This window comes from Catenulispora pinistramenti (assembly GCF_018274385.1).
GTDB classification, from domain to species: Bacteria; Actinomycetota; Actinomycetes; order Streptomycetales; family Catenulisporaceae; genus Catenulispora; species Catenulispora pinistramenti.
Genome location: NZ_JAAFYZ010000069.1, coordinates 1 through 43,189 on the forward strand (window position 1 = coordinate 1; position 43,189 = coordinate 43,189).

Sequence of the window (43,189 nt, forward strand, 5' to 3'; positions counted from 1 at the left end):
CCCCAGCGTCCCGAACGTCCGCCCCCAATCCCCGCCAAGCCGCGAAGCGACAAAAGCGTCCGCGCTCTCCGGCGGCGCATACCGCAGCATCAGCGAGCCCTGGAGCAGCAATGCCATCCGCTCCACGAACCGGCGTGCCCCGGTTTCGTCGACCGAGGCCACCTCGTCCTTCAGCTCCTTGAACGCGGAGTCGAAGCGGGCGTCCGCGCCGCGCGCCGCGCCGACCTCTGTGCAGAAGGCGTCCCATACGCCGGATTCCTTGGCGAGGGCGCGTAGGACGTCCAGCGCGTTGACGTTGCCCGAGCCCTCCCAGATGGAGTTCAGGGGCGCCTCTCGGTAGAGCCGCGGCATGCCGGACTCCTCGACGTAGCCGTTCCCGCCGAGGCATTCCAGTGCCTCCGCGGTGAATGGGGCGCAGCGCTTGGTGACCCAGTACTTCGCTACCGCCAGGCCGATGCGGCGGAACAGGCGGGCGGATTCGTCGGAGCCCGCGTCGGTGGCTGCGGCGAGGTGGAGTGAGGTGAGGGTCGCTGCCTCGGATTCGAGGGCCAGGTCGGCCAGGACGTTGCGCATCAGTGGCTGGTCGGCGAGGAGCTTGCCGAAGGCCATGCGGTGCCGGGTGTGGTGGACCGCCTCGGCGAGGGCCGCGCGCATCAGGGCGGCGGAGCCGGTGACGCAGTCCAGGCGGGTCATGGCGACCATCTCGATGATGGTGGCCACGCCGCGGCCCTCGTCGCCCAGGCGCCAGGCGCGGGTGTTGTGGAACTCGACTTCGGAGGAGGCGTTGGCGCGGTTGCCCAGTTTGTCCTTGAGGCGTTGGAGGCGGAAGGAGTTGCGGGTTCCGTCGGGCAGGACGCGCGGGATCACGAAGCAGGTCAGGCCGCCGGGGGCTTGGGCCAGGACCAGGAAGACGTCGCACATGGGCGCTGAGGTGAACCACTTGTGGCCGATCAGCGTGTACTCGCGGCCGTCGCCGGGGACGGGGGTGGCGCGGGTGGTGTTCGCGCGGACGTCGGAGCCGCCCTGTTTCTCCGTCATGCCCATCCCGGCCAGGCAGCCGGCTTTGGTGGCGAGGTCGCGCAGGCCGAAGTCATAGGTCTTCGATGCCAGGCGGGGGGTCCATTCCGCGGCCAGCATCGGGTCGGCGGCCAGGGCCGGGACCGCGGCGTAGGTCATGGAGACCGGGCACAGGTGGCCGCCCTCGACCTGGCCCCAGACCAGCATCTTGGCGGCGCGGGCGGTGTGTCGCAGGGTGCCGGCGTCCTCCAGCCACGGGGCGGCGGCGATGCCGTGGCCCACCGCGACCGTCATCAGTTCGTGCCAGGCCGGGTGGAACTCGACCTCGTCGATGCGGCGGCCGTAGCGGTCGTGGGTGCGCAGTATGGGGTGGTTCGCCTCGGCCAGCCGCCCCCACTCGCGTGCCTCGAAGGACCCGGCCAGCGCGCCCAGGCCGGTGAGCTCCCCGTCGGTGGCCGAACCGGCCCCGAACAACCGCGTCACGGCCGCGACCAGCGCGGGGTCCGCGGTGTAGGCGTTGTAACCGGCCAGCGGCGGGACCTGGTTGCCGGGCTCGTCGGCGGGGCCGACGAGGGTTCCTTCGGGCATGTGCCGGTCATCTCCATTTCGGCATGATGCTGGTACTACGGCCTGCTGCCGTTACCGTAGTACCCGATCCTTGTATTCGCTACCGGTAAGTAACAACCACCGAGAAACCCCGTCAGCCGCCCGTGAATCCGACCGTAGGACCCGAGGACCCGCGCATGCGCCCAGTGCTCGACCTGCCCGCAGGCTCCGGCTCCCCCGCCGGTTCCGACGCCCCGCCGCCGGAGCAGCCGGCCGGGACGGGTCACGCAGAGCACGCGGATCACCACGAGCAGCAGGGGCCGCGCGAGCGCTTCGGCGCGCAGGCGCGCAACTGGTGGGCGGTCACCAAGATCACCTTCTCGATCTGCATGCGCTACCGGATCACCGGGCTGGCGGCCGAGGCGGCGTTCTTCGCCCTGCTCTCGCTGCCGCCGCTGGTGATCGGGCTGGCCGGGACGCTGGGCTATCTGAACGGCTGGATCGGCACCGCGCGGATCAACGAGATAAAGCACCACATCGACGGCGCCGCCGGCACGATGCTGTCCGGACCGGGCGTGCAGAAGCTCGACGGGCTGCTGACCAGCCTGCTCACCAACGGGCACCCGGAACTGATCTCGATCGGGTTCCTGCTGGCCCTGTGGGCGGGCTCACGCGCCATGAACGTCTACGTCGACACCATCACGATCGCCTACGGCCTGTCCGGCCGCCGCGGGATAGTGCGCACCCGGCTGCTGGCTTTCGGCATGTACCTGCTGGGCCTGCTCCTGGGCTCGGTGGCGCTCCCGCTGCTGGTGATCGGGCCGGACCTGCTGGTCAGCGCGTTCCCGCCGGTCACCGACCTGATCCACGCGCTGTACTGGCCGCTGATGCTCACGGTGCTGGTGGCGTTCCTCAACACCCTGTACCACCTCGCCGTTCCGGTCCGCACCCCGTGGTCGCAGGACCTGCCGGGCACGGTCCTGGCGCTGCTGGTCTGGCTCGGCGGGTCGGTGCTGCTGCGGGACTACGTCTCCAACACCTTCTCCGACACCGACCCCACCAACTCGCTCTACGGCGGACTCGCCGCGGCCGTTGCGATCCTGGTCTGGCTCTACGTCACGGCGCTGGCGGTGCTGCTGGGGGCGGCGCTGAACGCGGCCGTGGAACAAGTGTGGCCCTCGCGGCGGTTGTGGCTGGCGAGGCTGGCACTGCGCCAACGCGTCGCCGCTCAGCGGGACGCGGACACCCCCGTTCCGGAAGGGTTCGTCACGGACGACTGAGCTGGCCGAAAACTCCGGCGACAACGTGTCGGGGGCGTACGTACCATGAAGCGATCTTCCGGGATTTCGGTAGATACCGGGACAGGCGATGGACCTGACACCCGGTCGACATGAACCGGACAGAACAGTGAAAGCTGGGACAGCATACGTGTCAACCGCAGGTCCGATGGGCTCACAGCGGCTCCGGGCGCTGGGCTGGACGGAGGGCCACGAGAAGGCCTTCGCGATCCTGCAGGAAGCCGCCGGCGCCGACCTCATACCGGCGTTGGTCACGGAGGCCGGTGAGGGCGGCTGTACGACCGAATCCGGCACCGGCACCCTCCGGGCCACCTACGGCGCCAATCTGCTGCTGTCGATGGCGGCAGACCCCCTCCGACGACCCCTCAACGACGACTGGATCGCCGTCCGCCGCTGGCCGGACGGACGAGCCACCGCGGAGGCCATCCTGAGCCGCCGCGTGACCCTCATGCGCCAAGAACCCTCCCGATAGCGCCGCCGACCCCTCCCGCGGCCCGGACTCCTGGCGGACTTCGAGGATTTTTCCCCGCGCCATAGCGGACAATCCTGCCTTTACCCCACCGGACTTCCACCGGACTTCAACAGTCCGCGACGTCACCGGAGCCTAAGGTAATCGCTTGCACTGGGTATGCGCTCCGTGACGCAAAGGTCACGGGGCCCGGTGAAAGGCTTTGGGGGCGCGAGAGATGGTGCGGCAGACAGCGGCGGAGAACGCCGCCGACTCCGACGGAACAGATTTAGCCGAGGCGATCGAGGCGGCCCCGGCGACTGAGGCGATCGAGGCGAGCCGGGCAACCCGGGCAAGCGATGGAACCGACCTGGACCCGGCCCGCGTCCCGGCACTGATCCGGGACAGTTTCGCGCTGGTCTCCGACGGTTTCGACCGGGTCGTCTCGCACTTCTACGCGCTGGTCTTCACCGAGTACCCGGCGCTGCGGGACATGTTCCCGCCGATGATGGACGCCCAGCGCGACCGCCTGTTCCAGGCCCTGGTACGCATAGTCGGCCAGGCCGAGCACCCTGACGGCCTGGCCGACTATCTCCGGGACCTCGGTCGCGAGCACCGCAAGTTCGGGGTGCGCCCGGAGCACTACGACATGGTCTGGCGGTGCCTGATATCAGCCCTGAAACACCACGCGGGCAGCACCTGGACCGCCGAGATGGACGCCGCCTGGCTGGCGGCGTACCAGCTCATCGCCGGGACGATGATGGAGGCGGCCGAGGAGCACGCCCGGCACGCGCCGGCGTGGTGGAACGCGCGGGTGGTCGGGCACGAACAGCGGACCCCGGACATCGCCGTCCTGACGCTGCAACCAGACGCCCCCTACAAGTTCCGGCCGGGACAGTACCTGTCCTTGGAAACGCAGCGCTGGCCCCGGGTGTGGCGGCACTACTCGATCGCCAACGCGCCGCGCCCCGACAACACCCTGACTCTGCATGTGCGCACCGTTCCCGCGGGGTGGGTGTCCACCGCGCTGGTGAACCACACGAAGGTCGGGGACACCGTCCGGCTGGGGCCGGCCTCGGGGACGATGGTGTGCAACACGACGTCGATGCGGGACGTGCTGTGCATCGCCGGCGGGACCGGACTGGCGCCGCTCAAGGCGATGGTCGAGGACATGGCCAAGTGGAACACCACACGCCAGGTGCGGTTGTTCTATGGCGCTCGGCATGACGACGAGCTCTACGACCTGGCAGACCTCGAACGGCTGGCGTACCGGCGGCGGTGGCTGTCGGTGGTCCCGACCGTGTCGCACGATCCGCGGTACCCCGGGGAGCGCGGGATGCTGCCCGATGTCGTGACCCGCTATGGGGAATTCTTCGACCACTGGGCCGGACACGACGTGTACGTGTCGGGGTCGGTGCCGATGGTGCGGGCGACGATCGCGCGGTTGCAGGAGTTGAACATTCCGCTGGCGAGCATCCGGTTCGACGCCTACGGCGGGATGGACGGACTGTGGCAGCCCGGCGCGGGGCAGGGCGCGCCGGTGCCGCCATCGGCTCCCGCGGCACCCGGGACGGCCACGAATGAGCGCTCTGACCCGCCCGTACCCGGCTCGCCCAACTCACTCGGCGCACCCCCCGGCGCACCCGACACACCCGGTTCCTGGGCCGCCGCTTCCCATGGAGCGTGGCGGAGGGACAGCGGATGGCGGGCGGAGGTGGCCGGTCAGGTGCGGGCTCCGCAGACGATCGACGAGTGGCTGCTTTCGCAGGCCTCTTAGGGCGTCGGCGGGCTGGGCGGCGTCGGCGGGCTGGGGCGTCGGCCGGTTAGGGAACCGGCCGGCCGGCCGGCCGATGCTACGCGTCGAAATCCAGCTCCACGGTCGAGGTGAGAGGGCGGGACTGGCACGCCAGCACGAAGCCCTCAGCCTTCTCCTCCGGCTCCAGCGCGTAGTCGTGGGCCATCGCGACCTCGCCGGTGACGATCTTCGCGCGGCAGGTGCCGCAGACGCCGCCGGTGCAGGAGTAGGGGGTGTCGGGGCGGGCCTTGAGAACGGCGGCCAGGACCGAGTCGTCGTCCTTCGACATGGCCAGCTGGGTGCGGCGGCCGCCGAGGGTGACCGTGACGTCGACGTCGCCGTCGGCCAGGACCTTGGCGGTCTCGGCGTAGGCGGCCGGCGGCGGCGCGTCCTCGGCGTGGAAGAGTTCGAAGTGCACCTGCCCGCGGCCCACGCCGCGCCCGGCCAGCACCTCCTTGGCGGTGTCGACCATCGCCATCGGGCCGCAGAGGTAGTAGCGCGCCTCAGGCCCTGGCGCGGCCGCGTCCAACAGCTCCGGCAGCCGCTCGGCGTCGATCCGCCCGGTCAGCAACGCGGCCTCCCGCGGCTCCCGGGAGAGCACGTGCAACACCATCAGCCGTTCGGGGTAACGGTCCTTGAGGTCGGCCAGCTCCTCCAGGAACATGACCGAGGAGGCGGTCCGATTGCCGTAGATCAGAGTGAAGCGATCCCCGCGGGCCAGCGCGACCTCGGCCATCGCCAAGACCGGCGTCACGCCGCTCCCGGCGACGATGCCCACGTGCTCGGGCCCCGTCTGCAAGACGAAACGCCCGGCCGGCGGCAGCACCTCCACCAGGTCCCCGACGCCCAGCTTGGCGGCCGCGATCTCCCCGAACCCACCGGGCCCGAGCTCCTTGACCGCGATGCTCAGCGTCGCCGCGTCCGCACCCACGCCATCGCCGAACGGCGCCGCGCACAACGAGTAGGCCCGCCGGGCCTCGGTCCCGCCGAGCTCCACCCGCACGGTGACGTGCTGCCCCGGCGCGTACCGGAACACATCCCGCTCACCCGCCGGCACGCCGAACACGACGCGCACGGCGTCATCGGTGAGCCGGTCCAACCCGACGACAGGAAGCAAGGTCACAGCACTCTCACAAGGACTCGGTCACAGACAGGGGACGAAGGACGACTACAGGGACTTCATCGCCCCGAACGGCTCCCCGCAGGCCCGGCAGGCCCGCAGGGACTGGCACGGCGTGCTGCCGAACGCGCTGATCTCGCGCGTGTCGGTGCTGCCGCAGTGGGGGCACGCTTGCGCTGCGCGCGGGGCAGGGAAAGAAGCGCCATCGCCAGGCAGCGGACCGGCTTCGAGCCCGCCCCGCCGCCCGATCGTCACGGCGACCGGTCCACCGGCGTGGCGCGCACCGCCCCGCGGCGGCGCGATGCCGTGCTCGGCGAGCTTGCGGCGGCCGTCCTCGCTGATCCAGTCGGTGCTCCAGGGCGGGGACATCGCCGTGCGGGTACGGACCTCGACGGCCGGCGCGCCGGAGTCGCTGAGGTAGGCGGCCACCGCGGTGCGCACGTCGGCGGCGATCACCTCGGTCGCCGGGCAGCCCACGAAGGTCGGGGTGATGCGCACCTCGACCGCGCCGTCCTCGGTCAGCGACACGCCGCGCACAATGCCCAGGTCGCCGAGCGTCACCACCGGCAGCTCCGGGTCCGGCACCGCCGCCGCGGCGGCTTCGAGCCCCGCGAGGTCGAGCGCTGCGAGGTCGAGCGCCGCGAGGTCCAGGGCCGCGCCGGCCACCGCGGTACCAGCCGCTGCGCCGTGCGTCGCGCGCCCGCGCTCCCCAGCCGTCACCATCGCCATCGTCATCGCCTCCGCTCCACCGAGATCGCCGCCAAATCCTGCTGACCTACCAGCTCGCCTGACCTACCAGCTCGCCTGACCTACCAGCTCGCGCCGGGGTACTGCCGATGCAGCGCCTGCATCTCCCCCAGCAGCAGTCCGAATCCCTCGCCGTGCTTCCCCGCACGCCCGCCGCGCGGCTGCCAGCCGTCGGCCGGCACGGTCAGCGTCGCGGCCTCGATCACACCCGCCACCGACGCCTCCCACGCGGGACGCAGCGTGCGCGGGTCGACCGCGATGCCCTGCTGCACCAGCTCCGTGGCCACCGGGTCGAGGAAGAACAGCTCGGCGGTGTAGGGCCACAGTTGCTCCAGGCCCGCCTGCATCCGGCGGTGGCTCTCCGCGGTGCCGTCGCCGAGCCGCAGCGTCCACTGCACCGCGTGGTCGCGGTGGTACGCGACTTCCTTCACGGCCTTCGCCGCGAGCGCCGCCAGCTCCGGGTCCGTGGAATCACACAGAGCTGCGTACAGCTCGCTCTGGTACGTCGCGAAGTACAGCTGCCGCGCGATCGTCACAGCGAAGTCGCCGTTGGGCTGCTCGACCAGGAGCGCGTTGCGGAACTCCCGCTCCGTGCGCAGGAACGCGAGGTCGTCTTCAGAACGTCCGGCACCCTCTAGAGAACCGGCGTACGTCAACAGAGTCCGCGCCTGCCCCAGCAGATCCAGCGCGAGGTTCGCCAGCGCGACGTCCTCTTCCAGCTCCGGAGAATGCGCGCACCACTCCGACAGCCGGTGCGACAGGATGAGCGCGTCATCGCCCAGCTGGAGCGCGTATTGCGCGACCGACGCGGGAGAGGCGGAGCCTGTAGAGGCCTCAGTAGTAGCGGTCACAGGTTCTTCACCCCGTCTGGAACCCTGTAGAACGTCGGATGCCGATAGACCTTGTCCCCGGCCGGGTCGAAGAAGGGCTCCTTCTCATCCGGCGAAGAGGCACAGACGGACGCCGCCGGGACGACCCAGATGGAGACTCCCTCGCCGCGCCGCGTATAGAGATCCCGCGCATTGCGCAGCGCCATCTCCGCGTCCGAGGCGTGCACGCTCCCGACATGCTGATGCGACAGCCCACGCCGCCCGCGGATGAAGACCTCCCACAGAGGCAGACCCGTGCTCATGCTGCCGCAACTCCCTTGTCACTGTGCTTGGCCGCATAAGCCAAAGCTGCTTCCCGCACCCACTCGCCGTCCTCGTGCGCCTGCACCCGCGAAGCGACCCGCTGCCGGTTGCAGGGACCGTTGCCGGCCAGCACCTCCTGGAACTCGGTCCAGTCGATCACGCCGAAGTCGTGGTGCCCGCGCTCCTCGTTCCACCGCAGATCGGGGTCCGGGATGCGCAGCCCCAGCGCCTCGGCCTGCGGGACGCTGATGTCCACGAAGCGCTGCCGCAGTTCGTCGTTGGAGTGCCGCTTGATGCGCCAGGCCATCGACTGCGCGGAGTGCGCCGACTCCGCGTCCGGCGGGCCGAACATCATCAGCGACGGCCACCACCAGCGGTCCAGCGCGTCCTGGGCCATGGCGTGCTGCTCGGGCGTGCCGTGGGCCAGGTCGTGCAGCAGCTCGAAGCCCTGGCGCTGGTGGAAGGACTCCTCCTTGCAGATGCGCACCATGGCCCGCGCGTAGGGGCCGTAGGAGCAGCGCTGGAGCGGGATCTGGTTGATGATCGCCGCGCCGTCCACCAGCCAGCCGATGGCGCCGATGTCGGCCCAGGTCAGCGTGGGGTAGTTGAAGATCGAGGAGTACTTCTGGCGGCCGGTGTGCAGGGCGTCGAGCAGGTCGGCGCGGTCCACGCCCAGCGTCTCGGCGGCCGCGTAGAGGTAGAGCCCGTGCCCGGCCTCGTCCTGCACCTTCGCCAGCAGGATCGCCTTGCGCCGCAGCGAGGGGGCGCGGGTGATCCAGTTGCCCTCGGGCTGCATCCCGATGATCTCGGAGTGCGCGTGCTGCGCGATCTGCCGCACCAGCGTCTTGCGGTACGCCTCCGGCATCCAGTCGCGCGGCTCGATCCGCTCGTCGGCGCCGATCAGATCGTCGAAGCGCCCCTGCAGCTCCGACTGCGCCGACAGCTCCGGTTCCGCCACGGCTGCCGCCGCGTCCTGCGTCCTGGCCTGGGCCGTCACGGCTTCCACCTCTCAACCGACCGAACGTTCGGTTCTATCGTCCCGCCAGGGTGGCGGCAGTGTCAACAGCAAGGGTGCCGGTGACTTCGGCCGATGGCCGATGATGGGTCGCCTGATGGGTCGTTGTCCGACGGGTCGCCGTCGCAGGCCCGCCAGGCGAACAGGGGGAGATGGGGATGGAGCGTCACATCACAGCGGTGCCGCCCGGGCTGACACACGGTGCGCAGATGTTCCTCCAGACCCACGGCGTCCGCCTGGAGCCCCTGGCCCTTGAGGAGTACCGCGATCGGTGGCTCGCGGCGGGGATTCCGGGCGAGCAGATCGACCGGGCCGTGGCGTTCGAGCAGACGTGGGGCGGGTTCGTGCTGCCGCCTTCGGCCCGCAACGACGGCGGCCCGAAGTATCTGGACGCCGATGCCCCCGGACACGTGCCCGGGGTGGGATGGCTCTTCGAGGTCGGCGCGCAGCGTACGGCCGTGCCGTACTCGTTCCAGATCGGTCCGGACGGCGCGTTCGGGATCCTCGGCTCGGAGGGCTGGGTCCGGCTCCACGAGAGCATCGAGGGCTGGCTTGAGGCCCTGTCCCTGGCTCACCACGCCTCGACGCATGCAACCGGCATCAGGGTCCTGCAAGGTGCCGAGGCCGCCGCCATCGATCTCGGCGGGTTCGAGGAGGTCCCCGCGGTCCGGGGCGTCGCCGATCGGTGGTGGCGCGGCCCCGACTCGCTGGTCGCCGTCTACTCGGGCGAGGCGGAGGCGTTCGGGCATCCGGGGGCGGATGCGGCCCTCGTCTACTCAGGGCTGGACGAGTGGGGCCTGGGAACGGAGCTCTGGGCGGCCTCCACCGGCTGGCACGTCGAGGGGTCGGCGAAGCCGCTGGTGGGCTGGGACATCAACGGTGTCCTGATCGAACGCCGGACGCGGGGCGTCTACGAATCCTGGTTCGAGCATCCGGACGGCCGCCGCCTGGGCTTCGTCACCAACGGCGAGCGCGTCCTGCTCATGCTGATGGACGACGAGGACGACCCGGGAGAGCACGCCGTCGACGAAGCCGCCGAAGGCTGGTCGGACGGCTTCCGCCTGCTCAACGGCCAGGTCGACCGCTACCCGACCCGCGACACCGTCGCGTTCGGCGTCGGTGTCGCGAGCCTGCGGCGCATTATCGACACGGGGACGTGGCCCGGGCACGTCCGCCGGGAAAGCGACCGGGCCGTCAGCCCGACCGCAAGCCCGACCGTCAGCCCGACCCTCAGCCGGCCGCCAGCACCCGCTCCAGCCACGACCGACGCGCCGCCCGAGCCGCCCGGCTGAGCGCGGCGTCCGGGACCACCAGGTCGAAGGCGTGGTAGCCGCCGGGCCAGACGTGCAGCTCCGCCGAGCCGCCGGCCCGCCAGATCTTGTCGGCGTAGGCGACGGCCTCGTCGCGCAGCGTCTCGGCGGAGCCGACGTCGATGAACGCCGGCGGCAGGCCGGACAGGTCCGTGGCCCGGGCCGGCGCGGCATACGGCGACACGTCCGGGCCGCCGCGAGCCGAACCCAGCATGGCCTGCCATCCGAACCCGTTCCAGCTCCGGTCCCAGACATCGGCGCCGTCCATCTGCAGTGCCGAATCGCTGTCGTTGCCGTCGTCGAGCATCGGGCACATCAGCAGCTGCCCGAGCAGCCGCGGGCCGCCCTTGTCGCGCACCATCGAGGCCAGCGCCGCCGTCAGGCCGCCGCCGGCGCTGGTGCCCGCGGCGACGATCCGCTCCGGGTCCAGTCCGAGCTCGGCGGCGTGGTCGGCGGTCCACAGCAGTCCGGAGTAGACGTCATCGATCTGCGCGGGATACGGATGCTCCGGCGCGAGCCGGTATCCCACCGAGATCACCGACGCCCCGAAGTGCTCGGCGTCATCCAGCATCGGGTCCAGGAAGAACAGGTGCCGGTGGTCGCCGCTGAAGTAGCCACCGCCGTGCGTGAAGTAGATCGCCGGGCGCGCGGCGGCCGGGGCCGAGACCGGCGTGCAGACCAGCAGGGTGACCTCGGGATCGCCGGACTCCGCCGGGATCTGGTACGAAGTCACCTCGAACCGGCCACCCCGGCGCAGCTCATCGAGCGTCGGCAGCTCGGCGGCGTCCTCGGCCCGGATCTGCGGCAGCCGCTCCATGCTCATCGGTTCCGCCGTGGTCCCCCGCAGCGCGTGGTACCCGTCCAGCAGCCCGGCGTCGAAAGGCAATGAGGGCGGTATCGCCATCGTCAATCCACCTTTGTCAATACTCGTGCGCCATCCTCGGTGATGGCGATGGTGTGCTCGGAGTGCGCACCCCGCGACCCGTCCTGGAAGCGCAGCGTCCAGCCGTCGGGGTCGGTGAAGATCTCACTCGTCGTCGCCGACCACCAGGGCTCAAGGGCCAGCGTCAGGCCGGGGCGCAGCACCAGGCCGCGACCGGCGCGGCCGGCGTTGGCCACGTGCGGGTCCTCGTGCATGGTGTGGCCCAGGCCGTGTCCGCCGAACTGGAGGTTGACCGGATAACCGTACTCGACCGCCACCGCCTCGATGGCCGCGGAGACGTCGCCGAGCTTGGCGCCGGGGACCGCGGCGGCGATGCCGGCGTCCAGGGCCCGGCGGGTGGACTCGATCAAGCGGACGTCCTCCTCGCGCGGGGTGCCGACGATCACCGTGCGGGCCGAGTCCGCGACCCAGCCGTCGATCGCCACCGCGAAGTCCAGCGTCAGCACGTCGCTGTCGCGCAGCGTGTACTTGTGCGGCAGGCCGTGCAGGACCGCGTCGTTCACCGACAGGCAGATGACGTTGCCGAACGGGCCGCGGCCGAAGGAGGGCGCGTAGTCCCAGTAGCACGACACCGCGCCGCGCTCCTTGACCAGGCGCCGCGCCCGGTGCTCCAGGTCCATCAGGTTCATCCCCGGGCGGGCCAGCTCCGCGAGCTCGGCCAGGGTCTCCCCCACGAACCGCCCGGTGACCGCCATCTTGTCGATCTCCTGCGGCGTCTTCAGCTCGATCACCGGGTCGTCTCCGTCCGCTCTGAATCCGTCTGCTCCGGCGCACCCTGCGCGCGCCAGATCTGCTCGCCCTCGTCGTCCAGTTCGCCGGTCGGCGCCAGGCCGATCCGCTCGGCGACCCGGGCCGAGGCCGCGTGGCCAGGGTGGATGTTCGCGCGGATCTCCGCCACGCCACGCTCCCGCAGCCAGGCCACCAGTGCCGAGGCGGCTTCGACCGCGTACCCGCGGCCCTGCCAGGACAATCCCACCACCCACGCGATATCGGCGCGCCGGCCCCCCTCGACGATCGTCGCCTGCACGGTCCCGACCGCGGCGCCGTCCTCGGCCCGCCGCGCGATCCAGTTCACCCACTCCTGGGAGCCGTCCGGGGAATGGCCCACGGCCAGCCGCGTGTAACGGATTCGCAAGCCGTCCGCCGTCGGGGGCTCGCCGCCGATGAAGGTGTAGAGCTCGGGGGCGGCCAACACCTCGGCCATCTCGGCGGCGTCGGCCTCCGTCAAGGGTTTCAGCACCAACCGGGTGGTCGTCGACTCTCTAAACATGCTTGCATGCTATGCGCGACACCCCGTACCGGCGGCTCAGGCAAGTCGATAGGTAGTCCAGCCCCGATACCCGCAAACGCGCGACACCCCCTTTCAGGTTGCCGCCGTTGCGCGATCGTTACCCACCTGTGACGACGTGAGTTGACACCCTTACGCCGCGAGAGGATCCTTGGTTTCCGTTAGGACACCTCGTTCGGTGAGGCGTCTTCACGGACAAAGGCCACTGATCCCATCGGTCGAGAGACCCTCCGGATCAGGACAGATCTCCTCGGATTAAGGGGTGATCCCAAGTGGCTGCGCAGCTGACGCTACGCCGTGAAGTGCCGAAGCTCTGACGAGAGAGGTGGCCGGGACAGGTCTTGGCCTTGCCGTGCGACGGCGGGCCGACGGGACCTCCCGGGTGCTCCTCCCAGAGGTGTCGAGCGCGTCCGCCGCGATCGGCGGAACCGCGCGGGACATCAGGCGCCGCGGCGCCACGGCGGTCGGGAGGTGGTAGCGATGAAATCCGGTAGTAGGTCGGGCCACAGTCGGCCCCGCATCGCGCACGACCCAGCCCACCGCCCGTCCCCCGGCGCGCGTTAACCGCATCAGAGCTCTGCCACCACCCGGCCACACCGGGACCCCGCCCGGGTCCCACCGCGGCCGGCGGGGTTCACGCGTGCCACCCGACCAGCCGCTCCTACTCGGCAGCAGGGGGTGTTCCCATGACCACGGCCACGCTGAACGGCGAAGTCCGCGACACGCAGCACGGCGCGAGTCCGTCCGCGGTGCTCGACCAGGCGCACGTCGGTGACATCAAAGGCGCTTTCGGCACCATCAAGCTCGGCGACCACGACGAGCGGGCCGGCCTGTCGGCGAAGCTGAAGACGCTGCTGGCGATCGTCGGCCCCGGGCTGATCGTGATGGTCGGCGACAACGACGCCGGCGCCTTCGCCACCTATGGCCAGGCCGGCCACGACTACGGCACCAAGCTGCTGTGGACGCTCCTGCTGCTGGTCCCGGTGCTGTATGTGAACCAGGAGATGGTGCTGCGGCTCGGCGCGGTCACCGGGGTCGGGCACGCCCGGCTGATCTTCGAGCGCTTCGGCAGGTTCTGGGGCGCGTTCTCCGTCATCGACCTGTTCATCCTCAATGCCCTGACACTGGTCACCGAGTTCATCGGGATCACGCTGGCGACCAGCTACCTGGGGCTGCCGAAGGTGCCCTCGGTGATGATGGCCGCGCTGGTCATCGTGGCGGCCGCGATGAGCGGTTCGTTCCAGCGGTTCGAGCGGATCGCGCTGACCCTGTGCGTGGGCTCGCTGCTGCTGATCCCGATCTCGATCATGGCGCACCCCAGCGCCGGCAGCATGACCCACGGCTTCGTCACCCCGGTGCTGCCCGGCGGCTCGGGCCAGATGGCCACGGTGATGCTGGTGGTGATCGGCATCGTCGGGACCACGGTCGCGCCGTGGCAGCTGTTCTTCCAGCAGAGCTACGTCATCGACAAGCGCATCACCCCGCGCTTCATGAAGTACGAGAAGGCCGACCTGGGCCTGGGCATCGTCGTGGTGGTGGTCGGCGCGGCGGCGACCATCGGCCTGGGCGCGGTGGCCGCCGCCCACCTGGCCGGACCGTTCACCGACGCCGACGACGTGGCCCGCGGCCTGACCGTCTACGGCGGCCGGGTCCTGGGCGACATGTTCGCCGTGGCGCTGCTGGACGCCTCGATCATCGGCGCGTTCGCGGTCTCGCTGTCCACCGCCTACGCGATGGGCGACTGCCTGAAGATCAACCACTCGCTGCACCGGGGTGTGAAGCAGGCCAAGGGCTTCTACGCGGTCTACGCCGGGATCATCGCCTTCGCCGCGACGATCGTGCTGGTGGCCAGCGACCACGTGCAGGGCGTGCTGACCGTGGGCGTGCAGGCGCTGGCCGGGGTGCTGCTGCCCTCGGCGTCGGTGTACCTGCTGCTGCTGTGCGTGGACAAGGACGTCCTCGGGCCCTGGGTGAACAACCGCAAGACCACGGTGTTCACCGGCTCGGTGATCGCGGTGCTGGTGGCGCTGTCGCTGGTGCTGACCGGTTCGGTGCTGGACCAGAACATCACCGCCGGGCAGATCGAGGCGATCCTCGGCGGCTGCATGGTCGTCGCGCTGGCCTTCGGCGGCTGGCTGGGGATCAGGGCTCTGCGGACGCGCCGGGCTCCGGACTTCGTGGCCGAACACCTCGACCGCTCGGGCCGCGCCGACTGGCGGACCCCGCCGCTGGACCAGCTCGGCCAGGTCAGGTTCTCGGTCGGCACCCGGGTCGGGCTGACCGTGCTGCGCGGCTACCTCGCGGTGGCGACGGTGCTGGTGGCGGTCAAGCTGGTCTCGATGATGCTCGGGCACTGAAGCACTGAAGCACTGAAGCACTGAAGCTTTGAAGCTTTGAAGCACAGAGGTACAGAGGCGCTGAGGAACTGAGGCGCTGAGGCGCTGAGAAACTGACAGGGGCTGGGCGAAGCGGACGCCCGGCCCTTGTCGTTCGCGCCGAGCGGACCCCGCGCCCGGCTGCGCTACTACCGCCGCTCCATATAAGCCTCTTCGAGGTCCAGCTGGTGCAGCACCCGGCGGTAGACGTCGTCGTTGATCTCCCGCATGTCCCGCAGGTGCTCGATCGCCGCGCGCTCGGCGTCCAGCATCGAGCGCCGCGCCTCCTCGACCGCCGCCGCGCTGGCGCTCGGGGCCCCGGACGCCACCTGCATCGCGAACCTCTTGGCCCGGTCGCCGCGCCACCTCGCCTGGTCCCGCATGCGGTCCACGGCCGGGTCCGGCAGCGTGGCCTCCAACTCCTCCAGGCGCGCCATCCCGGCAGTGGCGGCCGTTCCCATCGCGCTGCAATAGGAGAACGCGTCCTCCTTCTCCTCGTCCTTGGCCTCGACGCCGAGCCGGCGGATCAGCGGCGGCAGCGTGAGGCCCTGGACGATGAGCGTGGCCAGGACCACGAACAGGGTGAGGAACTGGACCAGTTCGCGATCCGGGAGCGGCCCGCCGTGGTTGTCGGTCAGCGGGATCGCGGCCGCGGCGGCCAGCGAGACCACGCCGCGCATGCCGGCCCAGCCCACGACGAACAGGATCTTCGGGGCCTGGGTCTGGGCCGGCGGCGGCGCGAGCGCCGAGTTGCGCCGCAGGTGGCGCATCAGGAAGCGGCCGATGTACCCGAAGGTGTACACGCCGCCGAAGCGCGCCACCACCACGATCGCGAAGGCCGCCGAGCCGTAGCCGATCAACTCCGCGGCGCTCCAGTGGTCCACGTCCCGCAGGATCGGGATCAGCTGCAGGCCGATCAGCGCGAACACCGTGGCCTCCAGGATCTCCACGATCACGTCCCACAGCGCGGTGTCCAGCATGCGGGTGGCGTAACCGGCACGGACGCGGCGGTGGCCGAGGTAGAGCCCGAGGATGACGACGCCCATGACGCCGGACACGTGCACCGCTTCGGCCGTGATGTAGACGACGAACGGCAGTATCAGCGAGATGCCGCTCTCGGCCCGCGGATCGCGCATCCGGAACCGGATCGGATCCCAGAGCACGGCCACCACCGCGCCGATCGCGATGCCGCCGGCCGCCGAGAGCACGAACCGGCCGACCGCGTCGAAGACCGTGACCGTCTCCCCCACCGCCGCGGCCAGCGCGATCCGGAACGCGGTCAGCGCGGTGGCGTCGTTGAACAGGCCCTCGCCGACCAGCACGTCGACGGTCCGGCGCGGTAATCCCAGGCGTTTGGCGATGGAGATCGCCGCGACCGTGTCCGGTGGCCCGAGCACCGCGCCCAGCACGAACGCCACCGACAGCGGCAGCCCGGGGATCAGCAGGTGCATCGCGAATCCGGTGAGCAGCGTGGTGACCAGCACCATCCCCACCGACAGGATCAGGACCGCCGACCAGTTCTCGCGCAGCGAGGGCACCGAGGTCTCCACGGCCGCCTGGTAGAGCAGCGGCGGCAGCAGGATCATCAGCACGAACTCGGGCTCGAGGTCGTAGTCCGGGATGAACGGCGCGATCGACACCAGCAGCCCGACGGCCACCAGGACGAGCGGCCCGTTGAGCTCGAACCGCCGGGCGAGCGCGGACACCACGACGGAGAAGAACGGGACGCCGAGTAAGAACAAGAGGTGTTGCGCCGTCATGACACCTGATCATCCCATGACAGATGGGTCGAACGGCGCGGTGGCCGGTCGGATCAGCCGCGCGCCGTGCGCCACACCCCGTCCGGGACCGCCTCGGCGAGCGCCACCAGCATGTTGAGACCGGTATCCACCCACTCCGGCTTGACCGTCCCCTTGCCCCAGGTCAGAAGCCTGTTTCCCTCGATCCGCCAGGCGAAGTCCGGCCAGGAGGCGATCAGCCGCAACACCTTCGGGTCCAGGACGTCGGCGGCCAGCCGGTGGTCCGCGGCGCTGACCCGGTAACGGTGGTCGAAGGCGGGATCGCCGCGGACGAACTCCAGGGCGCCGGCCAGGATGCCGGGGCCGACGCGCCGGTCCTTGTAGCCGCGCGGCACGACTTCCACCGGCGGCAACGGGACCGGGAGGTCGTCGACGCAGGCGACCCAGTAGTGGTGGACGTCGTCGCTCTCGCTGCCCCGGGTCCGGAACTCGTAGTCGATCACGAGGATGGCGCGGCCGTGGTGCGTGCCGCGCATCACCAGGCGCGCGAGGCGGCCGTGGCCCGCGGTGAACGGCTGGCCGCCGAAGGTCGTCGGCAGCCGGCGGTCCTTCTTGGCCAGCTGCCACCCCTTGACCGCCGCCATCGCGGCGAGCGCCTTCTTGCGCCGGGCATTGGCGGCGATCCCGGCGGCCAGCAAGACCACTATGAACCCGGCGAAGATCAGCAGAGGCACGGTCACCGGACCATGCCTACCATCGCGGCGCGGGCGGCGTCACCCGCGCCGCTGAGAGTTCGGCGCACCGGGCGAACGCGCTGAGGGTTCAGCGGGTGCCGTTGCAGTAGTAATAGGTCCCGTTGTAGGACTGGTTGTCCCAGAAGTACAGGTCGGCCCAGGTCTGCGGGCCGGCGACGCCGTCCACAGCCAGCTTCGGGTAGGGCGGATTGCCGCCGGGCGAGTGCACGTTCTGGGAGTTGTTACAGCCTTGGAAGTCCGTCATCGCCGTCTGCGTGTCCGGGCCCCACTGGCCGTCGATCGCCAGACTCGGGATGCCCAGCTCCGCCTTCTTCAGCAGGCACTGGAGTTCCTTGACCGCGTTGACGTTGCCGGAGCCTTCCTTGATCTGCGGCATCTGCGTGGCCGGGAGGTCCAGGTACGTGCAGTCGCTGGAGGGCCGGGCCGGGTTGCTCGGCTTCGGCACCGCCACGGTGGTCACCGGAGCGCTCGGCTTCGGTGCGCTGGGGGCCGGGGCGGCGGGGGCGGAGGTCGTCGCCTTGCCGGGGTTCGACGCCACCGGCTTGCCCGGCACCGAGGTCGTGCTGGTGGTGCCGCCCCCGCCGGTGCTCGCACCCTGGCCGGTCTGGCCGGGCTGGCCGCCGTTGGTGACGCTGGAGGTCGCGGTCGGATTCTCCGGGACGTTCGCCCCCTGTGCGCCGTTGCTCGACGGGTCGGCCGCGATGCTGTCGCCGTCCGGCTTGCCGCCGCCGATGCCGCTGCCGCCGGTCTCGGTGGCACCGGCGCCGGCCAGGGCGGTCGAGTCGTGCTTCTTCGAGGAATCGCTGCTGGCGAAGGCCACCGCACCGCCGATACCGACCACGGCCACCACCGCCAGGGCGGAGGCGATCAGGGTCTTGCGACGCCGGTTCGGGTTTGGGTTGCCGTCACCGGGCCCGCCGGGGCCGTAGCCGCCCGGCCCGAAGCCGCCAGGTCCCTGCGGACCGCCGTTCAGCGGCATGCCGTAAGGGGACGCCATCGGCGGCGGCGCGGACTGCGGCGCTGACCCGAACGGCGGCAGCGAGCCGCCGTCCGGCATGCCGGACGGTGACTGGGGCGTCCCCCAGGGCGGGTTCTGGTCGGACGAGCTCATGACCGGTCATCGTATCTTCGCCGTCGCGGGGCCGGTCCCCGGCCTCGGCAAAGTGCGGGTAAAACAACCCTTGCGGCGGGCCGAGTATGCATGAACCTCGACAAACGTGTTGTGGCCGGACGTCCCGGGGCGGGATCATCGAGGACATGACGCTGCCCCGCCAGCGCCCTCAGGGGCCTGCCATCCACCCGGCGCCGGACCCCGGAGAGCTGGGCGAACCGGCCGAGGCCGCGGCCCCCGCCGCCCCGGCGGCCAGCGATCCCGGGCAGCGGCTGCCGTTCCGGGTCACGATCGACGACTCCGACACCCCTTACGACGTGGTGGACGCGCTGCTGCTGACCCCGTTCACCACCGGCGTCCAGCCGCACGCCCGGCACGCCCGGCTGGACGCGCTGCGCGAGGACGCGACGCTGGTCCCGGCCGAGGGCGAGGTGCTGCGCTCGGTGGTGGAGGACAAGCGCGAGTCGTGCCTGACCGCCGGCCCCGGCTGGACCGCCCGCTCGGTCCGCTGGTCCAGCGGCGGCGGCGAGGTCACGGTGGTCGCCGAGACCCCGGAGCTGGCGACCAAGATCCTGGAGCAGGCCACCGACGGCGTCGCGGCCGAGGAGGAGCCCGAAGAGGAGAAGGTCTCGGTCGGCTTCTGGTACGCCGCTCCCCAGCGCGGCCCGTACCGCACCGTCCGCACCATCACGGCCGAACCGTGGGAAGCCGTCCGCAAGAACTACTCGGCCACCGCCTCGGCGGCCATGGACAAGCTGATGGCGGTCCGCCGCAGCGAAGCCGCCGGCCGCATGATCCTCCTGCACGGCGCGCCCGGCACCGGCAAGACCACGGCCCTGCGCACCCTGGCCCGCGAATGGCGTGAGTGGTGCCAGGTGGACTACGTCCTGGACCCCGACGCCCTGTTCTCCTCCCCCGGCTACCTCATGGAAGTCGCGATGGGCGTGGAGTATCACGGCCACGGCGAGGAGGAGGAGAACCGCCGCCGCTGGCGCCTGCTGCTGCTGGAGGACTGCGACGAGCTGATCCGCGGCGAGGCCAAGGCCACCAGCGGCCAGGCCCTGTCGCGCCTGCTCAACCTCACCGACGGCCTGCTCGGCCAGGGCCGCGACGTCCTGGTCGCGATCACCACCAACGAGAACCTGGCCAGCCTGCACCCGGCGGTCATAAGGCCGGGCCGCTGCCTGGCGCAGATCGAGGTCGGGCCGCTGCCGCGCGCCGAGGCCATGGCCTGGATGGAACGCGAAGGCGCCGACCCGGCCCGGCTGGCCGCCGCGCGTCAGGGCCGCGGCGGCCCCGGCGGGCCGATCGGCGGCGCGACGCTGGCGGAGCTGATCGCGGCTCGGGACGGGAACGAGCCGGTGGCCTCGGCCGGGAACGACACCGGGACAGGGTTGTATTTGTAGGGCGCGGTGCCGCGCTGTTGGATAATCGGTCCCCAGACCGGCGTTCGTCCCACCGATTGCGAGGATCCGGATCCATGTGCACCTACCAGACCTTCAAGCTCGCCGTGGCCGGCAGTGCCAAGGGCACCAGCGCGTGGATCCGGGTCACCGAGGCCAGCGTGTACTACGACCATCCGGTGCACGCCACCGATGAGCACACGCTCAACATCGACCTGCGCAACCCCGAGCGCGGCCCGTCGGCGCGGATCGCGGTGGAGTTGAGCGCGCAGGCCGCGTACGACCTGGCGCAGGCCATCCTAACGGCGCTGGAGAGCGTGCCGGAGGCGATGCTGCCGCCGGGACTACTCATTGACACAGCGCGGGTCTAACTTCGTAGACATGGCCACCGACGACGCACGGACCGATACCGGGAGTGTTTACGACTACGTCGTCGTCGGGGCCGGCTCCGCCGGGTCCGCGGTCGCGGCGCGGCTGAGCGAGGACCCGGGATGCCGGGTGGCGCTGCTGGAGGCCGGGCCGGTGGATCGCAATCCGCTGATCCACATACCGGCCGCGTTCTCCGAGCTCTTCGAGAGCAAGCTGGACTGGGCCTATCGCACCGTCAACCAGCCCAAGCTCGGGGGCCGGCGGATCTACTGGCCGCGCGGCCGGATGCTCGGCGGGTCCTCGTCGATCAACGCGATGATGTGGGTGACCGGGTTCGCGGCCGACTACGCCGAGTGGGCCCAGGCCGCCGGGCCGCAGTGGGGGCCGGACGCGATCGCGGCCGCGCTGCGCCGCGTCGAGGCCTTCACCGCCGCGCCGGACGGCACCGAGCACGGCGCGACCGGCCCGGTGCTCGTCGAGGACCTGCGCTCCCCGCACCCGCTGACCGCCCGCTTCCTGCAAGCGTGCACGTCCCTGGGCATACCCGGCACCCAGACCGCGGTGACCCAGCACGAAGGCCGCCGCTGGTCCGCCGCCGACGCCTACCTCAAGCCCGCGCGCAGCCGCCCCAACCTGGTCGTCCACACCGGCGCGCTGGCCACCCGGGTGCTGTTCCACGACCGCCGCGCGACCGGCGTGCGCTATCTGGACGGCCGCCGCGTCGGCTCCGTCGCGGCCCGGCGCGAGGTGATCCTGTGCGGCGGCACGATCAACACCCCGCAGCTGCTGATGCTCTCCGGCATCGGGCCGGGCGAGCATCTGAGGCAGCGCGGCGTGAAGATCGTGGCCGACCTTCCCGAGGTCGGCCGCAACCTGCGCGACCACCTGGCCTCCGGGGTCGTGGTGAAGACCAAGGACGCCAAGTCGCTGATCAGCGGCCGCACCCCGGCCGGCTTCGCGCGCTACCTGACCCGGCGTCAGGGCCCGCTGTCGTCGAACGTCGCCGAGGCGTACCTGTTCACCGCCAGCCGGGACGGTCTGGAGCAGCCGGACCTGGAAGTGCTGTTCGCGCCGGTGGCGTTCCTGGACGAAGGCCTCACCCGCCCGAAGGAACACGGCTACACGATCAGCGCCGTCGTCCAGAAGCCGCGCTCACACGGCACGATCACGCTCTCCACCCTGGACCCGACCTCCGCGCCGAACATCGACCCGGCCTACCTCAGCGATCCCGACGGCGCGGACTACGCGACGCTGGCGCGCGGCATCGCGCTGTGCGAGAAGATCGCCGCCGCCCCGGAACTGGCCCCCTACAGCGACGGCTACATGCTGCTCCCCGGCATGTCCGGCGAAGAACTGGCCGAAGCCTCGATCCGCCGCTACGCGCAGACCCTCTACCACCCGGTCGGCACCTGCCGGATGGGAAGCGACCAGGGCTCGGTGGTGGACCCGGAACTGCGGGTCCGCGGCATCGAGGGGCTGCGGGTGGCCGACGCCTCGGTGATGCCGGCGATCATCCGGGGTCACACGAACGCACCGTCCATCGTGATCGGGGAAAAGGCCGCCGAGCTGGTCAAGGACGCCGAGCGCGCGGCCCGCAAGGCCTGAGCGCGGCACTGGGGCGAAGCATCCGCGGCCGCGGATCCCGCCGCCCGACTGGCGAGCGCAGCCGACCTGCCTGAGGCTGGGTCGTGGGGCGCGGCGGCGTGTGGCCGTCGGGCGGGGCGCGGCCCGGACGTCAGGAGCACGTGCGATGGCCGGTTTCGACATCAACTCGCTGCTGAACCAGCTGATGGGCAAGCAGGAACAGCAACCGCAGCAGCAGGAGGGCCAGCCCGGCGACCAGGCCCAGATGCAGGCCCAGGACCAGAGCCAGCAGCCGGCGCACGCGATGGGAGCGGCGCCCAGCGGTGGTGGCGGCGGCCTGGGCAACCTGCTGAGCAGCGGCATGATCCAGAAGCTGGCGCCGATGATCGGCAGCCTGGTCGCCGGCGGCGGTCTGGCGAAGCTGATGGACAACCTCAAGGGCGCCGGCGCGGGTTCGCAGGCGAAGTCCTGGGTCAGCTCGGACCAGCCGAACCAGCCGGTCAGCGACGAGCAGATCACCCAGGCCCTGGGCCACGAGCAGATCTCGCAGGTGGCCAACACCCTGGGCATGACCCACGAGGAAGCCGCGCACACGATGGCGGCGGCCCTTCCGCAGGTCGTCGACGCGATGACGCCGGAAGGCCAGCTCCCGCAGGCCGCCACGGCCGGGGCTGGAACCGGCGCCGGAACCGGCGCCGGCGGCATGGAGAACCCGGCGGCATCGCAAGCCCAGAACCGCCCGCAGGCCGGTGGGACCTCCGAGGGCCGCCCGCAAGGTACTTGATCCCACCAGGTGGGAGATCGCTACCATGCAGGGATGCGCGACATCGCAGTATTCAGCGGAAGCGCCCATCCGACCCTGGCCGCGGAGATCTGCGCGCACCTGGAGACCCCACTGAGTCCGGTGCGTGTCAGCCGCTTCGCCAACGACTGCCTGGAGGTCCAGCTCCAGGCCAACTGCCGCGAGCGCGACGTGTTCCTGGTCCAGCCGCTGGTCGCGCCGGTCCAGGAGCACCTGGTCGAGCTCCTGCTCATGTGCGACGCGGCCCGCGGCGCCTCGGCGGCGAGGATCACCGCCGTGGTGCCGCACTACGCCTACGCCCGCAGCGACAAGAAGGACGCGCCGCGCATCTCGATAGGCGGCCGCCTGGTCGCCGACCTGATGGTGGCCGCCGGAGCCGACCGGGTGCTGGCGATGACGCTGCACTCGCCGCAGGTGCACGGGTTCTTCTCGGTGCCGGTCGACCACCTGCACGCGTTGCGGGAGTTGGCCGAGCACTTCCACGGCTCGGACCTGTCCAACACCACGGTCGTCTCCCCGGACCTGGGCAACGCCAAGGAGGCCGCGGCCTTCGCGCGCCTGCTCGGCGTCCCGGTCGCGGCCGGGGCCAAGCAGCGGTTCGCCGGCGACAAGGTGGCGATCAGCTCGGTGATCGGCGACGTGGCCGGCCGCGACGTGATCGTGCTCGACGACGAGATCGCCAAGGGCAGCACCATCATCGAGCTGCTGGAACGGCTGCGCGACCTGGGAGCCCGCAAAGTGCGCGTGGCCTGCACGCACGGCCTGTTCGCGGCCGGCGCCCTCAAGCGGCTCTCCGACCAGCCCGAGGTCGAGGAGATCGTGTGCACCAACACCGTGCCGATCGCGCCGACCGAGGACTCCGACAACGGCAAGCTCACGGTGCTGTCCATCGCCCCGGCGCTGGCCGAGGCGATGCGGCGGATCCACAACGGCGAATCGGTCAGCGCGCTGTTCGAGGCGTAGAAGATCCGAGCCGTAGAGAACTCGGAGGGTGCGGTCTGTCGGATCGCGTCGGGCTCGTTCGTGGAGCAGGTGAGAGCACAACGAACCGAGGAGGACACCATGACCGCCACCTACACCTTCGACGTCTTCAGCAGCCTGGACGGCTTCGGCGGCAGCACCGGGGACTGGGGCGGCTACTGGGGCAAGCAGGGCCCGGAGCTGCTCGCGCACCGGCTCGCCCTGTACAGCGAGGACCAGCGCATGGTCTTCGGGGCCCAGACGTACCGGGACTTCGTGGAGATGCTGGCCGGAGCCGGCGAGGACGACGAGGTCTACGACCCGTGGGTGACCAAGATGATCAACCTGCCGGCCACGGTGGTCTCCTCCACCCTGACCGGACCGCTGGACTGGCCGGACGGGACCGTCGCCGCCGGCGACGCCGTGGACGTGGTCGCCCGGCTCAAGAAGGAGTCCGCCGTGCCGCTGCGCTCGCACGGCAGCCTGGCGATGAACCGGGCGCTGCTGGCCGCGGGCCTGGTCGACCGGATCCAGGTGACCGTCTTCCCGGCGCTCACCGGCCGGACCGGGGCGGCGCCGGTCTTCGCCGGAGCCGCGGATTTCGACCTCGAACTCATCGACAGCCGCACGCTCGACGGTCGCACCCAGGAGCTCATCTACCGGCCGACTCTGCACCCCTGAGGCCCCCGAGCCCGCACGCGAAAGCGCCGACGGCGATCACGATGATCGCAGTGATCACGGTGATCCGTCGGCGCTTTCGGGGCGTACCGGCTCAGGACAGGTGCGTCCCGTAGAACTCGAAGATCCGGTCCCAGGCGTCCATCGCGGCCTCCGGCCGGTAGGAGGTCCGGTTCACGTTGAAGAACGCGTGCCCGGCGCCTTCATACGTCTTGAAGTCGTACGGCTTCCCCAGCTTGTCCAGGACCGCGGCCAGCTGCGCGGTCTGCTCCGGCGACGGGAACTTGTCGTCCGCGCCGAAGTTGCCCAGCAGCGGGCAGGAGAGCTCCGGCAGCCGGGACTCCAGGGACGTGGCCCGCATCCCGCTGCCTTCCGGACTGTCGAGCATCACGAACGCGCCGTAGTTGTCGACCGCCGCCTGCAAGTCCAGCCCGGCGCAGGCGACGAGCAGCGCCTGCCGTCCGCCGGAGCAGTGCCCGATGACGCCCACCTTGCCGTTGGCCGTCTCCAGCCCGCGCAGGTAGGCCGCGGCCGTGCCGACGTCGGCGATCAGCCGCTCGTCCGGCACGCCGCCCTCGGCGCGCACCGCGGCCGCGGCGTCCTCCGGCGCGATCCCCGGGCCGCCCTCGCGGCTGTAGAGGTTCGGGACGACCGCGTTGTAGCCGTGCACGGCGAAGGTGCGCGCGAACTCGCGTGTCGCCTCGTCGTAGCCGGGCAGGTGGTGGATCAGCACGACACCGCCGCGCGGACCGTCGGCACTGTCCTGGGGCACCGCCAGGTAGGCCTCGATCTGTGCGCCGTCGGCCGCGGGATAGTGGACGGTCCCGGCCTGGATGCCATTCGTCATCGCGATCTGCATGCCGAAATACTGGCACGCTCAGGTCGGGGACAGAACGTAGGCACGGACCGCGACCGTCACCGCACCGCCCGATCGGACCTCTTCTGCCCGCTCGTGCCAGGCATTGGGACCCATGCCGACGACTTGAGAAACCTGCTCCGCGGACAGGGTCGGCCTCGCGCTGTGCGGATGCTCGGACTCGATCCGGAACCGGTCGGCGAACTGCTCCCGCAACCGCTCGGGCTTGCGGTCGTCGACGGCCATCAGAGCGTACTCGGCGATCAGCTCCCTGAGATGATCCGGCTCGGGCACCACGACGATCGCCCGGCCGCGCGGATGCAGCACCCGCCGCATCTCGCGCGGATTGCGGGGCGCGAAGACGTTGAGCACGACCGAGGCACTCCGGCCGCGGACCGGCAGCCCGGCCCAGGCGTCGGCGACCACGGCGCCGATCCGCGGATGGGCCTTGGCCGCGAGGCGGGCGGCGTGCTTGGAGATGTCCAGCGCGATGCCCGGGCGGTCCACGGCGTCCAGGACCCGCGCCAGGTAGTAACCGGTGCCCGCGCCGAGGTCGAGGACGCAGGTGCCCTCGGAGTCGTCCCCGGCACCGACCTCCGACGCCAACCCGGCGACCAGATCCGCGATCCCCGCATAGTGTCCGGCTCCGAGGAACGCGGCGCGATCGGCGACCATCGCAGCGGTGTCGGCGGTGCCGCCCGCCCCGGCCCCGGCGAGCAGGGAGACGTACCCGGGCCGCGCGACGTCGAAAGCGTGCCCCTCCTCACACACCAGCCGGGACCCCGCACCGGCCTCGACGATCAAGGCGGTGGCACAATGCGGGCAGGACAGCCAGTCGACGACGTCGGAGATCACCTCCCCAGTGTGACGGATCCGGCACCGGGAAAAGGAACAAGCGGAGGCGCCCTCCTCGTTGATACACTTTAAACGCGATACAACGCGTCTTTGGGGCCGCAGCCGAGAGGGAAGAGCCATGGCCAGTAAATCGATCCGCTACGACGGTGACCGCTCCCCGTCCGCCAAGCCGTTGATCCTGCTCACCACGATCGCGGTACTGCTCCTGGTAGCGGTGCCGATCTCGATCCTGGTGGCACTGTTCATGATCGTGTTCGGGCACGTCGTCGGCGGCTTCGCGGTCATCGGCATCACCGTGCTGGCCGCGATCCTCGCCGTGGTCGCCGCCGGCGCCAGCGGGATCCGGCATCTGCAGCGCATCGTGGAGCAGAAGTCCTTCCGAGTGGTGCAGCTGGGCAAGCGGGACTACCACTACGAGGGCGACAACTGCGGTCACGACCACTCCAACGACGAGATCCGCATCATCTGAGCCCCGGCTGAGCGATCCCCGCCTCGCGGCAGACCTGGACGCGCCGTTCCCTCAGGCGCTCCAGGTCTGCCGTATCCAGGCGTGCCGCGGATCGTCGCTGAACGCCATCGAACGGTCCGGCCCGCGGTCCCGGCCGGCCAGCACGTTCAGGTAGTACAGGTCGTAGCCGGGCATGGCCATCGACGGGCCGTGGTAGCCGTACGGGATCAGCACCACGTCCCCGGCCTCGACCTCCCGGAGAACGTCGATCTCGCCGGCTGCCGAGGAGTAGACCCGTTGGTATCCCGGCCCGCCTTCGTAGTAGTAGATCTCCTCTTTGGCGCGCTCGCCGCCTTCCACGTCCTCGTCATGCTTGTGCGGCGGCCAGGACGACCAGTTCCCGCCCGGAGTGATCACCTCCACCGCCAGCAGCCGGTCGGTCTCGAAGGCCTCCGGAGCGCAGAAGTTGCGCACCGTGCGCGCGGCCGATCCGGCTCCCCGCTGCTCGACCGGGACCGCTTCGCGCGCGCCGTACCGGAACGGCAGATCCAGCTCGGCCCGCGCGGTGGGGATCGCGACGTGGCACTCGCCGTCGACCGCGGTCAGCTGGACCGTGCTGCCGCGCGGGATGTAGGCGAAGTCGCTCGGTCCGGCGAAGACGTCCTTGCGGCCGTCCAGAAGGAATTCTTCGCCGCCGCACCTGACGGTGCACGATCCCGCCAACGGCAGGACCAAAGCTTCTTCCTCGGTAGTCCCGAACTCGTACGAGCCGGCGAATTTCGAGGTCTTCAATCCCGCGTACCGCCAGCCCGCCGATTCCGGCGTGATGTCGATGTTTGCCATGTCTGCCATACCGCCTCCCGTTTGCTGCATAGCAGGACGGCGTTCGCCGGTCAACCTGTTGTCCGGACAAAGTGACCGCAGCATACTGACGCCTATGGGGATCCGACCGCGGATCGAGGTGGACCGCTCCTCCCCGATCCCGCTCTACTTCCAGGTCGCCGAACAGATCGCCGAGGCGATCCGGACCGGCGAGCTGGCGCCGGGCGACCAGCTGGACTCCGAGGTGCAGATCGCGGAGTCGCTGGGCCTGTCCCGGCCGACCGTGCGGCAGGCGATCGGCCACCTCGTGGACCGCGGCATGATCGTGCGGCGGCGCGGCGTGGGCACGCAGATCCTGCCGATGCCGGTGCGGCGCGAGATGGAGCTCACCAGCCTGCACGACGATCTGGCCCGCAGCGGCCGCGCCCCGGCCACCGACGTGCTGCTGCTGGCGCGGGTCCCGGCCGAGCCGGAAGCCGCGGCCGCTCTGGGCCTGGCCGCCGGGACCCCGGTGACCAAGGTGGTGCGGCTGCGCCGGTCCCAGGGCGAGCCGCTGGCGGTGATGCGGAACTGGCTGCCCGAGCCGGTGCCGCCGCTGACCGAGGAAGTGCTGGAGACCAGGGGCCTGTATGAAGTGCTGCGCAAAGCGGGTATCCGCATCTGCGTGGCCCGGCAGCGGATCGGCGCCTGCACCGCCGACGCCGAACAGGCGGCCCTGCTGGAGGAACGGCGCGGCGCGGCCCTGCTGACCATGGAACGCACGGCCTTCGACGACAGCGGGCGGGCGGTGGAGTTCGGCAGCCACATCTACCGCGCGTCCCGGTACAGCCTGGAAGTGACCGTCACCGAACACTGAAGCCGTACTGAACCGACACCCGCGGAGGCACCGATGGGAGCACGTTCGGCACCTGCCAGAAACCTTCGAGCCCTGATAGCGATCGGCGTCACGGCCGCGACCCTTCTCGCCGGCTGTTCCAGTTCCTCGTCCGGCTCCAAGCCGGCCGACGTGAACTCCTCGAACCAGCCGAAGAACCCGACGCTGGTGATCACCGCCAACGACATCGCCGGCGGCAAGAACAGCAACGAGGCGAACTGGATCTCCAAGACCCTGATCCCGGACTTCGTGAAGGCCGAGGCGGCCAAGGGGATCACGGCCCACGTCACCTTCCGCCCCAACGGCGTCGACGACAACTCCTACAAGTCCAAACTCGCGCTGGACCTGCAGTCCGGCACCGGGGACGACGTCTTCTCGCTGGACGGCATCTGGGTCGGCGAGTTCGCCGACGCCGGCTACCTCAAGCCGCTGAACCAGGTGGCCGGGTCCCAGGCCGACAGCTGGGACGGCTGGTCCCAGATCACGCAGGCGGTCCAGGCCCTCGGCGAGTACCAGGGCCAGCGCTACGGCGTCCCGAACGGCACCGACGCCCGCGTCATCTTCTACAACAAGAAGCTGTTCGCCCAGGCCGGACTGCCGGCCGACTGGCAGCCCGCCAGCTGGCAGGACATCTACGACGCGGCCGCCAAACTCAAGGCCCTGCCGGGCGTCACCCCGGTGCAGTGGGACGCTGGCGTCCCCATGGGGGAGGCCACCACGATGCAGGGCTTCCTGCCACTGCTGGCCGGCGCGAACGGCACGTTGTGGGCCAACGGGAAGTGGGTCAAGGCGGGCCCGGCGTTCACCGCGGCGCTCGGCTTCTACCAGAAGATCTACGGCGGCGGCTACGGCGATCCGGTACTCCAGGAGGACGCCAAGGGCCGCGACGAGTCCTTCGCCGAGTTCGCCGCGAACAAGATCGGCATCTACGCAGAGTCCGACTACATGTGGCGCTCGGTGGTGAACCCCGCCGGCGGCACCGCGCCGATGGCCGACCGCGACACCGATGTCGGCTACGCGCTGATCCCGTCGCAGACAGCCGGCTCGGGCATCAAGGGCCAGAGTTTCGTGTCCTACTCCGGCGGATCCGACTGGTCGATCAACCCCAAGACCAAGTACCCGCAGGCCGCGTGGGACTTCCTGGCCTTCCTGAACTCCAAGTCCGAGACCGTCTCCCGGATCGCCGGGGCGCCGCTGCTCACCGCGCGCACGGACGTCAACCAGCAGGTGCTGGCCAGTGACCCGATGCTGAAGTTCGCCACCGACAAGGTGCTGCCGATCACCTCGTTCCGGCCGTCGCAGGCGGCGTACAACGACGTGTCGAGCCTGGTGCAGAAGGCGACCGCGGACGTGGTCGGCGGCAAGAGCCCGGCCGATGCCGCGGCGGCCTACGAGAAGGCGTTGGAGGCGCTCGTTGGCCCGGACAGCATCGCCGCGGGGAACTGACACCGAGGATCCCGCGGGGCTCGGCAGGGCGCGCGCGGCGGCGATCTCCGCGCCCGCCCTGCTGATCATCGCCGCCTTCCTGGTCTTCCCGGCCCTGTGGACCCTGTATCTGGGCACGACCGACTACCGGCTCACCGGTTTCGCCGCGCGCCATCCGCGCGGCGTGGGCCTGCAGAACTACACGAACGTCATCCAGGACCCGGACTTCCACCACTCGCTGTGGCTGACCGTCGAGTACGTGCTGTTCTCGGCGGTGCTCGGCCAGGCGCTGCTCGGCTTCGTCATCGCCTGGATGCTGCGCGACACCCGGGGCTGGCTCAAGCGGCTGATCGAGGCGCTGGTGCTGCTGGCCTGGATCCTGCCGAGTTCCGTGGTGGCGTTCCTGTGGGTGGCGATGCTGGACCGCGGCTCCGGCACGCTGAACGCGCTGCTGAACACCCCGGGCACGGCGTGGGCGATCGAGCACCCGATGGCCGTCATCGTGGTCTTCAACATCTGGCGCGGCACGGCGTTCTCGATGCTGCTCTACAGCGCCGCGCTCACCGGCGTGCCGCCGTCGCAGCTGGCCACGGCCCGGATGTTCGGCGCGAACTCCTGGCAGCAGCTGCGCGACGTGGTGTTCCCGCACATCCGCGGGCACATCCTGACCAACCTGCTGCTGATCTCGCTGTGGACGTTCAACGACTTCACGCCGTACCAGATCACCGCCGGCGGCCCGGACGGCAAGTCGGAGATCCTGCCGGTGTACATCTACCAGACCGCGCTGTTCGACGGGCAGATGGGCCTGGGGGCCGCGATCTCGCTGCTGATGCTGCTGATCAACCTCGTGGTGGCGCTGGTGTACCTGAGACTGCTGCGGGAGCGGCGGGGCGGGCGGAAGCCGGAACGGGTGGCGCCGTGAAGGATCCCACCGTCCGCGCGGTCCTGGCGAAGATCGGCCGCTACACGTTCCTGTCGGTGCTGCTCGGTTTCTTCGCGCTGCCGATGTTGTGGCTGGCCTCGACGCCCTTCAACGCGCACCCCACGTTGGACGTCAGCATCAGCTCGTTTACTCTTCACAACTTCTCGGTCCTGCTGAAGGATCCGTATGCGCTGCCGTCGCTGTGGAACTCTCTACTGCTGGCAGGGGGTACGGCTCTGCTGACAGTGGGGTTCGCAGCGGCGGCGGCGTACGCGCTGAGCCGGGTGCGCATCCCCGGCCGCAACGGGATCCTCTACGCGCTGCTGCTGCTGTCCTCGATCGTGACCGGCACGGCCGCGATGGTGCCGCTGTTCGAGCTGGCCTTCAAACTGCACCTGATCGACTCCCGGGTCGGGGTGATCCTGGTCTTCACCGGCGGCCTGCTCCCGGCGGCCATCTTCATCCTGAAAGACTTCACGGACAACATGCCGCGCTCCTACGAGGAGTCGGCACGGGTGTTCGGCGCCTCGCCGTTCCAGATCATGCGGCACATCGTGCTGCCGATGATCCGTCCCGGGCTGGCCACGGTGACGGTCTGGGCCGTGGTCAACGTCTGGAGCAACTTCCTGATCCCGTACATCCTGATCCGGAACCCAGACAAGTACCCAGCCTCGGTGGTGCTCTACACCTTCTACACCGAAGGCGGCCAGCCCGACCTGGCGCTGATCTCGGCCTTCTCTCTGCTTTACTCGATCCCGGTGGTTCTTTTGTACCTGTTCGTCAGCCATCGCTACGGTTTCCGGTTCCACGGCGGGATCAAGCGGTAGGAGGAGCGCTCTTAATGGCAAGGGTTTCGTAGATGACACAGATAAGAACCGCCGACCTGACGAAGACGTTCGCCGACGCCGGCGGCGGCGTCACCGCGCTGGACGCGCTGACCCTGACGATCGAGGACGGGGAGTTCTTCGCGCTGCTGGGCCCGTCCGGCTGCGGGAAGACCACGCTGTTGCGGACGCTGGCCGGGCTGGAGACGCCGAGCAGCGGCGCCGTGTACATCGGCGAGGCGGACATGACCCGCACGCCGGCGGGCAAGCGGGGCGTGGCCATGGTGTTCCAGGACTATGCCCTCTTCCCGCACATGACCGTGACGGAGAACATCGCGTATCCGCTACGGGTACGAGGGGTGCCGAAAGCCCAACAACGGGAAGCCGTTCTGGCCGCGGCCGCCGATCTCGGGCTCACCGGCACCGACACCACCGTGGGACTTCTGGACCGCAGACCGGAGGCTTTGTCCGGCGGGCAGCAGCAGCGAGTGGCCCTGGCCCGCGCCACCGCGGCCAAGCCGTCCGTTTTTCTCTTTGACGAACCCCTGTCGAACCTTGATGCTCGTCTCAGGCTCGAGGCGCGGACGTTCCTCAAGCGACTGCAACGCGAACTCGCCGTCACCACGGTCTTCGTCACCCACGACCAGGCCGAGGCGCTGGCGCTCGCGGACCGCATCGCGGTCATGCAGTCCGGCCGTATCCGCCAGCTCGGCACGCCTCGTGAGGTGTACCGCAGGCCGGCGAACACGTTTGTGGCTTCTTTCATCGGCTCCACGCCGATGAACTTGCTGGAGGGGGTCGTCCGTGACGGACGCGTTCTGGTCGCAGATTCCGAGATCGCGCCACCTGACGGGACCGGGGAGCGCCTGGCCGAACGCGCCGCGGTGGTCCTTGGCGCGCGCCCGGAGTACTTCCGCGTATCGCCGGATCCGCTCGACGGGGCGTTTCGGGGCACGGTAGAGGTCGCCGAGAACCTGGGCAGCTCGCTCCTGCTCACCCTGGACGTCTCCGGGACCGCCGTGCAGGTCGTGGTGGCCGAGGAGGACGAGCCGGAACCCCGAGCCACTGTGTGGGCACTGCCCCGCGCAGACCGGACCCTGCTCTACGCGGATGGGGAGTTGGTGGGCTGATGCGGCTGGACGGCGTGTGGTGGCTGGAGGACCGGCTGCGGCAGCAGCTGCGGCCGGTCCCGTTCGAGGTGCCGGCCGGCACCTCGCTCATCCAGGTCCGGCTGGACTACGACCGGTCCGCCGGCGCCGTCCTGGACCTCGGGTGCGCCGGCCCCGAGGGCTTCCGCGGATGGTCCGGCGGGGCGCGGCAGGAGTTCGAGGTCGGGCCCGGGCGGGCGACGCCCGGGTATCTGCCCGGGGAGATCCTGCCCGGGGTGTGGCACGTGTGGCTGGGGCTGCACCGGGTTCCGCCGGAGGGCGTCCGGTACTCGCTGGAGATCACGTTCAGCGACCAGACCACCAAGGTCGCCCGCGACCTCGGATACCACCACGTACGACTCCTGGAGCGACCGCCGGCCCGCGAGCTGCCGACCGTCGACGGCGCCCGCTGGTACGCCGGAGACCTGCACGCCCACACCGAGCACAGCGACGGCACGCTGAGCATCCGCGCGCTGGCCGAGCTGGCGGCGACCGTGGGCCTGGACTTCCTCGCGGTCACCGACCACAACACGATCAGCCACTACCCCTACCTCGAGAAGCAGTCGGCCCGAAGCGGCGTGACGCTGATCCCGGGGCAGGAGGTCACGACCGATCTCGGGCACGCCAACGTGTGGGGCTCGCCGGAGTGGATCGACTTCCGGCGCCCGGCCTCGCAGTGGATGAAGCAGGCGGAGAAGGCCGGCGCGCTGTTCTCGGTGAACCATCCGCTGGCCGGGGACTGCGCGTGGCGGCACCACCTGACCACCCAGCCCTCGATCGCGGAGGTCTGGCACTGGTCCTGGTTCGACCGGACCTGGGGCTGGCCGCTGGCCTGGATCCGGCGGCATCCGGCCGCGATCATCCCGGTCGGCGGCAGCGACTTCCACGAGCCCGACGGCACCCCGGCCTCGCTCGGCGAGCCGATCACGTGGGTGCTGGCCGAGGAGTGCACCACCGCGGCCCTGCTGGCCGGCATCGCCGCCGGCCACACCGCGATCTCGGCCACCCGCACCGGACCGCTGGTCCTGCGCTGCGGGGACCAGGTGACGACGATCGACGCCGACGGCCTGATCCTGGTCCGCCCGGACGAGACCCGGGTGGTGGTGCGCGCCGACAGTTCGGGACGGCAGTCGTTCCCGGCGTCGCAATCGGGCATGTACCGGTTGGAGACCTGGCGCAACGAGGTGATGGCACTGTGCGCGTGACGGAGCCGCCGGCGCGAGAGTCGGCCTGGCCGGTGAAGGTGGCGACCGCACCGGTCAACTTCGGGATCTACTCGGCCCGGGAGCCGTTCATCAGCGCCGCGGAGTACGCGCGGATCGCTGTGGACTGCGGGTATGCGGGCACTGATCTGGGACCGCGCGGGTATCTGGAGGAGGTGCCGACCGACTCCTGTCCGGCGCTGGCCGGCGGCTGGCACGACTTGCGGTTCGGGCAGCAGGAGGGCTTCGCCGAGGACTTGTCAGCCCTCGAAGACACCGCGTGGCTGCTGCACAGCCGCAACCGCTACCCGGACATGAGCAGCTTCGCGCCGAAGCCGACCCTGGCATGCCCGCCGTCGGGACCGTTGGACGCGGCCGGGTGGGGTCTGCTGGTCCGGCAGGCCTACCGGGCCGCCTCCCGCTGCCGCGACCACGGCCTGGAACCGGTGTTCCACCACCACCTGGACACCAGCATCGAGACCCCGGACGACATCGACCGGCTGCTGGAGCTGACGGAGCTGGAGCTGTGCCTGGACACCGGGCACCTGCTGGCGGCGGGCGGGGATCCGCTGGCGACGCTGGCCCGATGGGGGCACCGGGTGCGGCACGTGCATGTGAAGGACGCGCTGGCCGACGGGACGTTCTGCCGGCTCGGCGCGGGGCGGCTGGACCTGGCGGCGTTCCTCGACGCGTTGCGGGCGCTGGCGTACGAGGGGTGGATCGTCGTGGAGCAGGACGTGCCGGACGGCGGGCAGGATCTGGGGCGGATCATCGGGGATATGCGGCACAACCGGGCGGTGCTGGCCGGGTTGGGGGTTTGATGAGTGGCGGGATAGCGAATTCCGACGCGGTCGTCCGGGTGGGCGTCGTCGGGCTGGGCCACGTGGCGCGCCATGTGCATCTGCCGCTGCTCACCGCCCTGGATCAACACTTCCGGATCACAGCTCTCTGCGATTCCGCCCCCGGCTACGCCGCCGACCTCGCACGCGGCCTCGGCATCCCCGACTCCGGCGTGTTCACCGATGCGCAGAGCACGTTGGAGCATGGCGAGTTCGACGCGGTGCTGTTGCTGACCTCCGGGTCGCACGCGTCGCTGGCCGCCGAGGCGTTGAAGCGCGGGTATGCCGTCTTCTGCGAGAAGCCGCTCGCGCACACGATCGAGGAGGCCGCGCTAGTGGCTGGAGCCGGAGTCGGGGCCGGGGCCGGGGCTGCGACCGGCGAGCGCCTGATGCTCGGCTACATGAAGCAGTACGACTCCAACGTCACCGAGGCCGTCGACTCGCTCGATCCGGCGACCGTGCGGCACATCGATGTCAACGTCCTGCATCCGCCGGAGAGCTTCCCGGCGACCGACTGGACTCCCGTCGCCGCTCCCCCGCCCACGCACCGCGGGCCGCGCGCGCACTGGGAGTACCGCGCCGTGCTCGACAGCGCGTGCCACGACGTGGCGCTGATCCGGCTGCTGGCCGGTGTCGCGGAACTCGATGTCGACTTCGCGGCGTCGTGGGGCGCACGGGGCGACGAGCCGGGCTCGCTGGAGTTCTCCGGGCCGCTCCCCCACGGCCGTTACAGCGTGCGCTGGCACTTCCTGCCCGACCATCTCGATTACGAGGAAACCGTCCGCGTGCACACCGAGACCGACACCCACTACCTGGCGTTCGGCAACCCCTACTTCTTCGGCGCCAAATCAGGCTTCGAACGCGAGCTACTGGCCTTCCACGCCCTCGTCACCGCCGGCACCGCACCGCTGAGCGGCGTCGCCGAGGGCACCGCGGACATCCGGACGGCGCTGAACGTCCTGCGCGCCCTGGGCAGGACCGCATGAACGAGCTGGTCGTCGTCCCGCACACGCACTGGGACCGCGAGTGGTACCAACCCTTCCAGCGCTTCCGCCTCCGCCTGGTCACCGTCCTGGACCGGCTCCTGGCCCAACTCGCCGCCGACCCCCGCGCCCGCTTCACCCTCGACGGCCAGACCGCGGCGATCGACGACTACCTGGAGATCCGCCCCGAACAGGAGCCACTGGTCCGCACCCTGACCAGCCGCGGCCAGCTGGCACTTGGCCCGTGGCGCGTACTCGCGGACTCATTCCTGTGCTCAGGGGAGAACCTTCTCCGCAACCTGGAGATCGGCCTAGCCCGAGCAGACGCCCTCGGCGGCGCGATGCGCATCGGCTACCTGCCCGACCAGTTCGGCCACGCGGCCCAACTCCCGCAGATCTTGAGCCTCGCGGGAATCGAGCACGCATGCGTCTACCGCGGGGTACCGGAGGCGGTGCACACAACGGAGTTCTGGTGGACCGCACCAGACGGCACCGCACTCCACACGCGCTACCTCCCGGAAGGCGGCTACGGCGGCGCGGCGGCCGTGTTCACCGAACCCGACCCCGCGATCGTGCGCGAACGGGCCGAGGAGCATGTGCGAGCCCTGCGACACTGGCAACCAACCGGCACACTGCTCGGGATGTACGGAACGGACCACTCGGCCCCGGTGGACGGACTCGCGGACCTGGTGGCGGCGGCCTCCGGGCGGGATGGGGCCACACGGATCAGGCTGGACACGCTCGCTGGCTTCTTTGGTGTGGCCGGCGCTGGGTCGGACACTGGCTCTGGGTCTGGCTCTGGGTCTGGCTCTGGCTCTGGCGCAGGCGCAGGCGCAGGCGCTGTCGCCGAGGCTGGAGCTGCTGCTGGCTCTGGCTCTGGCGCTGAGTCAGGCACTGCGGCTGGAGCCGCGACTGCTGCTGGTTCTGGTTCTGGTTCTGGTTCTGGTTCTGGTTCTGGTTCTGGTTCTGGTTCTGGTTCTGGTTCTGGTTCTGGTTCTGGTTCTGGTTCTGGTTCTGGTTCTGGTTCCCAAATCATCCAGGGCGAACTCCGCAGCCACGCCCGGGCCAACATCCTCCCCGGCGTCCTGTCCTCGCGCATCGGCCTCAAGCAGGCCCTCAGCCGCGCCGAGCGCCTGGTCGAGCGCTATGCCGAGCCGCTCGCGGCGCTGTATGGCGCTCGTGCGGCGTGCCAGCCGTTCCTTGATCTGGCGTGGCGGCGGCTGGTCGATTCCTCCTGTCATGACAGTGTGACCGGGTGCGGTGTCGATGCCACCGCCGATCAGGTCGCGGCGCGGATCGCCGAGGCCGATGATCTCGGGCGCGGGGTGGTCGATCTCGTGCTCGGGGCGATCGCGGAAAGCGTTCCCGGGGGCGGCCATCTGCTCTTCAACCCCTCGCCGTGGCGTCGTACCGAGGTCGTGAGGCTCGACGTTCCCGCCGGCCGCGCGTTGAGGACCGTGTCGGGTGGGTCTGTGTCGCATCAGGTTCTTGAGACTGTCGAGGAGACCTTCGCCGACGAGATCGTCGCGCAGGCGGAGCTCGACCTGTTCCTGCGCAAGATTCACGGCCGCGAGCTCTACGGGCACCAGATCGCCGCGTGGCGTGTCGATCCGGTCGCGGCGACCATCGCCTTCGAGCTGGCGCCGGGCTCCGAGCTGGTCTTCGACGTCGCGCAGGTCCGCGCCGAGGCGGCAGCGAACGCCGCCGGGTCGTGGTGTATCAAGGTGCGTACACGGCCGCGGGCCATAGTCGCCGCGCTCGTCGACGTCGGCCCGCTCGCGCTCGCCGCGGTCGTGACCGCGCCGGAAGACGAGAGCGCGCCGCGCCCCACGCCGAAGAACATCGCCGCCGGCCGACGTGCCGTGTCGGACCTCGACAACGGCCTGGTGCACGTGGCGCTGCGCCCTGACGGCTTGTTGGACGTCCTCGCCGCCGACGGCACGCACGCCGCCGGGCTCGGCCTGATCGTGGACGGCGGCGATCTCGGTGACGAGTACAACTACGCGCCGCCGAAGCATGACCGGCTCGTGGTCTCGCCGGACGAGATCTGGAACCGGGTGTGTTGGAGCGGGCCGCTCACCGGCGCGCTTGAATCAGCACGCTGGTTCGAGTGGCCGGTCGCGGGCGAACCCACCGCCCGGGCCGACGCCACCCACACCACCGAAGTCACCACCGGCATCGAACTGCGCCACGGCGAACCGTTCGTCCGGCTGACCATCGCCTTCGACAACAAGACCGACGACCACCGCGTCCGCGTGCACCTTCCGCTCCCCCGCCCGGCCACGCGCTCGCACGCCGAGGGCCAGTTCGCCGTCGTGGACCGCGGGCCGCACGCCGAGGGCGGCTTCGGCGAACGCCCCGTGCCGACGTTCCCGGCCTATGGCTGGGTCGCGGCCGGCGGCTTGGCCGTGCTGCTGGACCACGTCAGTGAATACGAGCTCGTCGATGACGGCCGCACCCTCGCGCTGACCCTCCTGCGTTCCGTCGGCATGCTCTCGCGCAACGACAACGGCTGGCGCGCGGAGCCGGCCGGGCCGCAGCTGGCCACCCCGGGTGCGCAGGTCCACGGGATGCGCACCGTGGAGCTGGGCCTGTATCTCTACGCCGGCGAGTGGCACGAGTCGGGCCTGCTCGACGCCGCCGAGCGCTACCGCCATCCGCTGACGTCCCTCGCTGGACGGAATCAGGACACTGGACGGAATCAGGATCCGGACAACGTCCCGCGGATTCCGGGCGGCGGACTCGAGATCGGTGGCCGTGGCGTGGTGTTGAGCAGTTGCCGCGACGTCGGCGGCGAAGACCCGGAGCTGCGGCTGGTGGCGCTCACCCCGGAACCGACCACGGCCACGATCAGCACTGCCTATGACAGCCACAGCATCAATATGCGCCCCTGGCAGGTCGTCACGACCACAGCCAGGAGCGCGTAGTTCAGCTCAGGTATTTGGCTACCTTGGGTATTCGGCTATACAGATCAAGCCCCGGTCTACCGGGTTCCCGCCCAGTGCCCGTTCGCCTGCCGGTACTCAGGTTGTTTGCGGTACTTCCGGAGCAGCTGTTCCTTGGAGTGGCGGATCGCGTAGGTGACACGCGTGTGGAAGTAGAGGAGCTTCCCCTGGCCGCGTGCACCGAGTCCGTGTTGCCCCTTGGCCGGGCTGTTCTTCGCCATGCGTTTTCAACTCCTTGCCTGCCGGAGCCGCGGGGGAACGGCTGCCGTGTCCTCACGCTAAGCCGGGGCATCGGCCCGGGCCACCGGAGCACTCCGGTGGCCGCGGGCCGCCCTGGGGTGCGGGACGCCTGCTCAGGAGCAGTCGGCGGGCAGCAGCATGGCCTCGTCCGGGTAACACCAGGCCCAGACCTCGCCGGGCTCCAGGGAGCGGATCAGCGGGTGGCCGGTGGCGCGCCAGTGCGCGGTCGCGTGCCGGTTCTGGGAGTTGTCGCAGCAACCCACATGGCCGCAGACCAGGCATTCGCGCAGGTGCAGCCAGCGACCGCCGACCGCGCGGCAGGCCCGGCACTCGTCCGCGGCGGCGGTTTCGCCGACTCGGGGCGGCTCACCGGGCCGCGGCTGCTCGAGGTGGTCGCAGCGACCGCCGTTCGCGGGGACGTACACGGGGACGGGCATGGGGTGGCTCCTCGCGTGTCTGATTCATCACGTCGCGCCCCATCTGACCGGGTGCGGTGACGCTTGGCGCGGAGCGTACCGGCTGGAGATGACCTGCCATGGGACGCGCGGGAAACAGCGGATCCGGATAGGCTGGCGTACTCCGCCGGGGCGACCCTTACGGCGGGACGGCCGCAGACCACGACCAAAGCCCTACCATGGAGTGATGCGGAATGTGGACCCGGGGTATGACGCGTCCACGCCACGTACCCTGGCAGACTTGCTTGTCATGGGGGTGAACTCGTGACGACGACACAGCCGCTGGAAAGCACCGCCGAGGCTACGACGCAGCGCGGGCCGGTCGGACCGACGGGCCCCGAAGACAGCGCCGGGACCGAGACGGGCCGAAAGCGCCGAAGCTGGATCCCGGGGCCGATCCTGCCCCAGCGGTTCCGCCCGACCAACCGGCCCAAGCTCTGGCTGGAGATCGCGCTCATCGCGCTCGGGTACTACCTCTATACCCTGACCCGGCTGGCCGCCCCGTCCCACGCGACCGCGGCCCAGCAGCGCGGGCACGACATCCTGCACCTGGAGCACTACCTCGGGCTGAACTTCGAGCACACCTTCAACCACTGGGTGTACAGCGTGCGCTGGCTGGCGTTCTCGATGAACGTCTACTACGCCACCCTGCACTTCATCGTGCCGATCGTGCTGCTGGTCTGGGTGTACTTCAAGTTCCCGGACCGCTATCGCGCGGTGCGCACCGTGATGATCGCGATGACGCTGATCGCGCTGTTCGGCTTCTACTTCTACTCCCTGGCCCCGCCGCGGCTGCTGCAGGGCGGCAACTTCGTCGACACGTTCAAGCTGCTCAACCCCTGGGGCCAGCCGGCGTCGACCTCCGACGGGGTCGCGGGCCTGGGCTCGTCGACGAACGAGTACGCGGCCATGCCCTCGCTGCACATCGGCTGGTCCACCTGGTGCGCGCTGGTCATCGCGCACCTGGCGCAGCGCAAGTGGGTCAAGGCGCTAGGCATCGCCTACCCGCTGTGCACCTTCGCGGTCATCATCGGCACCGCGAACCACTACGTCCTGGACGCGGTCTTCGGCCTGGTGACCCTGGGCCTGGGCTTCCTGGTCCAGCGGATCGTCCAGGGCCGCAAGGTGTTCGCGGCGCCGCCCGCCCCGGCCGGGGACGCCCCGCAGCCGCAGCAGCCGCCGCAGGCGGACACCACCGCGGCCGAGAAGCCGGACAACGGGAGCTCGACGTCGGCGGAGCCTGCGCGACCGTCGATCCATCCGCGGATGTGACAGGCGCACGTGATAGTCCGGCGACGGACTTTCCAAGCCGAACGGGCCCCTTCTCGGGGCCCGTTTTTCATTGCTCCAATTGCTCCGACCGCTCAAGCCACTCAAGCCGCTCAAGCCGCTCAAGCCCCTAGCGCTCCGCCCCGGCCGCCAACCGCGCCTGGAACCCGTCCAGCATCCCGGTGAGCCCCAGCTCGAAGCTGTCCTCCGGGGTCCCGGCGTAGGACGCGGCCGGGCTGTCGATCCGCTCGCGCAGCCGGGGAAAGGTACGGGCGATCGCCACGGAGTTCTCCTGCGCCTCCGCGAACGCCCGCGCCGCGTCCTCGCCGCCGATCGCGAGCCGGCGGTTCAGGGCCACCATCGCCGCCGGGGCCAGGGCGTTGCCCAGCACGTAGGTGAACACGGCCGCGGCAGCCCGGTCGGCGTCGGCGGGGGCGAAGCCCGCGGCCTCGTAGACCGCGAGCAGGTGGTCGTCGTGGCGGGACTTGCCGGGGCCGTAGAGCAGGTAGCCGCCGAAGGCCTGGCCCATCCAGGGGTGGCGGGTGAACATCGCGTGTGAGCTGGTCGCGGTGCGGACGGCGGCCGCGCGCCAGCCGACCCGCGCCGGGTCCGGGAGCTCCACCTCGGCCCAGGCCGCGTCGGCGGCCAGCCGGACCAGCTCGTCCTTGGTCTTGATGTGCCAGTAGACGGCGGTCGCGGCGACGTCCAGGCGTTTGCCGAGGGCGCGCATGGTGAGGCCGTCCAGGCCCTCCTCATCGAGGTGGGCGATGGCCGCCTGGACGATCTGGTCCGCGGTGAGCGTGTTCCGGGGCATGGCGTCCAGTGTACTTGCACTTAGTTCAAGTACGGGCTACCGTTCCACTTGAACTAAGTGCAAGTTACTCGGCAAGGGGAGATCGAGATGACCGCGCAGCAGGGCGAGCAGAACAAGCAGGAGATCGCGCAGGAGCTGGCCGCGTTCGTCGCCGAGGCGGCGAAGGCGTACGACGTGCCCGGGGTGAGCGTCGGGGTGCTGTTCGAGGGCACGGAGCTGTGCACCGCGCACGGCGTGGCCACCGCCGCCAACCCGGTCCCGATCGACCAGCACACGCTGTTCCACATCGCCTCGGCGACCAAGTCCTTCACCGCGACCGCCCTGATGCGGCTGGCCGCCGAGGGCAAGGTCGACTTCGCGGCGACGGTGCGGACCTACGTCCCGGAGCTGAAGCTGGCCGACGAGGCGCACGCGGCGCGGCTCACCGTCCGGAACCTGCTGGACCACACCGGCGGCCTGGAGTGGAACCTGATCGACACCGGTTCCTCTGCCGACACCGCCCACGGCGACGGCACGCTGGCGGCGTTCGTGGCGAAGCTGGAGGCGCTGCCGTTGATCGGCGAGCCCGGCTCCCGCGCCTCCTACAGCCAGGCCGGATACAACCTGCTGGGCCGGGTGATCGAGAAGGTCACCGGGCAGCCCTACGAGCGGGCCGTGGCCGAGCTGGTGCTCGCCCCGCTGGGCCTGGCCGACACCGTCTTCGACCTCGATGACGTCATGACCCGGAAGTTCGCCGTCGGCCACAACCGGGACGCGCAGGGCGCTCTGCACACCGCCACGCCGTGGAAGTCCTACCCGGCCGGCACGCACGGCAACAACCCCGGCGGCGGCGCCGCGTCCTGCACCCGGGACCTGCTGCGCTGGGCCCGGTTCCACCTCGGGCAGGACACCGCGGCCGACAACGAGGTGCTGTCAGTCCAGGACCGCCGCTCGATGCAGGAGCCGAAGTCCGAGGTGCGCGGCTCCACGCTCGGCGACGCGTTCGGTTTCGGCTGGTTCCTCAAGGAGATCGGCGGCGTCCGCGCCTTCGGGCACGGCGGCAGCGGCAACGGTCAGTTCGCCGAGGTGCTGATGGTGCCCGAACACGGCTTCGCGGTGGTGGTGCTGAGCAACTGCGCGCCCGAGGGCTACCAGCTGAATCAGGATATTGTGAAGTGGGCGCTGGAGCACTTCGTCGGCGTGGCCGAGCAGGACCCGGAGCCGGTGGCCTACGACCCGCGGCGCAACGGCGACGTCGTCGGCCGCTACGAGATCGACGCGATGAACCTGGATGTGCTCGACGACGGCGAGCGCCTGGCCCTCGCGGTCGGCATCAAGCCGGAGATCCGCGCCGCCTCCGAGACCGACATGCCGCAGGACTACCCGGCCGCGGCGATGGGGTTCCTCGGCCAGGACGGTGACGACTACATCATCACCGAGGGCGGGCTCAAGGGGCAGCGCGGGTTCTTCACCCGGGACGAGAGCGGCGCGGTCGTCGGGATCGACATCGCCGGGCGGCTGTTCGGGCGCGCGAACTAGATGATTGATTCCTGGGGGTACCGGCGCGAAACGACTGATCAGCGGCGCCTGACCGCCCCGGCCGGCCACCCGAAGCCAACCAGGCTGAGGGAGGCCGTCCGGGTCGCCCATGCTTGCTGCTGAGCCGTTTCGCAATTTCACGTGTCAGCGGCGGTTCCATATGCCGGAACCCCCAGGAATCAATCATCTAGAAGACTCATGAAAATCATGCGTTCTGACCTCGTCGGTTCTCCGGTGGGGTCAGACTGCTGTTATGCAGGGTGAGTGGACTGGTGAGCTGGTCGGGGCGGATGTGTGGGAGACCTGTCGGGAGT

Annotated in this window: 41 protein-coding genes and 1 riboswitch; of the genes, 23 read left to right on the top strand and 18 right to left on the bottom strand. The window is 70.5% G+C overall.

What is annotated here, in order from left to right; genetic code table 11:
- The coding region (locus tag KGQ19_RS20810; RefSeq protein WP_212010872.1) for an acyl-CoA dehydrogenase family protein at positions 1–1,605 on the bottom strand (1,605 nt) is incomplete at its 3' end.
- Positions 1,606–1,760: 155 nt separating this feature from the next.
- Here KGQ19_RS20810 and KGQ19_RS20815 point away from each other — a divergent pair.
- The 3 genes from KGQ19_RS20815 (at position 1,761) to KGQ19_RS20825 (ending at position 5,086) form a co-directional block, all read left to right on the top strand.
- Positions 1,761–2,843 carry a YihY/virulence factor BrkB family protein gene (locus KGQ19_RS20815; RefSeq protein WP_212010873.1) on the top strand — a complete coding sequence of 361 codons (1,083 nt, stop codon included), beginning with the start codon at positions 1,761–1,763 and terminating at the stop codon, positions 2,841–2,843.
- 148 nt (positions 2,844–2,991) lie between these two features.
- A complete protein-coding gene (locus KGQ19_RS20820) occupies positions 2,992–3,333 on the top strand; it encodes a hypothetical protein (protein WP_212010874.1) in 342 nt (113 codons plus the stop codon).
- 214 nt (positions 3,334–3,547) lie between these two features.
- A complete protein-coding gene (locus KGQ19_RS20825; RefSeq protein ID WP_212010875.1) occupies positions 3,548–5,086 on the top strand; it encodes a globin domain-containing protein in 1,539 nt (512 codons plus the stop codon).
- Positions 5,087–5,162: 76 nt separating this feature from the next.
- On the opposite strand, the gene KGQ19_RS20830 is transcribed toward KGQ19_RS20825, so the two are convergent.
- From KGQ19_RS20830 to paaA, 5 genes are all read right to left on the bottom strand, one after another.
- The gene (locus tag KGQ19_RS20830; RefSeq protein WP_212010876.1) at positions 5,163–6,227 is read right to left on the bottom strand and encodes a 2Fe-2S iron-sulfur cluster-binding protein; all 1,065 of its coding nucleotides are present in this window, start codon (positions 6,225–6,227) and stop codon (positions 5,163–5,165) included.
- 45 nt (positions 6,228–6,272) lie between these two features.
- Positions 6,273–6,959 carry a 1,2-phenylacetyl-CoA epoxidase subunit PaaD gene (gene paaD / locus KGQ19_RS20835; protein ID WP_212010877.1) on the bottom strand — a complete coding sequence of 229 codons (687 nt, stop codon included), beginning with the start codon at positions 6,957–6,959 and terminating at the stop codon, positions 6,273–6,275.
- Positions 6,960–7,033: 74 nt separating this feature from the next.
- Positions 7,034–7,822 carry a 1,2-phenylacetyl-CoA epoxidase subunit PaaC gene (gene paaC / locus KGQ19_RS20840; protein WP_212010878.1) on the bottom strand — a complete coding sequence of 263 codons (789 nt, stop codon included), beginning with the start codon at positions 7,820–7,822 and terminating at the stop codon, positions 7,034–7,036.
- Positions 7,819–8,103 carry a 1,2-phenylacetyl-CoA epoxidase subunit PaaB gene (gene paaB, locus KGQ19_RS20845; RefSeq protein WP_212010879.1) on the bottom strand — a complete coding sequence of 95 codons (285 nt, stop codon included), beginning with the start codon at positions 8,101–8,103 and terminating at the stop codon, positions 7,819–7,821. The genes paaC and paaB overlap by 4 nt, the downstream gene beginning before the upstream one ends.
- Positions 8,100–9,110: a 1,2-phenylacetyl-CoA epoxidase subunit PaaA gene (paaA, locus tag KGQ19_RS20850; RefSeq protein ID WP_413563026.1), complete on the bottom strand. Its 1,011-nt coding sequence runs from the start codon at positions 9,108–9,110 to the stop codon at positions 8,100–8,102. Before paaA ends, paaB begins: the two co-directional genes overlap by 4 nt.
- A gap of 167 nt (positions 9,111–9,277) precedes the next feature.
- On the opposite strand from paaA, the gene KGQ19_RS20855 reads away from it, so the two are divergent.
- Entirely contained in the window at positions 9,278–10,411 is a 1,134-nt protein-coding gene (locus KGQ19_RS20855; RefSeq protein ID WP_212010880.1) for a hypothetical protein, read from the top strand.
- Here the strand turns inward: KGQ19_RS20855 and KGQ19_RS20860 are convergent.
- The 3 genes from KGQ19_RS20860 to KGQ19_RS20870 are packed head-to-tail and all read right to left on the bottom strand — an operon-like array spanning position 10,350 to position 12,642.
- On the bottom strand, positions 10,350–11,333 hold the full coding sequence (locus KGQ19_RS20860; protein ID WP_212010881.1) for an alpha/beta hydrolase: 984 nt from the start codon (positions 11,331–11,333) through the stop codon (positions 10,350–10,352). The genes KGQ19_RS20855 and KGQ19_RS20860 overlap by 62 nt on opposite strands.
- Before the next feature lie 2 nt (positions 11,334–11,335).
- Positions 11,336–12,103: a type I methionyl aminopeptidase gene (gene map / locus KGQ19_RS20865; protein WP_212010882.1), complete on the bottom strand. Its 768-nt coding sequence runs from the start codon at positions 12,101–12,103 to the stop codon at positions 11,336–11,338.
- Positions 12,100–12,642, bottom strand: coding sequence for a GNAT family N-acetyltransferase (locus KGQ19_RS20870; RefSeq protein WP_212010883.1), 543 nt, complete (start codon positions 12,640–12,642; stop codon positions 12,100–12,102). The genes map and KGQ19_RS20870 overlap by 4 nt, the downstream gene beginning before the upstream one ends.
- A gap of 181 nt (positions 12,643–12,823) precedes the next feature.
- Positions 12,824–12,992: riboswitch (M-box (ykoK) riboswitch) on the top strand.
- Positions 12,993–13,346: 354 nt separating this feature from the next.
- Between KGQ19_RS20870 and KGQ19_RS20875 the strand changes: the two genes are divergently transcribed.
- Positions 13,347–15,017, top strand: coding sequence for an NRAMP family divalent metal transporter (locus KGQ19_RS20875; RefSeq protein ID WP_212010884.1), 1,671 nt, complete (start codon positions 13,347–13,349; stop codon positions 15,015–15,017).
- 167 nt (positions 15,018–15,184) lie between these two features.
- Here KGQ19_RS20875 and KGQ19_RS20880 read toward each other — a convergent pair whose 3' ends face one another.
- The 3 genes from KGQ19_RS20880 to KGQ19_RS20890 all read right to left on the bottom strand — a co-directional run bounded on the left by KGQ19_RS20880 (position 15,185) and on the right by KGQ19_RS20890 (position 18,640).
- Positions 15,185–16,795, bottom strand: coding sequence for a Na+/H+ antiporter (locus KGQ19_RS20880; RefSeq protein WP_212010885.1), 1,611 nt, complete (start codon positions 16,793–16,795; stop codon positions 15,185–15,187).
- Positions 16,796–16,848: 53 nt separating this feature from the next.
- On the bottom strand, positions 16,849–17,514 hold the full coding sequence (locus KGQ19_RS20885; RefSeq protein WP_212010886.1) for a hypothetical protein: 666 nt from the start codon (positions 17,512–17,514) through the stop codon (positions 16,849–16,851).
- A gap of 82 nt (positions 17,515–17,596) precedes the next feature.
- Positions 17,597–18,640 (bottom strand): peptidoglycan-binding domain-containing protein, encoded by a 1,044-nt coding sequence (locus tag KGQ19_RS20890; protein ID WP_212010909.1) that lies wholly within the window; start codon positions 18,638–18,640, stop codon positions 17,597–17,599.
- 146 nt (positions 18,641–18,786) lie between these two features.
- Between KGQ19_RS20890 and KGQ19_RS20895 the strand changes: the two genes are divergently transcribed.
- The 6 genes from KGQ19_RS20895 to KGQ19_RS20920 all read left to right on the top strand — a co-directional run bounded on the left by KGQ19_RS20895 (position 18,787) and on the right by KGQ19_RS20920 (position 24,439).
- Positions 18,787–20,046, top strand: a complete 1,260-nt coding sequence (locus KGQ19_RS20895; protein WP_212010887.1) for a DUF5925 domain-containing protein — start codon at positions 18,787–18,789, stop codon at positions 20,044–20,046.
- Positions 20,047–20,120: 74 nt separating this feature from the next.
- On the top strand, positions 20,121–20,414 hold the full coding sequence (locus KGQ19_RS20900; protein ID WP_212010888.1) for a DUF6295 family protein: 294 nt from the start codon (positions 20,121–20,123) through the stop codon (positions 20,412–20,414).
- 10 nt (positions 20,415–20,424) lie between these two features.
- Positions 20,425–22,017, top strand: a complete 1,593-nt coding sequence (locus tag KGQ19_RS20905) for a GMC family oxidoreductase (protein ID WP_212010889.1) — start codon at positions 20,425–20,427, stop codon at positions 22,015–22,017.
- Between the two features lie 145 nt (positions 22,018–22,162).
- Complete coding sequence (locus KGQ19_RS20910) at positions 22,163–22,780, top strand: YidB family protein (protein ID WP_212010890.1); 618 nt, start codon at positions 22,163–22,165, stop codon at positions 22,778–22,780.
- 33 nt (positions 22,781–22,813) lie between these two features.
- Positions 22,814–23,761, top strand: a complete 948-nt coding sequence (locus tag KGQ19_RS20915; protein ID WP_212010891.1) for a ribose-phosphate diphosphokinase — start codon at positions 22,814–22,816, stop codon at positions 23,759–23,761.
- A gap of 99 nt (positions 23,762–23,860) precedes the next feature.
- Positions 23,861–24,439: a dihydrofolate reductase family protein gene (locus tag KGQ19_RS20920; RefSeq protein ID WP_212010892.1), complete on the top strand. Its 579-nt coding sequence runs from the start codon at positions 23,861–23,863 to the stop codon at positions 24,437–24,439.
- Positions 24,440–24,530: 91 nt separating this feature from the next.
- On the opposite strand, the gene KGQ19_RS20925 is transcribed toward KGQ19_RS20920, so the two are convergent.
- A complete protein-coding gene (locus KGQ19_RS20925) occupies positions 24,531–25,283 on the bottom strand; it encodes a dienelactone hydrolase family protein (protein ID WP_368862129.1) in 753 nt (250 codons plus the stop codon).
- Between the two features lie 30 nt (positions 25,284–25,313).
- Complete coding sequence (locus KGQ19_RS20930; RefSeq protein ID WP_212010894.1) at positions 25,314–26,147, bottom strand: putative RNA methyltransferase; 834 nt, start codon at positions 26,145–26,147, stop codon at positions 25,314–25,316.
- A 118-nt stretch (positions 26,148–26,265) separates the two neighbouring features.
- Between KGQ19_RS20930 and KGQ19_RS20935 the strand changes: the two genes are divergently transcribed.
- Positions 26,266–26,616, top strand: a complete 351-nt coding sequence (locus KGQ19_RS20935) for a hypothetical protein (RefSeq protein WP_212010895.1) — start codon at positions 26,266–26,268, stop codon at positions 26,614–26,616.
- 51 nt (positions 26,617–26,667) lie between these two features.
- Here KGQ19_RS20935 and iolB read toward each other — a convergent pair whose 3' ends face one another.
- Positions 26,668–27,438 (bottom strand): 5-deoxy-glucuronate isomerase, encoded by a 771-nt coding sequence (gene iolB / locus KGQ19_RS20940; RefSeq protein ID WP_212010907.1) that lies wholly within the window; start codon positions 27,436–27,438, stop codon positions 26,668–26,670.
- Between the two features lie 94 nt (positions 27,439–27,532).
- Between iolB and KGQ19_RS20945 the strand changes: the two genes are divergently transcribed.
- From KGQ19_RS20945 to KGQ19_RS20985, 9 genes are read left to right on the top strand one after another with little or no spacing between them, the layout of a single operon-like run.
- A complete protein-coding gene (locus KGQ19_RS20945) occupies positions 27,533–28,273 on the top strand; it encodes a GntR family transcriptional regulator (protein ID WP_230419061.1) in 741 nt (246 codons plus the stop codon).
- A 33-nt stretch (positions 28,274–28,306) separates the two neighbouring features.
- The gene (locus KGQ19_RS20950; protein ID WP_212010896.1) at positions 28,307–29,737 is read left to right on the top strand and encodes an extracellular solute-binding protein; all 1,431 of its coding nucleotides are present in this window, start codon (positions 28,307–28,309) and stop codon (positions 29,735–29,737) included.
- A complete protein-coding gene (locus KGQ19_RS20955; RefSeq protein WP_212010897.1) occupies positions 29,706–30,638 on the top strand; it encodes a carbohydrate ABC transporter permease in 933 nt (310 codons plus the stop codon). The genes KGQ19_RS20950 and KGQ19_RS20955 overlap by 32 nt, the downstream gene beginning before the upstream one ends.
- Positions 30,635–31,465, top strand: a complete 831-nt coding sequence (locus KGQ19_RS20960; protein ID WP_194893567.1) for a carbohydrate ABC transporter permease — start codon at positions 30,635–30,637, stop codon at positions 31,463–31,465. The genes KGQ19_RS20955 and KGQ19_RS20960 overlap by 4 nt, the downstream gene beginning before the upstream one ends.
- A 32-nt stretch (positions 31,466–31,497) precedes the next feature.
- A complete protein-coding gene (locus KGQ19_RS20965; RefSeq protein ID WP_212010898.1) occupies positions 31,498–32,592 on the top strand; it encodes an ABC transporter ATP-binding protein in 1,095 nt (364 codons plus the stop codon).
- Entirely contained in the window at positions 32,592–33,815 is a 1,224-nt protein-coding gene (locus KGQ19_RS20970; RefSeq protein WP_212010899.1) for a CehA/McbA family metallohydrolase, read from the top strand. Before KGQ19_RS20965 ends, KGQ19_RS20970 begins: the two co-directional genes overlap by 1 nt.
- Positions 33,806–34,633, top strand: a complete 828-nt coding sequence (locus tag KGQ19_RS51980) for a TIM barrel protein (RefSeq protein ID WP_212010900.1) — start codon at positions 33,806–33,808, stop codon at positions 34,631–34,633. The genes KGQ19_RS20970 and KGQ19_RS51980 overlap by 10 nt, the downstream gene beginning before the upstream one ends.
- Positions 34,633–35,637, top strand: coding sequence for a Gfo/Idh/MocA family protein (locus KGQ19_RS20980; RefSeq protein ID WP_212010901.1), 1,005 nt, complete (start codon positions 34,633–34,635; stop codon positions 35,635–35,637). Before KGQ19_RS51980 ends, KGQ19_RS20980 begins: the two co-directional genes overlap by 1 nt.
- A complete protein-coding gene (locus tag KGQ19_RS20985) occupies positions 35,634–38,561 on the top strand; it encodes a glycoside hydrolase family 38 N-terminal domain-containing protein (RefSeq protein ID WP_212010902.1) in 2,928 nt (975 codons plus the stop codon). The genes KGQ19_RS20980 and KGQ19_RS20985 overlap by 4 nt, the downstream gene beginning before the upstream one ends.
- A gap of 56 nt (positions 38,562–38,617) precedes the next feature.
- On the opposite strand, the gene KGQ19_RS20990 is transcribed toward KGQ19_RS20985, so the two are convergent.
- Together KGQ19_RS20990 and KGQ19_RS20995 are read right to left on the bottom strand one after the other, a co-directional pair.
- The gene (locus KGQ19_RS20990) at positions 38,618–38,800 is read right to left on the bottom strand and encodes a hypothetical protein (protein ID WP_194898566.1); all 183 of its coding nucleotides are present in this window, start codon (positions 38,798–38,800) and stop codon (positions 38,618–38,620) included.
- 132 nt (positions 38,801–38,932) lie between these two features.
- Positions 38,933–39,256 carry a UBP-type zinc finger domain-containing protein gene (locus tag KGQ19_RS20995; RefSeq protein ID WP_212010903.1) on the bottom strand — a complete coding sequence of 108 codons (324 nt, stop codon included), beginning with the start codon at positions 39,254–39,256 and terminating at the stop codon, positions 38,933–38,935.
- A 282-nt stretch (positions 39,257–39,538) separates the two neighbouring features.
- On the opposite strand from KGQ19_RS20995, the gene KGQ19_RS21000 reads away from it, so the two are divergent.
- Positions 39,539–40,546, top strand: a complete 1,008-nt coding sequence (locus KGQ19_RS21000) for a phosphatase PAP2 family protein (protein ID WP_212010904.1) — start codon at positions 39,539–39,541, stop codon at positions 40,544–40,546.
- A 127-nt stretch (positions 40,547–40,673) separates the two neighbouring features.
- Here the strand turns inward: KGQ19_RS21000 and KGQ19_RS21005 are convergent, their stop codons facing one another.
- Entirely contained in the window at positions 40,674–41,357 is a 684-nt protein-coding gene (locus KGQ19_RS21005) for a TetR/AcrR family transcriptional regulator (RefSeq protein ID WP_212010905.1), read from the bottom strand.
- A gap of 87 nt (positions 41,358–41,444) precedes the next feature.
- Between KGQ19_RS21005 and KGQ19_RS21010 the strand changes: the two genes are divergently transcribed.
- On the top strand, positions 41,445–42,875 hold the full coding sequence (locus tag KGQ19_RS21010; protein WP_212010906.1) for a serine hydrolase domain-containing protein: 1,431 nt from the start codon (positions 41,445–41,447) through the stop codon (positions 42,873–42,875).
- Positions 42,876–43,189 lie beyond the last annotated feature (314 nt).

Coding starts and splice junctions, on each gene's coding strand:
- KGQ19_RS20965 (WP_212010898.1), top strand. CDS start 31,498: ATGACACAGATAAGAACCGCCGACCTGACGAAGACGTTCGCCGACGCC.
- KGQ19_RS20995 (WP_212010903.1), bottom strand. CDS start 39,256: ATGCCCGTCCCCGTGTACGTCCCCGCGAACGGCGGTCGCTGCGACCAC.
- KGQ19_RS20925 (WP_368862129.1), bottom strand. CDS start 25,283: ATGACGAATGGCATCCAGGCCGGGACCGTCCACTATCCCGCGGCCGAC.
- KGQ19_RS20945 (WP_230419061.1), top strand. CDS start 27,533: ATGGGGATCCGACCGCGGATCGAGGTGGACCGCTCCTCCCCGATCCCG.
- iolB (WP_212010907.1), bottom strand. CDS start 27,438: ATGGCAAACATCGACATCACGCCGGAATCGGCGGGCTGGCGGTACGCG.
- KGQ19_RS20815 (WP_212010873.1), top strand. CDS start 1,761: ATGCGCCCAGTGCTCGACCTGCCCGCAGGCTCCGGCTCCCCCGCCGGT.
- KGQ19_RS20980 (WP_212010901.1), top strand. CDS start 34,633: ATGAGTGGCGGGATAGCGAATTCCGACGCGGTCGTCCGGGTGGGCGTC.
- KGQ19_RS21005 (WP_212010905.1), bottom strand. CDS start 41,357: ATGCCCCGGAACACGCTCACCGCGGACCAGATCGTCCAGGCGGCCATC.
- KGQ19_RS20890 (WP_212010909.1), bottom strand. CDS start 18,640: ATGAGCTCGTCCGACCAGAACCCGCCCTGGGGGACGCCCCAGTCACCG.
- paaB (WP_212010879.1), bottom strand. CDS start 8,103: ATGAGCACGGGTCTGCCTCTGTGGGAGGTCTTCATCCGCGGGCGGCGT.
- KGQ19_RS20985 (WP_212010902.1), top strand. CDS start 35,634: ATGAACGAGCTGGTCGTCGTCCCGCACACGCACTGGGACCGCGAGTGG.
- KGQ19_RS21010 (WP_212010906.1), top strand. CDS start 41,445: ATGACCGCGCAGCAGGGCGAGCAGAACAAGCAGGAGATCGCGCAGGAG.
- KGQ19_RS20875 (WP_212010884.1), top strand. CDS start 13,347: ATGACCACGGCCACGCTGAACGGCGAAGTCCGCGACACGCAGCACGGC.
- KGQ19_RS20860 (WP_212010881.1), bottom strand. CDS start 11,333: ATGGCGATACCGCCCTCATTGCCTTTCGACGCCGGGCTGCTGGACGGG.
- KGQ19_RS20900 (WP_212010888.1), top strand. CDS start 20,121: ATGTGCACCTACCAGACCTTCAAGCTCGCCGTGGCCGGCAGTGCCAAG.
- KGQ19_RS20880 (WP_212010885.1), bottom strand. CDS start 16,795: ATGACGGCGCAACACCTCTTGTTCTTACTCGGCGTCCCGTTCTTCTCC.
- KGQ19_RS20990 (WP_194898566.1), bottom strand. CDS start 38,800: ATGGCGAAGAACAGCCCGGCCAAGGGGCAACACGGACTCGGTGCACGC.
- KGQ19_RS20870 (WP_212010883.1), bottom strand. CDS start 12,642: ATGTTTAGAGAGTCGACGACCACCCGGTTGGTGCTGAAACCCTTGACG.
- KGQ19_RS20825 (WP_212010875.1), top strand. CDS start 3,548: ATGGTGCGGCAGACAGCGGCGGAGAACGCCGCCGACTCCGACGGAACA.
- KGQ19_RS20915 (WP_212010891.1), top strand. CDS start 22,814: ATGCGCGACATCGCAGTATTCAGCGGAAGCGCCCATCCGACCCTGGCC.
- KGQ19_RS20910 (WP_212010890.1), top strand. CDS start 22,163: ATGGCCGGTTTCGACATCAACTCGCTGCTGAACCAGCTGATGGGCAAG.
- KGQ19_RS20905 (WP_212010889.1), top strand. CDS start 20,425: ATGGCCACCGACGACGCACGGACCGATACCGGGAGTGTTTACGACTAC.
- KGQ19_RS20895 (WP_212010887.1), top strand. CDS start 18,787: ATGACGCTGCCCCGCCAGCGCCCTCAGGGGCCTGCCATCCACCCGGCG.
- KGQ19_RS20970 (WP_212010899.1), top strand. CDS start 32,592: ATGCGGCTGGACGGCGTGTGGTGGCTGGAGGACCGGCTGCGGCAGCAG.
- KGQ19_RS20920 (WP_212010892.1), top strand. CDS start 23,861: ATGACCGCCACCTACACCTTCGACGTCTTCAGCAGCCTGGACGGCTTC.
- KGQ19_RS20855 (WP_212010880.1), top strand. CDS start 9,278: ATGGAGCGTCACATCACAGCGGTGCCGCCCGGGCTGACACACGGTGCG.
- KGQ19_RS20950 (WP_212010896.1), top strand. CDS start 28,307: ATGGGAGCACGTTCGGCACCTGCCAGAAACCTTCGAGCCCTGATAGCG.
- KGQ19_RS20935 (WP_212010895.1), top strand. CDS start 26,266: ATGGCCAGTAAATCGATCCGCTACGACGGTGACCGCTCCCCGTCCGCC.
- paaD (WP_212010877.1), bottom strand. CDS start 6,959: ATGACGATGGCGATGGTGACGGCTGGGGAGCGCGGGCGCGCGACGCAC.